This window comes from Kiloniellales bacterium, assembly GCA_030064845.1.
In the GTDB taxonomy this organism is placed as follows: domain Bacteria; phylum Pseudomonadota; class Alphaproteobacteria; order Kiloniellales; family JAKSDN01; genus JASJEC01.
The window spans coordinates 1-42,677 of sequence record JASJEC010000039.1 but is presented as its reverse complement, the minus strand read 5'-3'; the positions used below and the strand labels follow the sequence as shown (position 1 = coordinate 42,677).

The 42,677-nt window shown below is 68.2% G+C and carries 30 protein-coding genes; 17 read left to right on the top strand and 13 right to left on the bottom strand.

Annotation, left to right across the window (positions count from 1 at the left end; all coding sequences use genetic code 11):
* Window positions 1-2,517: thiol reductant ABC exporter subunit CydC (gene cydC / locus QNJ67_14335; GenBank protein ID MDJ0610151.1), on the top strand; the 2,517-nt coding region annotated here is incomplete at its 5' end.
* Window positions 2,518-2,534: 17 nt separating this feature from the next.
* Here the strand turns inward: cydC and QNJ67_14330 are convergent.
* Entirely contained in the window at window positions 2,535-2,957 is a 423-nt protein-coding gene (locus QNJ67_14330; GenBank protein ID MDJ0610150.1) for a VOC family protein, read from the bottom strand.
* Window positions 2,958-3,309: 352 nt separating this feature from the next.
* On the opposite strand from QNJ67_14330, the gene QNJ67_14325 reads away from it, so the two are divergent.
* Complete coding sequence (locus tag QNJ67_14325) at window positions 3,310-3,597, top strand: hypothetical protein (protein MDJ0610149.1); 288 nt, start codon at window positions 3,310-3,312, stop codon at window positions 3,595-3,597.
* A 379-nt stretch (window positions 3,598-3,976) separates the two neighbouring features.
* On the opposite strand, the gene QNJ67_14320 is transcribed toward QNJ67_14325, so the two are convergent.
* The 3 genes from QNJ67_14320 to QNJ67_14310 form a co-directional block, all read right to left on the bottom strand.
* Complete coding sequence (locus QNJ67_14320; protein ID MDJ0610148.1) at window positions 3,977-4,912, bottom strand: cytochrome c; 936 nt, start codon at window positions 4,910-4,912, stop codon at window positions 3,977-3,979.
* A 102-nt stretch (window positions 4,913-5,014) separates the two neighbouring features.
* Window positions 5,015-5,497: a cytochrome c gene (locus tag QNJ67_14315; GenBank protein MDJ0610147.1), complete on the bottom strand. Its 483-nt coding sequence runs from the start codon at window positions 5,495-5,497 to the stop codon at window positions 5,015-5,017.
* A 162-nt stretch (window positions 5,498-5,659) separates the two neighbouring features.
* Complete coding sequence (locus QNJ67_14310) at window positions 5,660-6,034, bottom strand: enolase C-terminal domain-like protein (GenBank protein MDJ0610146.1); 375 nt, start codon at window positions 6,032-6,034, stop codon at window positions 5,660-5,662.
* 51 nt (window positions 6,035-6,085) lie between these two features.
* Between QNJ67_14310 and QNJ67_14305 the strand changes: the two genes are divergently transcribed.
* From QNJ67_14305 to QNJ67_14295, 3 genes are all read left to right on the top strand, one after another.
* Window positions 6,086-7,132: a zinc-binding dehydrogenase gene (locus QNJ67_14305; GenBank protein MDJ0610145.1), complete on the top strand. Its 1,047-nt coding sequence runs from the start codon at window positions 6,086-6,088 to the stop codon at window positions 7,130-7,132.
* A 144-nt stretch (window positions 7,133-7,276) separates the two neighbouring features.
* On the top strand, window positions 7,277-8,167 hold the full coding sequence (locus tag QNJ67_14300) for a DUF547 domain-containing protein (GenBank protein ID MDJ0610144.1): 891 nt from the start codon (window positions 7,277-7,279) through the stop codon (window positions 8,165-8,167).
* A gap of 215 nt (window positions 8,168-8,382) precedes the next feature.
* A complete protein-coding gene (locus tag QNJ67_14295) occupies window positions 8,383-9,180 on the top strand; it encodes an enoyl-CoA hydratase-related protein (protein ID MDJ0610143.1) in 798 nt (265 codons plus the stop codon).
* Here the strand turns inward: QNJ67_14295 and QNJ67_14290 are convergent.
* Window positions 9,167-11,386: a tetratricopeptide repeat protein gene (locus QNJ67_14290; GenBank protein ID MDJ0610142.1), complete on the bottom strand. Its 2,220-nt coding sequence runs from the start codon at window positions 11,384-11,386 to the stop codon at window positions 9,167-9,169. The genes QNJ67_14295 and QNJ67_14290 overlap by 14 nt on opposite strands.
* Window positions 11,374-12,777: an aminotransferase gene (locus QNJ67_14285; GenBank protein MDJ0610141.1), complete on the bottom strand. Its 1,404-nt coding sequence runs from the start codon at window positions 12,775-12,777 to the stop codon at window positions 11,374-11,376. The genes QNJ67_14290 and QNJ67_14285 overlap by 13 nt, the downstream gene beginning before the upstream one ends.
* A gap of 320 nt (window positions 12,778-13,097) precedes the next feature.
* Here QNJ67_14285 and QNJ67_14280 point away from each other — a divergent pair, with 320 nt between their 5' ends.
* The gene (locus QNJ67_14280; protein ID MDJ0610140.1) at window positions 13,098-14,378 is read left to right on the top strand and encodes an aspartate aminotransferase family protein; all 1,281 of its coding nucleotides are present in this window, start codon (window positions 13,098-13,100) and stop codon (window positions 14,376-14,378) included.
* A 135-nt stretch (window positions 14,379-14,513) separates the two neighbouring features.
* On the opposite strand, the gene katG is transcribed toward QNJ67_14280, so the two are convergent.
* Entirely contained in the window at window positions 14,514-16,673 is a 2,160-nt protein-coding gene (gene katG / locus QNJ67_14275; protein MDJ0610139.1) for a catalase/peroxidase HPI, read from the bottom strand.
* Between the two features lie 543 nt (window positions 16,674-17,216).
* On the opposite strand from katG, the gene QNJ67_14270 reads away from it, so the two are divergent.
* Both QNJ67_14270 and QNJ67_14265 read left to right on the top strand, forming a co-directional pair.
* Window positions 17,217-18,101: a universal stress protein gene (locus QNJ67_14270; protein MDJ0610138.1), complete on the top strand. Its 885-nt coding sequence runs from the start codon at window positions 17,217-17,219 to the stop codon at window positions 18,099-18,101.
* Between the two features lie 223 nt (window positions 18,102-18,324).
* A complete protein-coding gene (locus tag QNJ67_14265; GenBank protein ID MDJ0610137.1) occupies window positions 18,325-18,651 on the top strand; it encodes a hypothetical protein in 327 nt (108 codons plus the stop codon).
* Window positions 18,652-18,674: 23 nt separating this feature from the next.
* Here the strand turns inward: QNJ67_14265 and QNJ67_14260 are convergent, their stop codons facing one another.
* On the bottom strand, window positions 18,675-20,486 hold the full coding sequence (locus tag QNJ67_14260) for a bifunctional isocitrate dehydrogenase kinase/phosphatase (GenBank protein MDJ0610136.1): 1,812 nt from the start codon (window positions 20,484-20,486) through the stop codon (window positions 18,675-18,677).
* A gap of 178 nt (window positions 20,487-20,664) precedes the next feature.
* Between QNJ67_14260 and QNJ67_14255 the strand changes: the two genes are divergently transcribed.
* The 4 genes from QNJ67_14255 to QNJ67_14240 are packed head-to-tail and all read left to right on the top strand — an operon-like array spanning window position 20,665 to window position 28,420.
* Complete coding sequence (locus tag QNJ67_14255) at window positions 20,665-21,255, top strand: TetR/AcrR family transcriptional regulator (GenBank protein ID MDJ0610135.1); 591 nt, start codon at window positions 20,665-20,667, stop codon at window positions 21,253-21,255.
* On the top strand, window positions 21,252-22,163 hold the full coding sequence (locus tag QNJ67_14250; protein ID MDJ0610134.1) for a hypothetical protein: 912 nt from the start codon (window positions 21,252-21,254) through the stop codon (window positions 22,161-22,163). The genes QNJ67_14255 and QNJ67_14250 overlap by 4 nt, the downstream gene beginning before the upstream one ends.
* A 53-nt stretch (window positions 22,164-22,216) precedes the next feature.
* Window positions 22,217-25,654 carry an acyl-[ACP]--phospholipid O-acyltransferase gene (locus tag QNJ67_14245; protein MDJ0610133.1) on the top strand — a complete coding sequence of 1,146 codons (3,438 nt, stop codon included), beginning with the start codon at window positions 22,217-22,219 and terminating at the stop codon, window positions 25,652-25,654.
* A gap of 30 nt (window positions 25,655-25,684) precedes the next feature.
* Window positions 25,685-28,420 carry a DUF2339 domain-containing protein gene (locus QNJ67_14240; protein ID MDJ0610132.1) on the top strand — a complete coding sequence of 912 codons (2,736 nt, stop codon included), beginning with the start codon at window positions 25,685-25,687 and terminating at the stop codon, window positions 28,418-28,420.
* Here QNJ67_14240 and QNJ67_14235 read toward each other — a convergent pair.
* Window positions 28,363-29,097: a response regulator transcription factor gene (locus tag QNJ67_14235; protein MDJ0610131.1), complete on the bottom strand. Its 735-nt coding sequence runs from the start codon at window positions 29,095-29,097 to the stop codon at window positions 28,363-28,365. The two genes, QNJ67_14240 and QNJ67_14235, sit on opposite strands and share 58 nt — an antisense overlap.
* Window positions 29,098-29,456: 359 nt before the next feature.
* On the opposite strand from QNJ67_14235, the gene QNJ67_14230 reads away from it, so the two are divergent.
* Window positions 29,457-30,929: an L-carnitine dehydrogenase gene (locus tag QNJ67_14230; protein MDJ0610130.1), complete on the top strand. Its 1,473-nt coding sequence runs from the start codon at window positions 29,457-29,459 to the stop codon at window positions 30,927-30,929.
* Window positions 30,930-31,091: 162 nt separating this feature from the next.
* Here the strand turns inward: QNJ67_14230 and QNJ67_14225 are convergent, their stop codons facing one another.
* The 3 genes from QNJ67_14225 to QNJ67_14215 all read right to left on the bottom strand — a co-directional run bounded on the left by QNJ67_14225 (window position 31,092) and on the right by QNJ67_14215 (window position 36,023).
* Window positions 31,092-33,392 (bottom strand): adenylate/guanylate cyclase domain-containing protein, encoded by a 2,301-nt coding sequence (locus QNJ67_14225; protein MDJ0610129.1) that lies wholly within the window; start codon window positions 33,390-33,392, stop codon window positions 31,092-31,094.
* A gap of 144 nt (window positions 33,393-33,536) precedes the next feature.
* On the bottom strand, window positions 33,537-34,751 hold the full coding sequence (locus QNJ67_14220) for a glycosyltransferase family 87 protein (protein ID MDJ0610128.1): 1,215 nt from the start codon (window positions 34,749-34,751) through the stop codon (window positions 33,537-33,539).
* 24 nt (window positions 34,752-34,775) lie between these two features.
* Window positions 34,776-36,023 carry a glycosyltransferase family 87 protein gene (locus QNJ67_14215; GenBank protein MDJ0610127.1) on the bottom strand — a complete coding sequence of 416 codons (1,248 nt, stop codon included), beginning with the start codon at window positions 36,021-36,023 and terminating at the stop codon, window positions 34,776-34,778.
* 427 nt (window positions 36,024-36,450) lie between these two features.
* Here QNJ67_14215 and QNJ67_14210 point away from each other — a divergent pair, with 427 nt between their 5' ends.
* The 4 genes from QNJ67_14210 (at window position 36,451) to QNJ67_14195 (ending at window position 42,244) form a co-directional block, all read left to right on the top strand.
* Complete coding sequence (locus QNJ67_14210) at window positions 36,451-37,434, top strand: glycosyltransferase family 2 protein (GenBank protein ID MDJ0610126.1); 984 nt, start codon at window positions 36,451-36,453, stop codon at window positions 37,432-37,434.
* A 257-nt stretch (window positions 37,435-37,691) separates the two neighbouring features.
* Complete coding sequence (locus QNJ67_14205) at window positions 37,692-39,320, top strand: ATP-binding protein (GenBank protein MDJ0610125.1); 1,629 nt, start codon at window positions 37,692-37,694, stop codon at window positions 39,318-39,320.
* Complete coding sequence (locus tag QNJ67_14200) at window positions 39,317-41,593, top strand: BTAD domain-containing putative transcriptional regulator (GenBank protein ID MDJ0610124.1); 2,277 nt, start codon at window positions 39,317-39,319, stop codon at window positions 41,591-41,593. Before QNJ67_14205 ends, QNJ67_14200 begins: the two co-directional genes overlap by 4 nt.
* Before the next feature lie 120 nt (window positions 41,594-41,713).
* Window positions 41,714-42,244, top strand: a complete 531-nt coding sequence (locus QNJ67_14195; protein MDJ0610123.1) for a prepilin peptidase — start codon at window positions 41,714-41,716, stop codon at window positions 42,242-42,244.
* A 37-nt stretch (window positions 42,245-42,281) separates the two neighbouring features.
* On the opposite strand, the gene QNJ67_14190 is transcribed toward QNJ67_14195, so the two are convergent.
* Window positions 42,282-42,518 carry a hypothetical protein gene (locus QNJ67_14190; GenBank protein ID MDJ0610122.1) on the bottom strand — a complete coding sequence of 79 codons (237 nt, stop codon included), beginning with the start codon at window positions 42,516-42,518 and terminating at the stop codon, window positions 42,282-42,284.
* Window positions 42,519-42,677 lie beyond the last annotated feature (159 nt).

The following is a 42,677-nucleotide window of genomic DNA, read 5'->3' as shown; positions in this document are numbered from 1 at the left end:
GTCGCCGCCGGCGAGCGGGTCGGGATCGTCGGGCCGAGCGGCTCGGGCAAGTCCTCGATCGTCCGGCTGCTGCTGCGCACCTATGACCCCCAGGGCGGCGCGGTCAGGCTGGGCGGCCGCGACCTACGCGATCTTTCGCTGGCCGCGCTGCGCAGCCAGATGGCCGTGGTCAATCAGGACACCACGCTGTTCCACGGCACGGTCGAGGACAACCTGCGCCTGGGCAAGCCGGAGGCGACCCAGGAAGAGCTCGAAGGCGCCGCCGAGGCGGCGAACGCCCACCTCTTCATCCGCGACCTGCCCCAGGGCTATCAGACGGTCGTCGGCGAGCGCGGGATCCGGCTGTCCGGCGGCCAGCGCCAGCGCATCGCGATCGCCCGGGCGATCCTGCGCGACGCGCCGATCCTGATTCTCGACGAGGCGCTCTCCGCGGTCGATGCCGAAAACGAGGCCGTGATTCAGCAGGCCCTCGACCGCCTGATGCAGGGCCGGACGACGCTGATCCTCGCGCACAGGCTCTCGAGCGTGATCGACGCCGACCGCATCCTGGTGCTGGATCACGGGCAGGTGGTCGAGGAAGGCCCGCACCGAGAGCTGATGGCCAAGCGCGGCGCCTACTTCCGCCTCATGGCCGAACAGGCGGCCGAGGGCGAGACCGGCGGGGCAATCGAACTGCCGGCGCGCGGCCAGGCGCTGCTCGCCGCCGAGGAGGAAGGACCGGGTGTCGCGGCGGCGGAAGAGCCGGCCGACGCCATCCTCCAGGCGCGGGGTCTCGGCTGGCTTGGCGCGGGCCGCCAGCTGCTCGGCTTCGTCGCGCCGTGGAAGGGGCGTCTCACCATGACCTTCTTCTTCGGCGTCGCGCGGGTCGTCGCCTTTATCGGCGTCGGCGTCTGCTCGGCCTTGGCGGTCGCGGCGGTCCGGCACGGCGAGCCCTTCGAGCCCTGGCTGATCGCCCTGGCGGTCCTTGCGCCGGCGGCGGGCCTGATGCACTGGCTGGAATCCTGGATCGCACACGACATGGCGTTCCGACTGCTGACCGACATGCGCATCGACCTCTTCCGCAAGCTGGACCGCCTCGCACCGGCCTACCTGGTGCGCCGGCGCAGCGGCGATCTGGTCTCCATGGCGACCCAGGACGTCGAGATGGTAGAATACTTCTTCGCCCACACCATCGCGCCGACCTTCGTAGCGGTGCTCGTGCCGGCCGCCGTCGTCATGACGCTCTTCGCCTTCGACTGGAGCCTGGCCGCCGCCCTGCTGCCGTTCCTGCTGGTCGTGGCGGCCAGTCCCTTCTTCCTGCGCGACCGGATCGACAGCCTCGCCTCGCGGGTGCGCGAGGCCCTGGGCGCGCTCAACGCCCACGCCGTGGACAGCGTGCAGGGACTGAGCGAGATCCTCGCCTTCCAGCAGGAGTCCGCGCGCAAGGCCGCGTTCCTCGATCTGGTGCGGCGCCATCATCGGGTGCGCCTGCCCTTCTTCCGCGACCTTACCGGCCAAACCGCCCTGCTCGAGGTGATGACCGGTCTGGGCGGCCTCGCGGTGGTGGTCGCGGGCGGCCGCCTGGTCGAGACCGGCACCCTGGACGGGGCTTTCCTGCCGCTGCTTACCCTGATGGCGATGGCGGCGTTCCTGCCGATCTCGGAGATCGCCGACGTCAGCCGCCAACTGGCCGATACCCTGGGGGCGACCCGTCGCTTGCACGCCGTGCACAGTGAGCCGGTGCCGGTCACCGACGGTCCGGTTGCGTCCGGCGGCGCGGATGGCGCCGGAACCGGGGTCGCCTTCGAGAACGTGACCTTCGGCTATCCCGGCGTCGACCGGCCGGCCTTGCGCGACGTGACTCTCACGGTGCCGGCCGGCGCGACCGTCGCCCTGGTCGGTCCCTCGGGCGCCGGCAAGACCACCGTGGCCCATATGCTGCTGCGTTTCTGGGATCCCCAGGAAGGACGCGTGCGCCTCGACGGCCACGCGCTGACCGACTATCGCTTGGACGTGCTCAGGAGCAAGGTCGCCCTGGTCGCCCAGGACACCTACCTGTTCAACGATACGCTGCGTGCCAATGTGCTGCTCGCCAAGCCCGAGGCCGGCGAAGAGGATCTGAGGTCCGCTCTGCGCCGGGCCGCGCTGGAGGACTTCGTCGACTCCCTGCCGCTCGGCCTGGAAACCCGGGTCGGCGAGCGCGGCATGACGCTCTCGGGCGGTCAGCGCCAGCGTGTCGCGATCGCCCGGGCCTTTCTGCGCGACGCCCCGGTGCTGGTGCTCGACGAGGCGACCTCTCACCTCGACGCCGTGAGCGAGCGGCTGGTCCATGCCGCCCTCGGCGATCTGATGGCGGGCCGCACGACGATCGTCATCGCGCACCGGCTCTCGACGGTGCGAAAGGCCGACAAGATCGTCGTGCTCGATAGGGGCCGGATCGTCGAGGAGGGCGGCCACGACGAGCTCCTGGGCCGCGGCGGTCTCTACGCCCATCTGGTCGGGCGGCAGGTCGCGGCGTCGACCGCTCTCGCCGTGTGACCCGGCGCAGTGCTGCGTCAGCCGATGCCGAGTTTCTCCGCCAGGGCGAAGTCCCAGAAGACCGCCTCGATCTTGTGGCCGTCGAGATCGCGCAGGAAGCAACCGAAGTAGGGCGGGCCATACTCCTCTCGCGGGCCGGGCTCGCCTTCGTTGGCGGCCCCGGCGGCGATTCCGGCCGCGTGGAACCCGATGACCGCGTCCCGGGACGGCGCGATCAGGCCGATGTGGCTGCCGTTGCCGACCCCGGCCGGGTTGCCGTCGACCGGTGTCTGGACCCAGAACTCGGGATACAGCTTGCCGTAGGCCACGGCCCCGGGATGCTCCATGATCCGCTTGCAGCCGAGAAGCGGCAGCACGCGGTCATAGAATGCGACAGCCCGATTGAAATCGTTCGTGCCGATCGAGACATGAGAAAGGATGCTCGGAATTTCATCGCTCATGACGGACTCCCTCGTCGTCTCTCCCTGCGGCGGCTTGCGATCGATGCCAGCAGGATAGCGGCGGAAAGATAATTTGAACCGATTCTACTGAGCGTCATCACAAAGTCGTGAGCAGAAAACAAAGGAACTTTCTCCCAAAGCGCTAAGGTTCGGCGTTTCGGCGCGGCGATGAAAATTCGAAAAAGAACAATCACCTGCTTATAGATTCACAAGTCTGCTCGGCGAAACTATCAACGGTGGAGTTTATGCGAAAAACCGTGTGTCTTTCGCGTTTGATTTTCGCTTGCCACGCTTGATTTATCGACTAATTAAGGCAATAAGTCATCAATAAGACAGTGTTGAGGAGACAAGGATGCCAAAGATGCAAGGCTTTCCCGATGAAAAGTCGTTGACCAAGGGTGAGATCCGTAAGCTCAATGCCCTCAGGAAGTCCATCGGTGACGAGCTCGGGCGCGAAGCCTTCAAAAAGTGGTACGCGAGACGCTCGAAGGAAGAGAACGGGAGCGATCCAAACATCGCCTTGATCGAGGAGGCGCTGAATCCCCTGATCAAGAAGGTCAGCATTGCCCGTGGCAGTGCCTACGCCATAAGGCGCGGACGTGGTCGTTTCATTATCGAAGCGGTCGATCTAAAGCCGTAGAGCAGATCGGGTCAGGTTGAATCAATCTGACCCCTTCTTCCGCGATAGGCTATATCCGGACTAATTGGATCTGCCTCAGGCGATCCTTTTAGCCCGTTCAATCTGTTACGCCGTCTCAAGACTTGGTTGGATTGGCGCGTTAAGGCGGGACCATCTTTAATCCCGCAGACGCGGCTGCACACAATTGTGTGCATGACTCTGCGCGTCCATCAATGTTTTTTCGTGATCGGCCGTTCGGAATAAGATCGAGATCAACTCGCTAAGTCTTTTCTTTCTCGCCTCACGAGAGTTGGCAGTGGTCATGCCGTCGTTGTAATCCGACGGGCAAAAGAGTTCGCTTGTTCTGCAGCCGAAGTAAGCGCCTCTCCAAGACGGGAGATCAAGAGTTTCCCGGCGGCGCCTTCTTCAGGCGGCTCGGTTTGGGCGGCAGCGACTTCAAGTAGTCGGCGATGGCCCGGCGGTCGGCGTCGCTCAGGCGCGCCATGTTCTCCTGCACCGCGATCATTGTGCCGCCGAAGGTATCGAAGTCCGGCAAGATACCGGTCTTGAGCGCGGCGGCGATGTCCTCGATCGACCAGTCCGCAATCCCGTCTTCATGAGGCGTGATGTTCGGAACGGAGCCCTCGCCGTCGATGTCCGGCGCTCCCGCGAAGGCCCATTCGGACTCCGGCCCGCCGAGAAAATCGCGCGGTGTGTGGCATTCGCCGCAGTGACCCGGTCCGGTCACGAGGTAGGCGCCGCGGTTGACGCTGGCGCTTGCGTCCGGGTTCGGCTCGAACGGGGCGCCGTCCATGTAGAGCGCTTTCCATACGCCAAGGGTGCGACGCCAGCGATAGGGCAGGGGCAGGTCGTGAGGCGGCGCCTCGGTTGCGACGGCCGGCAAGGTGTCCATGAAGGCTTTCAGGTCGAGCACGTCTTCGACCTTCATGCGCTGATAGGAGAGATAGGGATAGACCGGGTAGTAGTGGCTGCCGTCCGGCGCCACGCCGCGCATCATGGCGTTCACGAATTCCGCCCGAGTCCACCCGCCGATACCATGGCGCCGGTCGCTGGAAATGTTCGGCGCGTGGAACAGGCCGAAGGGTGTCTTGAAGGCGATACCGCCGGCGAGAGAGAGCTTGTCGTCGCCCTTGGCCCCGGGCGCCGCGTGACATCCGGCGCAGCCGGACGCGTAGAACACGGTGGCGCCCCGCTCGGGATCGCCGTCGTAATCCGGCAAGGCGCTCGCCTGGATCGCGTTCGGCTGGGTGACGAGCCAAAAGGCCGCCAGTGCCGCCGCACCGAGCAGGAGGAACCCGATCAGGAGTTTTCGCATCGCGCGCCCCGGTCGGCATGTGAGTTGCCCGCGGGTTGATTGCCCGCTCTCACATCGGAGAAGAATGGACCGCCCGGCCGTCCAAGCCTTGGCGGCCGTGCATCATTTCTCTTCGCGGTAAGGCTTGTGGCAGCCGCCGCAGGTTTTGCCCATCTCACTGACCGCTGCCGCGAGCGCCGGTTGACCATTACCGACCTGGCCGCCCAGGGCCGCCACGGCTTTCCGCCAGTTCGCGAAGGCCTTGTCGAAGCCGCTCTGATCCTGCCAGATCTTCGGCAGGGACCGGCTCTTTCCCGGATGCTCGGCATTAGAGGTGCCGGCAAGGAACAAGCCCTCGACGGGATACTCGGAGATTGTCTTCAGATTGGCCGCGTGAGCTTGGGCCGCGCTCGCGTCGTAGGCCACATTGCCTTTGGCCATGCCGAATAGAGGGCCGGCTTCCCACAGCACCAACTTCATATAGCCTTGGCGCGTCGCAACCGCCTTTTCGCCTGCGTCCTGCGCAGCGACCAGGCTGGGCAGCACGAGGAAAGTCAGGCAAAGCGCGGCGGCGCAAAAAACTTTTGGAGTGTATGACGAACCCATTCCCATTTCTCCTCCCAGTCTATTCAGGCGCCAATAGGGCGCGTCAAACTAGCAACACTCTGAGCGATGCGCCACACGGCAGCGATCACCCCTGCGCGAGCCCTGCAACGGACCCGGTGACGCTGTTCTTGGCCGAGGCAGATTGTAATACCGGCAGCAGCACTACGGAAAAAGAAGGGGCGGCGGATCATCGAGCCCGGCCTTAGCAACTGCTGCGAACACCAGTTGGCCGAACTTACGCATCGCACTTGGTGACAAGGAGAGGCCCAGTCCCGGCGCCCCGTTGAGGGTCAGCCAGCCGTCAGCGATCCTGGGCGGGTTCTCGAACAGCTCCGCCGGCAGCGGGTCGCGTTCGGGTTCCGGAAAGGATTCGACGATCCGGCCCGCCGGACTGGCGCCGACCAGGTGGGCATGGATGAAGCAGTCGTGGTGCGGGGCGACGTCGACATAGTTGAGCTCCCAAGGGGCAGGACGGCCGGTCTTCAAAGCCTCGATCGCCGGTCGGCAGGCCACGCAGATGGCCTCGGGCGTTTTCATTCGATCCGCATCTGATCTAGGCTGCTGTCTGAAGTTACGAGCTGGAGCTGAATGATGAAAGGGGCGGTCTTTCCGGGCAGCCGCAAGGTTGAGCTGATGGAGTTTCCGGATCCGACGCCCGGTCCCGAGGACGTGGTGCTCGAGATCAAGGCATCGGGCATGTGCGGCAGCGACCTCCATTTCTATCGGGCGACCGGCGGGCCACAGGCGCTCGGCCTAGGCGGCGACGGATCTCCGGTCATTGCCGGCCACGAGCCTTGCGGCGTTGTCGCGGCGCGCGGTGCAAACCTACCCGAAGGGCTCTTGCCGGAGGGCTCGCGTGTCATGTGCCACCACTACAAGGGCTGCGGCCTCTGCCAGGATTGCCAGACGGGATGGCAACAGCTCTGCCGGTCCGGCTCGGTGGTCTACGGCGTGACCGCCCACGGTGCCCACGCGCCCTACATGACGGTGCCGGCGAGCACCCTGGTGCAGCTGCCCGAGCCGCTCTCCTTCGCCGAGGGCGCGGCCATCTCCTGCGGCACGGGGACCGCCTTCGGCGCAATCCAACGCATGAAGCTGAACGCCTGCGACACCCTGGCGGTGTTCGGCCAGGGCCCGGTCGGCCTCAGCGCGGTCATGCTGGCCGCGGAAATGGGCGCCCGCGTGGTCGCCTTGGACGTCTCGCCGGAACGGCTGGCAATCGCGGAAAGCTTCGGCGCCGACGTCTTGATCAATCCGAGCGAGACCGATCCGATCGACGCGCTCATGGAGCTGACCGGGGGGCGCGGCGTCGACCTGGCGCTCGATTGCAGCGGCGCCGCCAGCGCGCGGGCCCAGGCCGTGCGGTCCACCCGGACCTGGGGCACGGTCTGCTTCGTCGGCGAGGGCGGCGAGCTGACGCTGGATGTGTCCAACGACCTGATCCGGCGCCAGCTGACGGTCATGGGCTCCTGGACCTTCTCGCGTTACGGTCAGGCCGACTGCGCCCGCTTCATCGCCGAGCGCGGCATCGACCTGGAGCGGATCTTCACCCACCGCTTCGAGCTTGCGCAGGTCGTCGAGGCCTACGCGTTGTTCGACCGGCAGACGACGGGCAAGGGCGTGTTCCTTTTCTAATGGGGCCCCGGGGCCGCTCACGCGCCCGTGCGCCAAACGTGACTTCCCCTCGCCCGGCCGCGCACCATCTCATCCATAGTCGCCGCGCATCGGCGCGAGAACGTGCCGCCGCCGTCTGGGGCTCTCGAAAGGGGAGAACAGTTCATGGGCCGATTGACGACATCGAAGCTTTACGCGCCGCTCCAACAGGCCGCCTGGCTGTCGAGCCTCGCCGCGCTCGCCGCTGTCATCTGGGCGATCACGGCGAGCAGCCCGCAGGCGGCGCCCAGCGCCGAGCTCTGGGACCGCTGGACCGCCCATGACGCGGGCGCGACCGCCGAGATCGATCACGGCGCCTGGGACCGTTTCCTAAAAGCTTACGTCAGCGAGCACGACGATGGCGTCAACCGCTTTGCCTACGGCCAGGTAAGTGATCAGGACCGCGAAGCGCTGGAGGCCTACCTCGGCCGCCTGGCCGGGACGCCGATCAGCCGCTTCAACCGGGATCAGCAGCAGGCCTATTGGATCAACATCTACAATGCGCTGACGGTCAAGGTGGTGCTCGACAGTTATCCGGTCGAGAGCATCCGGGACATCGACATCTCGCCGGGGTTCTTCGCCGACGGTCCCTGGGGCGCAGAGCTGATCACGGTCGAGGGCGAGGCGCTGACCCTGGACGACATCGAGCACCGCATCCTGCGCCCGATCTGGCGGGATCCGCGGATCCACTACGCGGTCAACTGCGCCTCGATCGGCTGCCCCAACCTGCAGGCTGAGGCGGTGACCGCGCAGAACGCCGAAGAATATCTCGACGCCGGGGCCCGGGCCTACGTCAACCACCCGCGCGGCGCAGAGGTGCGCGACGGCCGGCTAGTCGTCTCCAGCATCTACGATTGGTTCCAGGCCGATTTCGGCGGCAACGACGCCGGCGTCATCGCCCACCTGAAACGCTACGCGGACGAGGATCTGAAGGCAGAGCTTGCCGAAGTCACCTCGATCGACGACGACCGCTACAATTGGGATCTGAACGACGCCGCGCCACGCAAAGGGAGTTGAGGCGAGGCTTGCACCTGTCGCGCTCCATAGACGGTCGTGCCCATGCACTATAAAGAACTTCCACCCTTGACGGGCACGCCGGAAGCCTTGAAGAAAGCACTCGGGGGCCATCCGGTCGATATCATCGTGATGAAGCCGGGCGAGACGCGCGACTTCTAATCCCCTCCAGGCGGGCCGTCGAAGGCGCGCCGGGTGACAGCGGCGGGGGCGTATCCATGACGGCCACCGACTACGCCACGCTCTCGGTCGAACGCCGTACCGACAAGGTCCTTCTGGTCCGGCTCAACCGGCCCGAGGCGGCCAACGCGTTCAACACGGTCATGGCCGAGGAGCTGGTGAATCTCTGGCAAGGCCTCGCCGGCGCCGGCGACGACATCCGGGTCGTGGTCCTGACTGGCCGGGGCGACCGGGCCTTCTGCGCCGGCGCGGACCTCAAGGAACGCAAGGGCATGTCGGAGGGGGCCTGGCGCCGCCAGCACCAGATTTTCGAGGCCATGGCCTACGCCATCATGGAGAGCCCCCTGCCGACCATCGCGGCGGTCAACGGCGCGGCTTTCGGCGGCGGGCTGGAACTCGTGCTGGCCTGCGACTTCGCCTATGCGTCGACCAGCGCGCGCTTTGCCTTCACCGAGGTCACCCTGGGCATCATTCCGGGGATCGGCGGGACCCAGAACCTGACCCGCGCCGTGGGGCCGGGCCGGGCCCGGGAACTGCTCATGACCGGCGCCCCCTTCGGCGCCGAGGACGCCTTGAGCTGGGGGCTGATCAACCGTCTCTACGCACCCGAGGACCTGCTTGATGCGACGCTAAGGACGGCCGCGAAGATCGCCGGCAACGCCCCGCTCGCAGTGGCGGCGGTACGCCGCGCCGCGGCCGGGGCGCTCGACCTGCCGCTGAAAAAGGGCCTGGCGCTCGAGCTTGAGCGTTACTACACGCTGATCGATACCGACGACCGCCGCGAGGGCATCGCCGCCTTCAACGAGAAGCGTCTGCCCCGCTTCAAGGGCCGCTGAGAGTCAAATCGATCGGCGCGGGCGGCTCGCCCCGCTCGGCGCGGGCCCACATGGCGCGATAGGCCCGCTCCAGGTCCCGGGCCGTCCGCTCGGTGTCGAACAGCGGTGTCGTCAGCCGCTTCTCCGCCAGCATCCGGCGTTCCCTTGCGAGTGCCTCGGCGTCGCGCGCGAGATCCAGGGCCAGGCTTTCGTAGGCATCGAGGTCGGCCGCAACCAGCTGCGGCAGCCCGACGGCGCGCAGCAGGCTCTCGGAGACCCGCGACGCGAAGTGGCGGCCCTCGGCGGTCACGACCGGCAGACCGGCGAAGAGACAGTCGCTGGTCGTCGTGTGCCCGGTGTAGACCCGCGTGTCGAGGGCGAGGTCCGCGTGCGCCAGACGGGCGAGGTGGTTGGCCTTGGCGACGAAGGGGGCGAAGACCAGGCGCTCGGGATCGATCCCCCGCTCGGTGGCCGCCGCGCGCAGCCGCGCAATGACCGTCTCGAGCCGGCAGAGCAGCCAGAGAACGCTGCCCGGCACGGCCTTCAGGATGCGCATCCAGCAGTCGAAGATCGGCGCGTCGATCTTGTAGCTGTTGACCAGCGCGGCGAAGACAAAGGCGCCCTCGGGCAGGCCGTGGTCGGCGCGACGGCCGGCGTCGGCGGCGATCTCCTGCCAGCGGTCGTTGGCCTGGTAGCTGTGGGGCAGGAAGACCGGCGCCTCGCTGTAGCACCGCTCTTCGTCCTGCCGGGTCAGGACTCTGTCGGTCAGGATGTAGTCGATGAAAGCGGCGCCGGTGGTGCCGGGGAAGCCCAACCAGGTGACCTGCAGCGGGGCCGGACGCAGGGCGCAGATCTCGAGCCGGTTCCCCTTGGTGTGGCCGGTCAGGTCGACCAGGATGTCGACGCCCTCGTCCCGGATCGCGGCGGCGGCCGCCTCGTGGCTGATCGGCGCGAGGTCGATGAAGCGGTCGAAGCTCTGCTCGAAGTGCCGGCGATAGGGACTCCCGTCGTTTGGGCCGTAGGAGAACCCCAGGATCCGGAAGCCGTCGCGCGCGTGCTGCGAGAAGAGAGAGCGGACCAGTTGGCCGATCGCGTGGTCGCGGAGGTCGTAGGAGAGGTAGCCGATGGTGAGCCGCTCTCTGGGACCCGCCGGCGGGCTTGATCGGTTTCGGCCCATCTTCTCCTCGATGGACCGTCCCCAGGCACGCGCCACCGCGAAGTTGCGGGCCGTGTCGGGTGACCGGGTAACGCTGGTCATGACCGGTTCGGCCGGCGTATTGCTGGTGGCGAAGGGCAGGCGGTCGAGGCGCGCACCGGCTTCCTCCGCCTCGGCCCAGCGGCAGGTCCGCCGGAGCAGCATGTAGAGGCTGCCCAGCGTGCAGGGGTCTTGCGGCGACAGCGTGAGCGCGCGCTGGAAGAAATCGACCGCGGTCTCGAAGTCGTCGGCCGCGTCGGCCACGTTGGCGAGCGCGATCAGCGCTTCGCGGTTTTCCGGATCCCGCTCGAGCGCGGCGTCGAAACAGGCCCGGGCCTCGGCCGGGCGCTTCAGCGCGCTCAGGGCGTTTCCCAGGGTCACCCGGGCCTGCGGGTTCTCCGGGGCCAGTTCGACCGCCCGGCGCGCGGCCGAGACCGCCGGCTCCAGATCGCCCACCAGGAGATGTGCCGCCGCCAGGTTGCTCCAGACGAAGGGGTGCGACGGGGCCGCGCGGGCGGCCTGCCGCAACACGGCCAGGGCTTCGCCCGCGCGGCCGAGCGTGAGCAGCAGGGCGCCCAGGTTGATCTGCACCGGCACCAGCTGGGGCGCCCGCGCCAGCATCGCCTGGTATTCTTCCGCCGCTTCTTCGAGCCGTCCCGCCTGGCGCAGCGCGTTGGCCAGCTGAAAGGCGATCTCGAGCGACCCGGGTTGCTGGGCGCGGCTCTGCTCCAGGTGCGCGACCGCCTCGTCGTGGCGGCCCTCGGCGGCCAGCAGGGCGCCAAGCCCGGCCAGGGCGCCGCCGTGTCCGGGCGCGATCGCGAGCAATTCCTCGTAGACCCTCCGGCTGTCGTCGATGGCTCCGCACGCGCCCAGGATCCCCGCGTGGCGCAGCAGGATCTCGGGGTGCCCCCGCCCGAGCCTGTAGGCCTCGGCGCTCAGCCGCTGCGCCTGCGTCCGGTCGCCGCGATTCAGCGCCGCCGTGGCCCGGTCGAGAGCCTCGGCGGCCTGCGGTGGCGGGGTCAGCCCTGCCACAGGCCCTGTTCGCGGAGTTCCCGGGCCGCCGCCTCGATGCTCTCGGCCAGGATGTCGACCGTCGTGTCGATCTGGCCGCGGGTCATGGTGAGCGGCGGCGAGAGCACGTTGAGGTGGGCGATCGGCCGCACGATCAGGCCGCGCTCCTGGGCGAAGCGGGCGATGCGGTTGCCGATCAGTATCTTGGGGTCGAGGATCTCCTTGCTCTCCTTGTCGGCGACGTTCTCGACGCACATCATGAAATGGCTGCCGCGCACGTCGCCAACCAGCGGCAGGTCCTTGAGTCCGGCCAGTCGCTCCTCGAAGTAGGGGCCGACCTCGCGGACATGGCCGCAGATATCCTCGCGCTCCATGATCTCGATGTTCTTGAGCGCGGCGGCGCAGCACACGGGATGCCCCGAATAGGTGAAGCCGTGGGTGAAGAGCGCGCCTTCGGCCTGGGGCACCGAGATCACCTCGTAGATCTCGTCGGACAGGAGGGTCGCCGAGAGCGGCAGATAGCCCGAGGTGATGCCCTTGGCGCTGGTGATCATGTCCGGGACGATGTCGAAGACCGGCTCCGAGGCGAAGAAGTGGCCCAGGCGGCCGAAGCCGGTCACCACCTCGTCGGAGATATAGAGTACCTCGTACTTTCGGCAGACCTCGAGCATGCGGCGGTGATAGCCCGGCGGGGCCACGATCACGCCGCCGGCGCCCATGATCGGCTCGGCGAAGAAGCAGGCAACCTTCTCCGGGCCGATCTCCAGGATCTTGCCTTCGAACTCCTCGACCAGGTGGTCGCAGAAGGCCTCCGGGCTCATGCCTTCGGGGCGGCGGTAGCAGTTGGGCGGCGAGACGTGGTGGATCGTGTCCTCGACCACGTCGAAGCCGATCCGGTCGAACATCACGCCGGTGATCGAGGCGGCGAGGTAGGTGCTGCCGTGGTAGCCATCGACCCGCGAGATGACGTGCTTCTTCTCGGGCTTGCCCAGGCGGTTGAAGTAGAAGTGGGCGATGCGTACCGCCGTGTCGTTGGCCATGGAGCCGCCGGTGCCGTAGAACACGCGGTTAAGTGGGCCGGGGGCCAACTCGGCAAGCTTGGCCGCCAGCTCGGCGGCCGGTGGCGTGGTCAGGTGCGTGAACGTGGAGTAGTAGGGAATGCGCCGTACCTGATCGGCGATGGCCTGGGCCATCTCGTCGCGCCCGTAGCCGATGTTGACGCACCAGAGGCCGCCGATGCCATCGATGTAGCGCTGGCCCTCGGCGTCGTAGACGTAGATACCCTCGGATTCCGCAATCACGTCGGACCCGACCTCCTTGAAGACGGAGAAGTCGGTCCAGGGATGGATGTAGTGGTCGCGGTCCTTTCGCCAGAGGTCCTCGGTGTCGTAGGCGGCAAAGTTCCCTGTCATCTCGGTCCTCTCCCTCTCGTCCCGCCGCTGCGCCGAGCCGCGCTTCGTCGGCCCTTATAGGTCTCTGCGCATCTTGACCAGCTTTCCGCGCGCCTGGAAGCCCGTTCTGTCTCCGGCAAAGAGCGCGAGGTTGCGGGAATTCCGCGCCTCGGCCCCTCCCCCGGGAATAGCCGGTCGGTCTTGTCTCGCTCAGAACAGATGTTTCGCGGCTAAGATCGGCGTCATGGATTCCCAGGCACGTGGCGGCTACGCTCCGCAGCAGGGTCACGTGCGATAAGGGCGCATCGTGCGCTTATGTCGAGGACGAAGGACGACGGGCGATGAACGAACGCGAGCGCAGTCGGGTGTTCCGCTATGGCGGAGACTTCGCCGACCAATGCATCGTGCGGGCCGCGGGCTCCTGCATCTACGACCGCGACGGCCGAGAGATCCTCGACTTCACCTCGGGCCAGATGAGCGCCATTCTCGGCCACGGCCATCCCGAGATCGTCGCCGCGGTGCGGGAGATGGTGGCCGAACTCGATCATCTCCACAGCAGTTTTCTGTCCGGTCCGGTGATCGACTTCGCCGACGCGCTCGTCGCCATGCTTCCCGATGGTCTCGACCGGGTGCTTCCCCTCTCGACCGGAGGGGAGTCGAACGAGGCTGCGCTTCGAATCGCCAAGACCTATACCGGTGGCTTCGAGGTCGTGGCTTTCGATCGTTCGTGGCACGGCGTGACCGGGGGCGCGGCCGCGACGACCTATTCCGGCGGCCGCCGGGGCCACGGCCCGACTCTTCCCGGCGTCCTGACCCTGCCGACGCCCCATGCCTATCGCTCGCCGTTCAATCGTGACGGCGACTATGACTGGCAAGCGGAGTTCGAGTTCGGCTGGGAAATGATCGATCGCCAGAGCACCGGCCAACTGGCGGCGGTCATCGTCGAGCCGATCCTCAGCTCGGGCGGCATCATCGAGCTACCGGAGGGCTATCTCTGCGCGCTGCAGGAAAAGGCGCGCGAACGCAACATGCTGCTGATCCTCGATGAAGCGCAGACCGGCATGGGGCGGACGGGTGACAACTTCGCCTTCGAACGCGACGGCGTCGTTCCCGATATTCTCAATCTTTCGAAAACGCTCGGGGCCGGCATGCCCCTGGCCGCGACGATCACCACGAGCGAGATCGAGCGGCACTGCCACGACAAGGGCTTCCTCTTCTACACCACCCACGCCGCCGACCCTCTCCCGGCGGCGGTCGGCCGTAAGGTCGTGGAGATCGTCATGCGAGACCGCTTGGCCGAAAGGGCGCGGGATCTCGGCGGGTATCTGAAAGACCAGCTCCGCGATCTTCAACAACGTCACCCGATCATCGGCGACGTCCGGGGGCGGGGCCTGCTGCTCGGTGTCGAGCTGGTGAGCGACCGCCGTGCCAAGACTCCGGCGCTGGAAGCCGGCATGGCGATAAGCCAGCGCTGTCTCGAGCTCGGCGCCTGTTTGAACATCGGCCGGCGCTCGATGGCGAGCGTGTTTAGGATAGCGCCCCCCTTGACCGCGACCCGGGACGAGGTCGACAGGGCCATGGCTATCTTCGATCAGGCCTTGGGCGAATGCGCCACGACGTGAACAGGTAGAAGCGCAGGTTTCCCCGACCTGCGGCCTGCAAGGCGCCCCGGCGAGGGCCGAGACGCGCTCTCGTTCCAGAGAAGGCGCTCGGGCGCCGCTGGCCTTCAGCAGCGCCCGAAGCCTCCTGCAGTGGGATCAGGCCACGTCGAAGCGATCGGCGTTCATCACCTTGGTCCAGGCGGCAACGAAGTCGTGCACGAACCTCTCCTTGTTGTCGTCCTGGGCATAGACTTCGGCATAGGACCGAAGGATCGAATTGGACCCGAAGACGAGGTCCGCCCGGGTCGCCGTCCACCTGACCTCGTCCGTCTCGCGATCGCGGACTTCGTAGAGGTCGTCGGCGCTCGGCGTCCACGCATACTTCATGTCCGTCAGGTTCACGAAGAAGTCGTTCGTCAGGGCGCCCTCGCGATCGGTGAACACGCCGTGATCGCTGCCGCCGTGGTTGGTGCCCAGAACGCGCATGCCGCCGATGAGCACGGTCATCTCGGGAGCCGTCAGCCCCAGCAGCTGGGTGCGATCGAGCATGAGCTCCTCGGCGCTCACGACGTAGTCCTGCTTGAGCCAGTTGCGGTAGCCGTCAGCGACGGGTTCCAGCGGCGCGAAGGAGTCGGCATCGGTCGCCTCCTCGGTGGCATCCCCGCGCCCCGGGACGAAGGGAACGGTGATGTCGAAGCCCGCGGCCTTGGCCGCCTGCTCGATGCCGACATTGCCGGCCAAGACGATCATGTCCGCCACGCTGGCGCCGGTCTCGGCGGCGATGGGCTCGAGAACGGCCAGAACCTTCGCGAGACGCTCGGGCTCGTTGCCCTCCCAGTCGTTCTGCGGGGCGAGGCGAATGCGCGCCCCGTTGGCGCCGCCGCGCATGTCCGAGCCGCGGAACGTGCGGGCGCTGTCCCAGGCGGTCGCGACCATGTCGCCGACCGAAAGACCGCTCGCCGTGATCTTCGCCTTTGCGGCATTCACGTCGTAGTCGGTGCGGCCGGCGGGCACGGGGTCCTGCCAGATCAGGTCCTCCTCGGGAACGTCGGGGCCGAGATAGCGCACCTTCGGTCCCATATCCCGGTGCGTGAGCTTGAACCATGCCCGCGCGAAGGTGTCCTTGAAGTAATCGGGGTTCGCGCGGAACTTCTCCATGATCTCGCGATAGACCGGGTCCACCTTCATCGCCATGTCGGCGTCGGTCATGATCGGCATGCAGCGGATCGAGGGGTCCTCGACGTCGACCGGCATATCCTCTTCGGCGATCTCGACCGGCTGCCACTGCTGGGCGCCGGCGGGGCTCTTTCGGATCTCCCACTCGTGATCGAGCAGCATGTCGAAATAGCCCATGTCGAACTTGGTCGGATGGGTCGTCCAGGCGCCTTCGATGCCGCTGGTCACGGCATAGCGCCCCTTGCCCGACTTGTTCGGATTGTGCCAGCCGAGGCCCTGCGACTCGATCGGCGCAGCTTCCGGTTCCGGGCCCAGAACACTCGAATCGCCGTTGCCGTGGGTCTTCCCGACGGTGTGGCCGCCGGCGGTCAGTGCGGCGGTCTCCTCGTCGTTCATCGCCATGCGCGCGAAGGTCACACGCACCGCCTCGGCCGTCTTCATCGGATCCGGCTTGCCGTCGACGCCTTCCGGGTTCACGTAGATAAGGCCCATCTGCACCGCCGCGAGCGGGTTCTCTAGCGAGGTCTCGTCACTGGAGTCCGCGTAGCGCTCCTTCGCGAGCCACTCCTTCTCGGAACCCCAGTAGATGTCCTTCTCGGGATGCCAGATGTCTTCCCGGCCGAAGCCGAACCCGAAGGTCTTCAGGCCCATGGACTCATAGGCGATGTTGCCGGCCAGGATCATGAGATCGGCCCAGGAGATCTTGTTGCCGTACTTCTTCTTGATCGGCCACAGGAGCCGGCGGGCCTTGTCGAGGCTGGTATTGTCGGGCCAGGAGTTAAGCGGCGCGAAGCGTAGGTTGCCGGTGCCGGCGCCGCCGCGGCCGTCGGCGATGCGATACGATCCGGCAGCGTGCCAGGCCATGCGGATCATCAGGCCGCCGTAGTGGCCCCAGTCGGCGGGCCACCAGTCCTGGCTGTCGGTCATCAAGGCGTGGAGGTCTTTCTTGAGCGCTTCGACATCGAGCTTCTTGAGCTCTTCTCGATAGTTGAACGCCTTGCCCATCGGATCGGTCTTGGTGTCGTGCTGATGCAGGATGTCCAGGTCGAGAGCGTTCGGCCACCAGTCCATGACATCACTACCCATGGCCGTATTCGCGCCGTGCATCACCGGGCATTTGCCTTCAACTTTTGCGTCCATGATTTCCTCCTGTCGTGGGTGGGCTTACCCGCACGGCGTGGATCCCCCTCGGTGCGGAGCCGGTGAACTTAGAATCGTTCTAAACAATCAAATGTGGACGGCCTTGACCTGCTTCAACCTTGTTCCGGCGGATTCTTGCCGATTGGCTGTCCTCAGCCGAAAAAGGTGGGACGGTGAGAGAGCTTCGCCTGGAAGCTTCCCCTACGCACATCTGCCCCGGTCCTAGGGAATCTCGCCGCGGGCGGTCCACCAACCCGGCGACTCTGCGCCCGTTCCGGCCAGGCGGAGGTTGTGCGAAATCCCACAGCGGTTTCGAACCGTCGATGGCATGGTCATGCTAGGGCGGTGTGCCCATCCGCGATCGGCGGCGCGCCGGGAAGGCTGCCGCAGGGCGCCCCTACGTCTTCGTGATGAGATTTCCGGCGAGGACGGGGTAGACTGCACGGATCCCCGGAGTGAAGGCCGGCTCGACCGGTAGGAGTAAGGTTCCGGCGGAACGGGTTCGGCCTGGGGCCCCGATGACGACAACGTCCGGAGGGTCTGATGGCGATGACAACGGTCATGGTGCTTGTCGAGAGCACGCAGCACGGACGCTGCGCGGCACGGGCGGCCTTTCTGGCCGCGCCGCGAGACGGCGGCCACGTGGTGGGCGTTTACCCGGTTCCGCCGGCAGAGCGTCTGACCTCGGAGTCCATGTTCTACGCGCGGGACTCTCTCGAACGCCCGGGGCAAGACGTGCTCGCGCTGCTCGAGAGGGCGGAGCAGGAGGGCGGCGCGGGCATCGAGTCGGCGCGGCACGCCTTCGAACAGGTGGCGCAGAGCATGCAGGCGACGTTTCTCGAGCGGCCGCCGAACCCCGGACATCTGACCGCCTTCTTCAAGGCCATGTCCGAGGGCGGCCCCAATGCGGTGGCGGCGCAGAGCCGTGTCTTCGATTTGGTCGTGGTCCGGCAGCCGCGCGACGACCCCGACCATCGGGTCCGCAAAGTGCTGCGCGCCGTCTTGTTCCAGGCGGGACGTCCGGTCCTGGTCGCGCCGCCGGCCGAGCCGGTTTCCCTGGGCAAGCGGCCGCTGATCGCCTGGAACGGGAGCGCGCTCTCTGCCCGGGCGGCCGCGATCGCCCGCAGTTTCTTCGCGGACGCCAGCGAAGTCGGCATCCTTTCGGTGGGGACCCAGAATAGCGAGCGGCCTTCGGCGCAAGACCTGGCCGACTATGTCGGCTGGCACGGCCTGACGACGACCCTGATCGAAGCGGATCTGGACAGTTATCGCTTGGGCGACGTCTTCCTGAGGGAAGCGGCCCGCTTCGGCGCCGACCTTCTGGTCATGGGCGCCTACGCCCAAAGCCCGTTCCGTGAATCCCTGACCGGCGGGGTCACCAATCACGTGCTGAGCTACGCCGAGATCCCCGTGCTGATGACCCATTGAGCGCCCCGGGCCCGGTGTGACGGCGAGGCGCACTCGTTGATTCGAGTCATGGCGTCCCCGCGGCGGTCCCCTTCATCCTCGCACCGGCGCAGGCGCCCGGACAGCCCGGGTCCGCTCTGGGGTCCCAATTCAAGAGCTGCCCGGGGTACTCGCTTGATCCGGCGAGAGCCGCGCAGGCGCATGGCTGCAGTCCCGGTGGCCTCGGTGCGCAGAGGACCTCGCATTGAACAAAAGGGCCATCATTGCGGCCACCCTGTTCCCGCTGCTCCTCGCGGCCTGCGCCGTGGCGCGTACGGGGGAGGACCGCTTGTCCTATACGCCTTCCGTCAGCGTCGGACAGGGCGACTACGACCACTGCGACGCGCGGGCCCGCGCGGCGGCCCGGTGCGCCCTCGCCGAGGCATCGGATGAAGCGGAAACCTTCGCTTTGATGACCGGCGGCCTCGGTGCCTGGCTGTCGGTCGAGTACGGGCTCTCGGTGGAGCAGGGCGCTTACGAAGAGGCGTTTGACGACTGCCTGCGGGACAAGGGCTACGACATCGAGGAGTAGCGCCTTCGTTCGAACCCTTGTCTCTAATCCCTCTTTAGGCGCCGCTCCTCGGGATAGATCGAGATGCTCGGCACGAGGCCACTAAGCAGGTCGTCCTGCATCTTCTGCCAGTAGGCGACGGTGGTGAGCTCGCCGTGCACGTCGCGGAACAGGCGGCGCAGCTCCCGGCTCGGGATGCGCAAGCCCGCCTCGATCTCTTCCGGCAGGAATACGAAGCCGTCCTCGAAGAACCAGTCCGGCACGTCCTCCTCGCCGTCGATTCGGTCGGTGTTGGTGCGGATCTTGACCTCGGTGAAGGGCAAGAGGGCGTCGTAGTCGAAGAGATAGACCTTGCGGTGGCGGCTGACGCCGTAATTCCGGCCGTCGAGGTCCTTGTTGAAGATGTTCGCCGCCGCGTTGTTCTTGATGCAGTGGCCCAGGTTGATGATCGCCGTCTCGGCCTCGGCCGGCGACGCGGTCTCGAGGAAGACCGGCAGGGGGATCATCCGGCGCTGCACGATGAGGTGCTTGAAGACGACCGCCTCGTCGCGCTGCGACACGTTGGCGCCGGCCTCGCCCAGCAGCTCCTCCAGGAGGGCCGGCTCGAACCAGTCCCGGTGGAGCGCCAAATTGTAATAGATGACGTTGTCCAGCATCGAACCGGTGCGGTTGATCTCGTGGACCCGGCTGTACTTCTTGAGCACTGCCTCAACGCCGTCGAAGGTCCCCCACTTGTACTGCGCCGTCGGTTTATCGCGGATCACCTTGAGCACGTAGGCCGACTTCGGGGCCGAGAAGCCGATCGCAACCGTGCCCCGGAAGCCGACCGCCGTCCGCAGGGTCTCGCCGGGCCGGGACAGCTCGGCGCGCAGCTCGTCCATGACCGCGACCTTGCCGACGTGGTTGAAGCCGATGGTTGAGTAGTGCAGGCCGAGCGGGCGGCGCGGCATGATCGAGTGCAGAAAGGCCGAGAGCTCGTGGTAGTGGGCGTCGGTCACGTGGAAGTTGGCCAGGGTCGAGCTGAAGATGTTGTGGGTGTCGGTTTCCGTGGTGAGCACGGCATCGACATAGATACCCGCCTCGTCGTTGAGCAGGGCGATCACGAAGGGGACGAGTCGCGAGTCCTGGAGGACGATGCGCCCGAGCAGGTAGGCGCCCCGGTTCCGATAGAAGCCCGCACGAATCATCTGGATGACCTGGACCGCGTGAGGGTTGCCGCCGTCCAGGCCGAGGGTAGCGTTGACCCGCGCCGAGACAGCCGTCGCGTCGCCCTCGAGGTCCCGGTAGCTCCGTGAGAATCCTGGAATCTTCAGGATCTCCGCGACGGTCTCCTCGGTCAACGAGGGGCCGCCCGGGAAGTTCAGGTAGACCTTGGCGGCAGGGCCGGCCGCCGCCTCGCCGGCGCCGCTGAAGGAGTAGGCGACCGGCTGCCATTCCCCTTCGTGGATCTGGCGCCGGACCGAGTGGATGTAGGCGAAGGCGAGATCGGCCTCGTAGCGGCCCTCGATCAGCGGCAGACAGACCGCCTCAATGGCCCGCCACGGCCCCTCGCTCCGGGCGAGCTCGGGCATGACGGCGGTCAGCGCTTCGGCCATCTTGCCGATGCTCTGGCCGTAGACCGACAGGCGGCGCCGGCTCAGGATCAGCGAGGTGCCGGGATCGCGCTCCTCGAAGGCCCTCTTGGCATACTCCGGTATGTGGCGGGACTCGGAGTAGTAGCGGTCGAAGGCCTGGAGGATGGCCTTGGCCGCCAGCGCCTCGCGCTCGGCCTCGGTCCCGGCCTGCCCGAGCCGTCCCAGGTAGTCTTCCTGCTCGATCGGCGGCCGGGCCTGCCGGAGGCTGTAGGTCTGACTCATGGCTCCCTGTTTTCTGCCCGAGCAGTGCTCCGCCTAGCTCAGCGCCGCCACCTCCCCTTGTCAACGGCGGCGCTTCTGCGCTGGGGTGGGGCGTGCCGCTCCCTGACGACAGCCCTCTTGATACGGGAACGCGTCGGCCCATATGTAAGTGAGCGCTCACTTACAAAAGAGTTAACAGATGCCGAGAGACGGTGGAGAGACGAGGGGAAGGATCGAGCGGGCGGCGCTCGGCCTCTTCGCGCGCAAGGGGATCGATCAGGCGACGATCGCGGATATCGCCCGCGAGGCCGGGATTTCAGAGGGTGCGATCTACCGCCACTACCCGAGCAAGGACGCGCTGATCTGGCTGACCTTCTCGACCCACTATCAGGCGCTGGCGCAGAGGATGGAGCTGCTCCAGGCCGGTGAATCGGGCCTGCGCGCCAAGCTGCGTGTCATGATCGAGGCCTTCTGCGCACTGTTCGAGGCCGACCGCGATCTCTTCGCCTTCCTGCTGCTGGTGCAGCACGGCCAGATCCCCCGGGTCCCGGCTGAAATGCCGACGCCGGTCAAGGTGATCGCCCAGGTCATGACCGAAGCCCGCGCCGCCGGCGAGATCGACGACCTCGACCCCTACCTGGCCGCGTCGCTGGTCATGGGGGCGGTCTTGCAGCCGGCCACCTTCAAGATCTACGGGCGTATCGAGGCGCCGATGACGGAATTAGCCGAGACCCTGAGCGAGGCCGCCTGGCGGGCTGTCGAACCGGCGTCGGCGGGAGGCGGGTCGTGAGCCCGGTCTCCTTCCGCTGGATGAAGGCGGCCCTCGCGGCAGGCCTGGTTGTGGCCGGCATTGGCGGTCTGGCCTGGCAATACGACCGCACCCAGCTGCGCGAGGACCGCGCCGTCCACGCCGGCTGGCGGGCGGAAAGCCACCTCTGGACCGGCTTCTGCCGCCTGGTCGACCGGGACGGCCGGGTTCGTATCCGCGGCCGCCAAGACGACTGCGTTCTGGCCCTGGCGGCGGCCAAGGAGCGGGGCGAACTCGCGGCCGACCGCAGCCACCTGGTCGTCATGCTCCACGGGCTCGGGCGCTCGCGCGGCATTTTCGACGCCATGGAAACGGCCCTGCGCGAGGCCGGCTTCGAAACCGCGGCGGTCGCCTATCCGAGCCTGACCGGCGATGTGGCTTCCCACGCCGCGCGCGTCGAAACGCTCTTGAACGGGCTGCGCGACATCGAGCGCGTCTCCTTCGTCACGCACTCCCTTGGCGCACTGGTCGTGCGCGAGACCCTTTCACGGGACGGTGCCTGGCGGGATCGGATCGCCCTCGGCCGCGCGGTCTTCCTGGGGGCGCCCAACGAGGGCTCGCAACTGGCCCAAGCGCTCAACGAACTGCCGCCGTTCCACACCTTCGGCGGCCCGAGCGCCACGCAGTTGGCCGAGGGCTGGCAGTTCGCGACCGTGCCCGCCGATCTCGAGTTCGCGGTGGTCGCGGGCGGGCGAGGCGACCGCTGGGGCTACAATCCCTTCCTCGATTCCGACAACGACGGCGTGGTGACGGTGGCGGAAACCCGGCTCGAGGGGGCCGCCGACTTCCTCCGGGTGCCGGCGCTCCACACCTTCATCGCCAGCCATCCCGATACCATCGCGGCGACCCTGCGATTCCTGGCGCACGGCCGCTTTTCACCGGCGTCTTAACCTGCCGGCAAGGCGGCTCTGTCAAACATGGTAAACGGCAAGGACCATCCGTCATGACCAGCAACGATCACGGGTTCCTCCTTGGACGGCGGTTTCTTCCGCTCTTCGTGACCCAGTTCCTCGGCGCCTTCAACGACAACCTCTTCAAGAACGCGCTCGCGGTCCTGATCATCTTCCAGATCGCCGGGAGTGGCGGCGCCGACGCCGAGGTCATGGCGACCGTGGCCGGGGCGCTCTTCATCCTGCCCTATTTCCTGTTCTCCGCGACCGCCGGGCAGGTTGCCGACAAGTTCGACAAGGCGCGGCTGATCCGCGGGGTCAAGGTCGCCGAGATCGCGATCATGGGTCTGGCGGTCGCCGGCCTGGTCCTCGGCCACGTGCCCTTCCTCATGGCCGTGCTGTTTCTCATGGGCACCCAGTCGACCTTCTTCGGGCCGCTCAAGTACGGCATCCTGCCGCAGCATCTCACCGACGGCGAGCTCCTGGCGGGGAACGCCTGGCTCGAGGCCGGGACCTTTCTCGCGATCCTGGCCGGCACCATCGCCGGCGCGCTGCTGATCGCGGCGGAGAGCGGCTCGATGCTGGTCGCCGGGGCCGTGGTCACCGTCGCCGTCGCCGGCTGGCTGGCCAGCCTGAAGATCCCGGCCGCGCCGGCCGAGGCGTCGGGCCTAAAGATCAACTGGAACCTCGCTTCGGAGACCGCGGCCATCCTGCGCCACGCCGCCGGGCGGCGCGACGTCTTCCTGTCGATCCTCGGAATCTCCTGGTTCTTCCTGGTCGGCGCGACCTTCATCACCCAGTTCCCGGCCTATGCCAAGACGGTTCTGGGCGGCAACGAAGTAGTCTTCACGCTCTGCCTGACCGCCTTCTCGGTCGGCATCGGGGCCGGCTCGATCCTCTGCGACCGCCTGCTGAAGGGCGAGATCTCGGCGCGCTACGTTCCGATCGGCGCACTGGGCATGGCGGCCTTTTCCATCGACCTGATCTTCTCCAACGCCGCCCTGGCAGCGCCGACCGCGACGGCCGGCTTGGCCGCCTTCCTGAGCGACCCGGCCAAGCTGCGCGTGCTGTTCGATCTCTTCATGATCGCGCTGTCCGGCGGATTCTACATCGTTCCGCTCTACGCCATCATCCAGCAGCGTTCGGACCCGGCACACCGGGCCCGGACGATCGCCGCCAACAACGTGCTCAACGCCGCCTTCATGGTTGCCGGCGCGCTGGCGGCGGCGGCGATGCTGTCCCAGGGCCTGACGGTCAGCCACGTCTTCCTGGCGGTCGCCGTGGCCAACGTCGGGGTCGCGATCTACATCTGCAAGCTGCTGCCCCAGGAGCTTCTGAAGTCGATCGCCGCCTGGTTCTTCCGCCTGCTCTACCGGGTCGAGGTGCGCGGCTGGGACAACTACCGCGAGGCCGGCGACAAGGCCGTCGTCGTGGTCAACCACGTCTCCTTTCTCGACGGGCCGCTGCTGGCCGCCTTCCTGCCCGGGCGGCCCATGTTCGCGGTCGACACCCACATCGCCCGGCACTGGTGGGCCAGGCCCTTCCTCTCGCTGATCGAGGCCTTCACGCTCGATGCGACCAATCCCTTCGCGACAAAGGCGCTGGTCCGCGAGGTCGGGAAGAACAAGAAGCTGGTGATCTTCCCCGAGGGCCGGATCACCGTGACCGGGGCCCTGATGAAGGTCTACGAGGGGCCCGGCATGATCGCCGACAAGGCCGGCGCCCGGATCCTGCCGGTCCGGATCGACGGCGCCCAGTACACCCACTTCTCGCGCACCAAGGGCAAGCTGCCGCTCAAGCTCTTCCCGAAGATCCGCATCACCATCCTGCCGCCGGCCGAGATCGCCGTGCCCGAGGAGGCGCGCGGCCGGCAGCGGCGCCGTCTGATCGGCGACGCGCTTTACGACGTCATGTCCGACATGACCTTCGAGACCCAGAACCAGGACCGGCAGACCCTGTTCCAGGCCCTGCTGCAGGCCCGCGCCACCAACGGCGGCGCCCGTCCCCTGCTCGACGACGTCACGCGCAAGCCGCTCAGCTACGACCGCCTGGTCCTGGGCGCCCTGGTGCTCGGCCGGCGCTTGGCCGCCATGACGGAGCGGGGCGAGCGCGTCGGATTGCTGCTGCCCAACGCCAACGGCGCGGCGGCGGCCTTCTTCGCGCTCCAGGCCTACGGCCGGGTGCCGGCCATGCTGAACTTCACGGCGGGACCCGCCAACCTGGTCTCGGCGTGCCGGACAGCGCAAGTCCGCAAGGTGCTGACCTCGCGCCGCTTCGTCGAGCGGGCCAAGCTCGAGGACGCCGTGGCGGCGATCGAGGCCGCGGCCGAGGTCGTCTACCTCGAGGACCTGCAGGCCCGGATCGGGATTCTCGACAAGCTCCGCGGCTTGATCGCCAAGCCCTTCGCGCGGCTGGTCCACGCTCGCGCCAAAGCGGGCAGCGGCGATCCGGCGCTGGTCCTCTTCACCTCCGGCTCGGAAGGAACCCCCAAGGGCGTGGTGCTCAGCCACGACAACATCCTGGCCAACTGCCGCCAGCTCGGCGCGCGGGTCGACTTCAACCCGAGCGACACGGTGTTCAACGCCCTGCCGGTGTTCCACGCCTTCGGCATGACCGGTGGGCTCCTGCTGCCGCTGTTTTCCGGCATCAAGGTCTTCCTCTACCCCTCGCCGCTGCACTACCGGATCGTGCCCGAGCTGGTCTACGCCGAGAACGCGACCATCCTCTTCGGCACCGACACCTTCCTGACCGGCTATGCCCGGGCGGCGAACGCCTACGACTTCTATTCCCTGCGCTACGTCTTCGCCGGGGCCGAGAAGGTGCGCGACGAGACCCGCCGGGCCTGGATGGACAAGTTCGGCCTGCGCATTCTCGAGGGCTACGGCTCGACCGAGTGCGCGCCGGTCATCGCCGCCAACTCGCCGATGCACTTCAAGGCCGGCACGGTCGGCCGCCTCATGCCAGGGATCCGCCACCGGCTCGAACCGGTGCCCGGCATCGACGAGGGCGGCAGGCTCTTCGTGTCGGGACCGAACGTCATGCTGGGCTACCTGCTGGCCGACCGGCCGGGCGTCCTGGTCCCGCCGGACGGCGGCTGGTACGACACCGGCGATATCGTGGCTCTCGACGACCAAGGCTTCGTGCGCATCCTCGGCCGTGCCAAGCGCTTCGCCAAGATCGCCGGAGAGATGGTCTCGCTCAGCGCGGTCGAAGGCCTGGTCCAGCGCCTCTGGCCGGACCACCAGCACGCCGTGGTCAGCCTTCCAGACGCCCGCAAGGGCGAGCAGCTCGTCCTCGTCACCGACCGGGAGGGCGCCGACCGCGGCGAGCTCCAGGCCCACGCGCGCCGCGAGGGCGCCAGCGAGCTCATGGTTCCGCGAACCCTCCTCGCCGTCGAGCGGGTTCCGGTCCTCGGGACGGGCAAGACCGACTACGCCACCGCAAAGACGCTGGCCGAGCGCGCCTCGGCCGCCGCCAGCGACGCGGCGTGACCGGCCTCCGCCCTAGAGTGGGAACGACCCATGTTTGAACTACTCTGGTTTCTCTTCGCTGCCGCGGTCGGGCTCTACTTCTTGGTTGCGCCCGCGCTGGGGACCGGCGCCTTCTTCGCGGTCCGGCGCGAGCGGTCCCGAAACGACGCGCTGCGCGCCACGGTCGAGGGCCTCCAGCGACGGCTCGAGCGGCTCGAGGGCCCGCCGGCGGCCGAGCCGCCCCAAGCGGCGCCGCCTCCCGAAGCCGCCGCGGAAAAGGCCGAGGCGGAGGCCTCGTTCTGGCCGCCGCCAGCCGCATCCCCGGAGGAGAAGGGCGAGCGGAAAGCCCCCAAGGCGCCGCCGCGACCGAAGTCCTCGAAGAGCCTCGCCGGCCTGGAGGAATCCCTGACCTCGCGCTGGCTGGTCTGGCTGGCCGCGGTCACCCTTTCCCTGGCCGGCGTCTTCCTGGTCAAGTACTCGATCGACCGGGGCTGGTTCGGTCCAACGGTGCGCATCGGCCTCGGCTACCTGCTGGGCGCGGCGCTGGCGCTGGCGGGCGAGTGGCTGCGCCGCCGCCCCTTGCAGCGCGCTGTGGCCGCGCTGCGCCCCGACCACGTGCCCTCCGCGCTCAGCGGCGCCGGCCTGTTCACGGCCTTCGCCAGCACCTATGCGGCCTACGGCCTCTACGGCCTGTTCGGACCGCTGGCCGCCTTCGCGCTGCTGGCCCTGATCGCCTTCGGGGCCGTGGCGCTCTCGCTGCTGCAGGGTCCCTTCATCGCCGCGCTCGGCCTCCTGGGCGGTTTCGCCACGCCGGCCCTGGTCGCTACGGGCGATCCCTCGGCCTGGGCGCTCTTCCCCTACCTCATGGCCCTGGTACTTGCCGGCCTCGCCCTGGTGCGCTGGCAGAACTGGTGGTGGCTCGCCTGGGGCACCCTGGCCGGCGCGTTGGCCTGGCCGCTGCTCTGGATGGCGACCGCCTGGCATCCCGGCGATTCACCCGCCGTGGCCGCCTACCTCGTGCTGCTGGCGGCGGCCTTTCTGCTGATCCGACCGGGACGGGACCGCTCGGTCGAGCTGGTCACCTGGCGCCGCGGCCTCGGCGGGCTCGCCACCGCGGATCGCGTCGCCTGGTCGGCGGCGCTCGGCATTGCCCTGCTGTGCTTCGTCCTGGTGCGGGTCGACGGCTATGAGGCGCCGTCCCTGGCCGCCTGGGGCCTGCTGACCGGCCTCCTGCTGCTGCAGGCGCACCGGGAAGCAGTGTTCGACGCGCTCTGCCTGCCGGCCGCGGCCCTCGGGCTGGCCCTGGTCGCGACCCGACACGTGCCGAAGATCATCAGCAACCGCGAGCCCTTCTTCGTGATCGACGGCCAGGTGCACGGCTATGTCGCCGCGCCGCTGCTGCCGCCCGAAATCCAGCCCTTCGTCCTGACGGCGCTCGCCTTCGGCGCGGCGATCGGGATCGCCGGCTTCCTCGCGCTCTGGTCCGCCCGGCGTCCCGCCCTCTGGGCCGGCGTGTCCTCGGCCGTGCCGGTCCTGCTGCTGGTCACCGCCTATTGGCGGCTGACCGGGTTCGAAACGGACCTCGGCTGGGCGGCTGCGGCCCTGCTGCTGTCGGTCGCGCTGGTCGGGGCGGTTCACAGGGTCGCGCGGGCGCGGGACAAGCGCGGCTTCGACGCTGTACTCGGCATCTACGCGGCCGGGGTGACCTCGACCCTCGCTCTGGCGGCGACCATGACCCTGGAGCAGGCCTGGCTGACCGTGGCCCTGTCCGCCCAGGTCCTGGCGCTGGCCTGGATCCACCGGCGCATCCCGGTGCGTCCGCTCAGGCTGATCGCCCTCGCGGTGTCGGCGGTGGTTCTGGTCCGCCTGGCGCTCAATCCCTTCGTCCTCGAGTATTCGCTGGGGCCGATCCCGGGTCTCAACTGGATCCTCTACGGCTACGGCCTGCCCGCGGCGGCCTTCTGGCTCGCCGCGCGGAGCTTCCGGCAGAGCGGCGAAGACCTGCTGGTCAAGCTGCTCGACGCCGGCACCATCGCCCTGGTCACGCTGCTCGTCACCTTCGAGATCCGCAGCCTCGTGGCCGGCTCACTCGACAGCCCCGACTACGCGCTGCTCGAACGGGCGCTGCACGCACTCGCCTGGGGCGTGCTGGGCTACGGTCTTCTGGTCCAGTTCCGCAAGCACGGCGGCGGCGTGCTGAAATGGGGCTGGCGTATCCTCGGCGGCCTCTCGGCCGCCCACGTCCTGCTGCTCCAGGTGCTGATCGGCAATCCGCTGTGGAGCGGCGAGCCGGTCGGCGCCTGGCCGCTCTTGAACAGCCTGACGCTGGCCTACCTCGCGCCGGCGGTCCTCGCTCTCGCCTATGCCCGGGAGCTGGACCGCATCGGTGCCGGCCGCCTCGCGCTCGGCGCGGCGCTGGCCGCCCTGGTGCTGGCTTTGCTGTTTATCACGCTGGAGGTGCGCCACGCTTTCCAGGGCCCGGTCCTGTCCGAGGGCGCCGTCGGCGACGGCGAGCTCTACGCCTATTCCGCCGCCTGGATCGGCTTCGCCCTGGCACTGCTCGGCGTCGGCGTCTTCCTGCGCTACGCGCTGCTGCGCTACGTATCGCTGGCGGTCTTGCTGGGTACCGTCGGCAAGGTCTTCATGATCGACATGGCCGCCCTCGACGATCTCTGGCGAGTCCTCTCCTTTCTGGGACTCGGACTCAGCATCATCGCCATCGCCCTGTTCTATCGGCGTTTCGTGTTCCCGCCCGCCGCCCCCGCGGCGACCCGTTCCGGCGCCTGAGTCGGTTCGCTGGGCGCGGCTCCCGCGCCCTGGAGATAGGCCGCGGCCAGCAGCGCTGCCTGAGTCCGGTTCTTAAGTTCGAGCGCCCGGAGGATCGCGGAGATGTGGATGCGCACCGTGTTCTCGGACAGCCCCAGCTCCCTGGCGATGGCGCCGTTGGGCGCGCCGCGCGCCAGGCAGGCGAGCACCTCGCGCTGCCGGCCGGTCAGGCTGTCCATGGCGCGGCGGGGCGCCGCGTCGACCGTGCCGTAGCCCTTGGTGTCGAATGACCGCCTCGGCAGGCTCCTGAGGCCGGCCGGCGGAAGATAGACCTCTTGCGCGAAGATCCGCGCCAGGGCCTCCTTCACCTCGTCGCCGTGCATGGTCTTCGGTATGAAGCCGGTCACGCCGAGATCGATCGCCGTCAGCACGTCGTTGCGATCCTCGACCATGGAGTAGAGGGCGACCGGCACGCCGGTCACCTGATTGAGCAGGCGCTTGAGGTCGCCGAGGGCGCCGAGCCCCGGCATGATCAGATCGCAGACGACGAGCCGGAGGTCGTCATGCCGCGCCGCCTGGCGTAGCGTTTCTTCGAAGGATTCCGTCTCGACGAAGACCGCACGCTCGTGGGCCTCCTCGAGCAGCAGCTTGATCCCGGCCCGCGCCGCCCAGTGGTCGTCGGCTAGCAAGACCTTCATGATGTTTCCCCCGCGCCGGCCCCGATGACGCGACCGCGCCGCTGCACGCTGGCTGTGGCGCTCGCTCGGGCCGGAATGCGTTCTTCGCCGCCTGTCTGGCCGGTGCCGGGCCCGCCGCGCAGCCGCACGCGCGTCCATCATACAATTACAAAGAGAAACTTAATTGTAATGCTCGTATTGCGTCAAGCCGAGGGCGGCCGGCCGCGGGCATGGGGCTCCGAAACCGGGCAGCTTTCGTGCTTCGTCGGCGGCGGCGGCGAAAAAAGCGTCGCAAGTGATCGGCGTCGCGGCGTTGCATGGGCTAGCTTGCCCGGATCGGGGGTTTTCCCAAGTGAAACAGTGTAACGGAGGAATGGGCCATGGGCAGACCGGCGGCGAGCGAGGTTCGGAAAGTGGCCCTGGTGGGCACCGGCGTCATCGGCGCCGGCTGGGCGGCCAACTTCCTCGCGCGCGGCTACGACGTGGTCGCGACCGACCCGGGCGCGGGCGCCGAGGAGAAGCTGCGCGCCGGCGTCGCCAACGCCTGGCCGGCGCTGCAGCGGGTCGGCCTCGCCGCGGGCGCCGATCCTGAGCGCCTCGACTTCGCTCCGAGCATCGGGGCGGCGGTGGCCGGGGCCGATTTCGTGCAGGAGAGCGCGCCGGAGAACGAGGCCCTGAAGACCAGGCTGCTCGCCGAGATCGACGCGGCGGCGGACCCGGGGGTCGTGATTGCGTCGAGCTCGTCCGGACTGCTGCCCAGCCGGATCCAGGCGGCCTGCCGCGAGCCCGGGCGCGTTGTCATCGGCCACCCCTTCAACCCGGTCTACCTGCTGCCCCTGGTCGAGGTGCTGGGCGGCGAGAAGACCGACCCCGCGGCGATCGACTGGGCCATGGATTTCTACGCGCAGCTCGGCAAACGGCCGCTCAAGGTCCGCAAGGAGGTGCCCGGCTACATCTCGGACCGCCTGCAGGAGGCGATCTGGCGGGAGGCGCTCCACATGGTGGCCGACGGCACGGCGAACACGGCGGAGATCGACGCCGCGATCGTCCACGGCCCCGGACTGCGGCTCGCCTTCATGGGCCCCTGCCTGACCTTCCACCTCGCCGGCGGCGAGACCGGCATGGCCCACATGCTGGAGCAGTTCGGCCCGGCCCTGAAGCTGCCCTGGACCCGCTTGGAAGCGCCCGAGCTGACCGAGGAGCTGGCCGGCCGGATGATCGAGGGCACCCGGGCCCAGGCCGGCAACCGCTCGGTGCGCGACCTCGAACGGGCGCGCGACCAGGCGCTGATCGGCTTCATGCGGGTGATCGAGCAGATGGACGCCGGGCGCTACACGGAGCAGGCGCCGCGCCGCTTCGAGGCGGACGAGACGATCGAGGCGCCGCTCGCGCTGCTGGAGATCCCGGTCCGCCCGGAGTGGATCGACTACAACGGCCACATGAGCGAGTCCTGCTACCTGACCGCCTTCGGCGACGCCTCGGACGCGCTGTTCCGCTACGTCGGGATCGACGAGGCCTACCGCGCGGCGGGGCGGTCGTTCTATACGGTGGAGACCCACCTCAACAACTACCGCGAGGCGACCGACCGCGACCGGCTCCGGCTGACCACGCAGCTCCTCGGTCTCGACGAAAAACGCATGCACCTGTTCCACGCCATGCACGACGCCGGGAACGGCGAGCTGATCGCAACCACGGAACAGATGCTGCTGCACGTCGACGCGGCCGCCCAGCGCAGCGCCCCCATCGCGCATGAGGTCGCCGGCCGCCTGCAGGCGATCCTGGAGGCCCACGCGGCTCTGCCCCGGCCCGAGCAGGTCGGCCGGGTCATGGGGCTCGGCGCGAGGAAGGCCTGAGGCGCGGGGTCGGGGTCCGGTCAGGCCGCTGCGGGCCGCCGGCCTGCCGTCTGCACGTCCAAGAGTGGACCGGCCAAGATCGGAGAGACGTTCTGCTTTGCCCGGTAAGCCAGACGTCTTTGCCTCAGCTCACCAAGGACTGATTCTGACCCAAACCGGTCTTCATTTTTTGGCGATTGGGTAACCGGCTTTACTCCATGCCGGCTCACCACCGGCAAAGTAGAGCACGTCCGTGTAGCCCCAGGTTAGGGCCTTGGCGCAGGCATCGGCGGACTTGTAACAGTAGATGCCGTCGCAATAGAAGACGATCTTCTGGTCTTTCTCCGCGACTTCGGCGAGGCTTTCCTTTGTCAGTTGAGTCTTGAGGTCCAGCCCGATGGCGCCGGGGATATGTCCCTTCAGGTATCCGGTCTCGGAGCGCACATCGATGAAGAGCGCCCCCTCCTCTTGCAGCGATTTTGCCTCTGCGAGGTCGATCGTGCGGGCCCCTTCGACGGTGAATTCGCCGCCGCTTTTCGTGACCAGGCTCTTATAGTCTCCTTCGGATAGTTGGGGCGCCGCGCCATCGGGAACCCCTGCCTTTCGCAATCCTTCTTGCAGGCTTGCGCGGTAATTCTCATCAGCGAAAGGTGTAAAGTCGCCCACGCTTTGAACTGTTAACGGCCCGCCATCGCTGCCGGCACGAAGCTCTTCGAACTCCCGGATTGCGCTTTTGGCCTCTTCCAAGCGGCCGAGATGGCCGTAACTGGCGGCCAGGTAACGGTAGGTGTATTCATACTCTGGCTCGCGTTGAACCACCCTTTCTAAGACATCTGCCGCCTCCTCAAAGCGGTCCTGATGAAACAGCGCTTCTCCTAGGGTTTGAAGATAAGTAGCAGGGTAACTAGGGTTCAATCGCATTGCGAGAAGCGCATTCTCCTCTGCCTCTCTGGCATGACCGGAACGAATCAAGATCCAGGATTTAGTGATGTAGCTGTCCGCCTCGTTGGGGTCGAGGGTGATGGCTTCATTGATATCTCTGAGAGCAGCTTGGTATTGGCTATCCCACAGAAGAATTTCTGCAGATGTCTCGTAGGCTTCGGCGGTGGGCTTCTTCAAGGCAAGGGCCAGAAATTTCTTTGTGGTGTCGAAGGCGTCCGTCGTTGAAGCGGACAACCCAGCTCTTTCCACCCAGGAACGTGAGAAGACCCGCCAATAGGCGGTGGCCAAGGCCGCATGCGCCCGGTGAAATTCGGGGTCGAGCTCTACGGCCTTATTGAAGAAGGAAATCGCCTTGGCGGTATTCTCCGGGTCGCGCACGCGGAAGAGTTCCTTGCCTTGCAAATAGGCGTCATAGGCTTCAGGCGACTCCGTATCTTTCGAAGTATGCTTCACCGCATCGTCGTCGCCCAGATTTACGGCCAAGGCGGAGACGATGCTGCCGACGACTTCGTCTTGAAGCCCGAACACGTCGGTCATTTGGCCATCGTACTTCTCCGCCCAGAGGTGATAGCCGGTGAACGCATCGATCAGCTGGGCGTTAACGCGCACTTGATCGCCGGACCGGCGTACGCTGCCCTCCAAGACGTAGCGCACACCCAACTCTTCCGCCACCTGCCGGACCTTCACGGGCTTGCCCTTGTAGGTGAAGGTGGAATTCCGGGAGATCACGAAAAGACCGGAGAGCTTGGAAAGCCCGGTAATAAGGTCGTCCGTCATGCCGTCGGCGAAATAGGCCTGCTCGGGATCAGCGCTCATGTTGTCGAAGGGTAGGACGGCAATCGAGGGCTTGTCGGGCAGCGGCAGTGCCATCGCTGCCACCGAGGCGGGCTCGACTCTGGGCGCCCAGGGCTGCCACACCATGGTGCCGATCACTGCGATAACGAGGACTGCGGCCGCGGCGGCCGCCGCCGTGCGCCGCCGCCAGGATCCGCGTTTGGTCCCCGCCGTCAACTCGCTGGCCGCCTCGGGCTCCATGAGCACCCGAAAGACATGGACAGGCTCGGGGATGTTTTTGACCTCTTGTTCGCCTTGGTCATCGAAGTCAGAAGCCACCTTGCCCTTGACGTGATTGACCACGGTGCGCGAGACGCAAATCCCGCCCGGTTCGGCCAACGTCTCCAGGCGCGCCGCGACATTGACGCCGTCCCCGTAAATGTCGTCGTCCTCGATGATGATGTCGCCGAGGTTGATGCCGATCCGGTAGGCAATCCGGTTTTCCTTCGGCACGGCAGCCTCGCGATCCGGCATCGCCAACTGGATTGTCACGGCGCAGCGCAAGGCATCCACAACGCTGGGAAACTCCACCAGCACGCCATCGCCGGTGGACTTGACGACGCGCCCGCCGTACTCACGGATTTTGGGGTCTATGAGCTCCTTGCGCTGAGCCTTCTGGCGGGCGAACGTGCCCGCTTCGTCGGCCGCCATGAGACGGCTGTAGCCCATCATATCGGCAGCGAGAATGGCTGCGAGACGGCGCTCCATCAGCTCTCTCCTCGTATCGCCAGAATAAGGGAGGGCGATCAAGGAGTCCACAAAGCGGAGCGGAGCGCGAATGTCGCCTTATGGCTACTCCTTACCGTCCAAGCGACGACGAGCACGCGCCCGGTTCAGCGCCGGTACCGGACTTCAGGGCCGTGGACCCGCCGTAAGCGCCCCGGCGCGGAAGCGCGCCAACAGCAGGCCGAGGAAGGCGAGCAGGACGGCCGGCGCGATCGGCAGGCCGGCGTCGTTCGCCGCGGGCACCAGGATCGGCAGGAACCAGACGACGGCGTAGACCGTGCGCTCGCCCGGCCGGAAGCCATCGCGCGCACTCTCGAAGTAGGCGATCAGCAGGGCGAGGGTCACCAGGGGCAGGTCGTAGTGGTAGCCGTAGGGGCTCGCCAGCAGGGTCGCCGCGAGCACCACGGCGATCCGCAAGGAGGCGCCGCAGGGCCGGCGGAACACCAGCCAGACCGCCCAGCCCGCGAAGGCGGTCGCGCCGGCTTGCAGCACGGCGCCGAGCGCCGGGTCGAGTCCGAGGACCCGGCTCGCCATGTAGGGCGAGATGACGATCTTCATGAACAGCCCGTCGCCGCCGGCCAGGTGCCGCGCCGAGTTGGCGGCGGCCAGGGTCAGGAAGTCCTGCCAGGCCTCGATCCCGAACGCGACCAGGCTGACGGCGGCGAGCAGCGCGACCGTGGCCGCGGCGCTGGCGAAGGACCGCCAGTGCCCGGCGGCGATCAGCGCCACGGGCAGCAGCAGGCCGAGATGGGGCTTGAAGGCGAGCAGGCCGAACAAGATTCCGGCCAGGACCGGCCGCCGGTCGAGCAGGGCGAGGCCGCCGGCCAGCAGCGCGGCGGTCAGGAAACCGTTCTGCCCCAGCAGGACCGTGGCGTAGGTCGTGGGCGCGAGGATCAGCAGCGGGACGACCCAGGGGTCCCTGCCCAGGACCCGCCACCCCGCCCAGAGGTAGCCGGCGAAGGTCCCGCCGGTCCAGGCCAAGTAGGCCCAGAGGTAGGGCAGGAGGCCGAGCGGCAGGAGGTAGAGCAGGAAGTGCGGCGGATAGAGCCAGGGATAGACCGGGACCGGCAGGCCCAGGCGCTCCTTCTGCAGGGCGTGGAAGCTCGCCAGATCGAAGATCTCGCGGACCTGACCGTCGAGCGCGAGTCCGCCCGCCGCCCAGAACACGATGAAGTCGCGCCCGAGCACCTTGCCCGAGCTGTCGTAGAGCCCCTCGATACCCGAATAGAGGCCGTAGGCGACCATGACGATGAAGAGCGTGCTGCCCAGCACGACGACCCAGGCCATCGGGCGGTCGGCCGCCGTTCGGGCTTCCGGGGGCGAGAACACGCCTTGGGGCATGGGGAGCACGGTCTTGCGCTCCGCTCAGTTCGCGGCGTAGGCGTGACCCGGTCGTTGGGTCTCGGGTCCGGTCGCCGTCTGGTTCATGACGCGCCGCAGCAGGAAGCCCGTGAAGGCCAGGAGGATCGGCGGAGCGATGGGCACGCCGATCTCGTTGAAGACGGGAACCAGGATCGGCAGGAACCAGACGAAGCCGTGGAGGAAACGCTCGCCGGTCAGGAAGCCCGCGCGCAGGCCTTCCCGGAAGGCCAGGATCAGCGCGGCCGTCAGCAGGGGCAGGTCGTAGTGATAGCTGTAGGGGCTCGCGAGCAGGGTCGCGGCCAGCAGGAGGGCGATCCTCAGCTCCGCGCTGCAGGGACGGCGAAAGGCGTAGATGACCGCCGCCACCGCGAAGGCGCTGCACAGCGCCTGCAGCGCAATGCGGACGCCCCAGTCGAGACCCAGGGCCTTGCTCGCGAGCATGGGCGACACGGCGATCTTGACGAAGGCGCCCGTGTTCCCGTCGACCATGCTGGATTGGGTTGCCGTGCTGTCGATCCAGAAGGCGATCCAGGGGTCGACCCCGAAGGCGGCGATGCTGAGCAGGACGGTGGCGGCCACGGTGATCGCGGCGCTGGCGAAGGGCCGCCAGAGACCGGCCGCGATCAGCGCGACCGGCAGCAGCAGGCCGAGCTGGGGCTTGAACGAGAGCAGCCCGAGCAGCACGCCGGCCAGGATCGGACGCCGGTCGAGCAGCGCCAGCCCGCTGATCAAGAGAGCCGCGGTCAGGAACCCGTTCTGTCCGAGCAGCCCGGCCATATAGGTCGAGGGCGCGAGGATCAGCACCGGGATCAGCCAGCGGCCGCCGCCGATCAGGGACCGCACGGCATAGAGGTAGGCCGCCAGGGTGACGGAGAGCCAGAGGAAGAACGACCAGAGATAGGGCAGGAGGCCGAACGGCAGGATCCACAAGAGATAGGTCGGCGGATAGAGCCAGGCGTAGGTCGGAACGGGGACCCCCATGATCTGGTCGAGCAGCTGGTTGAAAGTGCTGAGATCGGAGAGGCCCTGCAGCTGTCCCTCGAGAGCCAGCACCGCCACCGACCAGAACACGACGTAGTCCCGGCCGATCAGGATGCCCGAGGCGTCGAACAGGCCGTCGAGCTCGGTGAAGGTCTGAAAGCTGAAGACTCCCGTGATGGCGAGGCTGGCCAGGCAGGCCGCCACGACCGACGCGCGATCGAGATCGATGGCGGGGCCCTTGGGGCTCGGTGTCTGCGCCGCTTGCGCCAAGAAGATGTCTCCGGCAAGACCAGGGGGAGCTGGCGCCCAATCTGACCGCCGGCCGCTAAAGGTTCCTTAAACGCTGCCGCAGGGCCCCGGCGAGGCCCGGGCCCGAGCGGGTTAAGCCTTTGTTCAAGGCTTTGCGCAACGCTGCCCCGGACCGCGAAAGTTTCCGGCCGATCGGGCCTAACTCTCTGATCTGCATGACTTCTGGCCGGTCAACTCCGGCAGCGAAGCGGTCACCTCGCCCGCCCAGGAAGGTCTTCATGAGCCTCGCGGTTTCCACGGATCTTCGGATCGATCCCGGCGCCCCGGCGCCGTCGCCGATTTGCCGTGCGGGCCCCGCCGTTGCACACTTGTCCCCGGCCGGTCCCGGGGCCGACCCGCCCGGGCCGGTCTCGCGGCGGCGCCCCGTCGAGGAATTGCGCAGATGGCGATGATTACCCAGGCACAGATCGACGAGGCCTTCTCGCCGGAACCGGGCGAATCCGGCGCCCTCGAGATCGCCGTCATCGTGCCCTGCTACAACGAGGAGGCGACCGTCGCGAAGGTCGTCCGGGACTTCCAGGAAAATCTCCCCGGGGCGCGGATCTACGTCTACGACAACGCGTCGAGCGACCGCACGGCGGCGCTGGCCCTCGAGGCCGGCGCGACCGTCCGCTTCGAAGGCCTGCGCGGCAAGGGCAACGTCGTGCGGCGCAGCTTCGCCGACATCGACGCGGACATCTACGTGCTGGTCGACGGCGACGACACCTACGACGCCAAGGCCGCGCCGAGCCTGGTGAGCCGCCTGCTCGAGGGACCCTACGACATGGTGACGGGGACCCGCGTCGCCGAGGAGAAGGCGGCCTACCGCCACGGGCACCGCTTCGGCAACGCCATGCTCAGCAAGATCGTCACCACGATCTTCGGCGACCGGATCGACGACCTGCTGTCCGGCTACCGGGTCTTGTCGCGCCGCTTCGTGAAGTCTTTTCCCGCGCTCTCCGCCGGCTTCGAGATCGAGACCGAGCTGACCGTGCACGCCCTCGATCTGCGCATGCCCATGTCCCAGATCGAGACCCGCTACTTCAGCCGGCCCGAGGGCTCGTCGAGCAAGCTGAAGACCTATACCGACGGCTTCCGCATCCTCTTCATGATCCTCATCCTGGTGAAGGAGGAGCGCCCGTTCCAGTTCTTCGGCGCGATCTTCGCCGGCCTGGCGCTGACCTCGCTGGGACTCTCCGTGCCGCTGCTGTTCGAATTCCTCGAGACCGGCCTGGTGCCGCGGTTCCCGACCGCGATTCTCTCCACCGGCATGATGCTGCTGGCCTTCCTGTCGCTCGCCTGCGGCATGATCCTCGACAGCGTCACGCGCGGACGCCGCGAGATGCGGCGCATGCAGTACCTCGGCCTGCCGCCGACGCAACGCAGGAGCTGACCGGGGCGTCTTCGGGGCGCGCGTCAAAAGTAAATAAAATTGGTAAATTTATCTTAACTACTCGTGTAAAGAAATAGTAAACAATTAATAAAGTCTTGATGCCGTCTTTCGCGTTCTATAGGGTTTTCAGTAACGGCGGCTTGGGGAACGGATTTTACCGCCGTTGCAATTGGGGTCCCGTGAACGAGGCGCGGAGGAGCCAACCTCCCGTGGACGGGTGAGCTGCGACCGGCAGAACCGGCGACGGTATGAGGGACATGGGTCAGAACGTGATGCGCCGCGTGCTCGTGCTCGAGCCGCAGAAGACGGTGGTGGACGACTACCGCTTCACCCTGTGCGGCGCGGCGGCGGTGAGCGCCGCCGCGGCCGAGAACCAGCCGAACTTCGACCTCCACTTCACCGGGGACCGGGAGGCGGCGGTGCGCCGCACCTGCCGCGCGGTCGCCGAGGACCGGCGCTTCTCGGTCGCCTTCGTCGATCCGGGCGAGGGCGACCACGAGTCCCGCCTGAAGTTCCTCGCCCGCCTTCGCGCCGCCGACCCGGCGCTGCCGATCGTCGTGGTCAGCGCCGGCTGGCACCCCGACCCGCTCGAGGCGAGCCGCCGGGTTCCGCCGGCCGGCCGTCTCTACTTCCTGCAGAAGCCCTTCCACGGCCGGGAGGTGGCGCAGCTCGCCCTGGCCTTGAGCGAAACCGACGACGCCCCCGCGGCGGCCGGCGCCGAGGGTCCCGGCGCGGCGGCCTCGGCGCCCTTCCTCGCCACCTCGCTCGCGGGCGTCCTGGTCTTCGACCCGCTCGACCGCCTGATCGCGGCCAACGACTCCATGCACAGGCTCTTCCCGGAGCTGGCGGACCGCCTCGAGATCGGCCGCCGCTTCGAGGACCTGCAGCGGGACATGGCCGAACGGCTGCTGCCGACGGACACGCTCTTCCGCACCGATGCCTGGCTGCGCGAGCGCATGAAGCGCCACGAAGCCGGCGGCGGCCTGTTCGAGCAGCGGCTGCGCGGCGGCCGCTGGGTCCTGATCGGCGAGAGCGTGCTGGAGAACGGCGAGACCCACTGCCACCACTACGACATCACGGCCCTGAAGCAGCGCCAGGCCAGCGAGGCGGCGGCGAACCGCTTCGCCCAGGTGAGCCAGTGCCTCGGCGGCTTGTTCGACCGTCTCGAGACCGAGCGGCAGGTCCGGCAGCCGGCGCCGCCCGACCCCGGCGGCGTGGTTCCGATCGGACTTGCCCGGGCCTGGCGGGCTGGCGGCGGCCTGCCTGCGGAGCCGGCGGAGCCGGAGCCTGCGGACAGCGCGCTGCTCGCCAAGGTGAAGGCGGCGGCCGGCCGCCAGCACCTGGAGCCGGAGCGCTGCGACCTCAACCAGCTGATCGGCGCGCAGGTCGAGCGCTTCTCGGACGCGCTGCCCCAAGGGGTCGCGATCGAAGCGGTCGAGGGCGCCGGGCTCTGGCCGGTCCTGGTGGACCCCGGGAAGCTGGCCGCCGCGCTCAGGGAACTGGTCTGGAATGCCTGCGAGGCGATGGAGCAGGGCGGCCGAATCACCCTGAGAACCGCCAACCGCCGACTCGACCGGCGCTTCGTCGCGTCGCGCTGCGGCCTCTCCGCCGGCGACTACGTCTGCCTCACGGTCGGCGATACCGGACCGGGCATGACCCCGGCCGTCGCCGAACGGGCCTTCAATCCCTTCTTCACAGCCAAGGGCGCCGCCTTCTCCGGGCTCGGCCTCAGCGTCGTGCGGGGCTTCGTCGAGCAGTCCGGCGGCTACATGGAGATCGTCGGCGGCGAGTCCGCCGGCGCTTCGGGCGCGGTGATCGAGATCTACCTGCGCCGGCTGCGCGCCGACGCCCCGGACCGCTCCGCGCCGATGAGGGCCGGCTCGTGAAGCCGCGCCTGCGCCTCTGCCTGTTCGGCGGGTTTCAGCTCGAAGACGCCCAGGGGCGCTCGGTCGGCCTGCCTCTGCGCAAGGCGCAGGCCCTGATCGCCTATCTCGCCGTGGTCAAGGGGCAGTCCGCGTCGCGCGACCAGCTGGTTGGCCTGCTCTGGGCCGGCTCCGATCCGCAGCGCGCGCGGCAGAGCCTGCGGCAGACCCTGGCGACCCTGACCAAGGCGCTGGGCGCCGACGCTGGGCAGGTGCTCAGCATCGACGGCCAGGACATCAGCCTGGTCCCGGGCGCCATCGCCGTCGACGTGGTCGAGGTGGAGTGGCTCCTGGCGGAGGGGTCGGCCGAGTCCCTGCGCGAGGCCAAGGCGCTGTTCCGCGGCGACTTCCTCGCCGGGCTGACGATCGACGCCCCGGAGTTCGAGGACTGGATGGACGATCTGCGCGGCCAGCTGCGCGACGCCATGGTGATCGGCATGGAGGAGCTGTTCGATCTCCAGGCCTCGGGCGACGAGATCGGCGCCGCGGTCGCGACCGGCAACCAGGTGATCCGCATCGACCCCCTGCGCGAGGACATGCACCGCAAGCTGATCGCGCTCTACGTCCGCAAGGGCATGCGATCCTCCGCCCTGGCCCAGTACCGGGCGTGCCGCGACATCCTGGCCGGCGAGCTGGGCGTGGAGCCGGACCGCGAGACCCAGGCCCTGATCGAGGACATGCTCGACCGGAAGCAGCGCGAGGACCGGCGCGAGAGCCTGCAGCTCGACTGCCTGGAAGGCGGGGGCGGAGACTCCGCCGGGGACGCGCCGGACGGGGATACGCCGGACGGGGGCGCGCTTGACGGGGACGCGCTTCACGGGGCCGCGCTTGACGGGGCCGGCGGCGTGCTGCTCGGCCCGGCCGGCGGCGCTGTCGAGCAGCTGCGCGCCCAGCTGCTCAAGACCCACTACCAGGTCCTGACCGCGCAGCTGCGCGAGTCGGGCAAGAGCGGGGACGCCCTCGCCGCGGTTCTGCGCGGCGCCAGGCTCGAGCGCAAGCGGGGCTCGGTCCTGGCGGCCCAATCGATCCTGGAGCAGGCCATCACCGCGTTCGACGACCTGCGCGACAGCCTGCGGGGCGACGCCGGCCAGACCGTGGCCGACCTCCACCTCGCGCTGGCGTCGCTGGCCGAGGACCGGGGCGACCTGGAGGCGGCGCGCCGCTCCCTCGCCGTGGTGGACGACCTGGAACGCGACGGCTGCACGATCCGGCACCCGGCCCGCGCGGCGCTGGCCTGGTCGCGGGTCCACCAGCGCAGCGGCCGCGAAGGCGATGCGCTCGACGCGGCGCGGCGCGCGCTGGAGCTGCTCGGCACGGCGCCGGACGGCGACGCCTGGCTGCCGGCGGAGCGCTGGATGGCGCAGCTCCATCTCTCGATCGCCCGGGCCGAGGTCACGGCCCGCGCCCTGTCGGCCCGGATCGAGAGCAGCCGGGCGCTCGGCCTGGTCGGCGACGAGGCCGAGGCGGGGGCGCTGCTCGCGGTGATCAAGGCCAGCCGCGGCGACCTGGTGCGCGGCCGGGAGCTGGCGTCGCGCGCCGTCGCGCTGGCCAAGCAGTCGGCGTCCTCCGCCGTCGAGCTGGCCGCCCACGAGGCGGAGGGCCTGGTCCTGCTCTGGTCGGGGCGCTCCGAGCCGGCGATCTCGAGCTTCGAGGCGGCGCTCAAGGCGGCCGTGGCCCGCGGCGACCTCCTGCGGGAATACCTGCTCTCGGGCCTGCGCGGCGCCGCCCTCTTGGCGGAGGGCCGCCACGACCTCGCCTGGTCCGCCCTGAAGCAGGCCATCGCCCGGGGACGGGACCTCGACACCCAGTTCCTCCTGCCCTTCTTCATGGCCTGGATGGCCGAGACGGTCTGCGCGTCGGGCCGCTACGGCGACAAGCGTCCGGTCTGCGAGGAGGCCCTGCGTTTCGCGCGCGAGAGCAACCAGCCCTGGGCGGCCTCCATTGCCGGCCGGGCACTGGCCCGATCCCTCGCCGACGCCGCGATGGGCGAGCTGGAGGAGGCGGAGCGGGCGATCGACTGGGCGATCTGCACCCAGCGCGACCTGGGGCTCGAGTTCGATCTCGCCCGCTCGATGATGATCCGCGCCCGCCTGTTCGAGCTGCGCGGCCAGGCGCGGCGCGCCGAGGCCGCCGCCGGCGAGGCCGAGCGCCTGATCCTCCGGATCGGCGCCGGCAAGGAACCGGCCGGCGCGGCCCGCGCGGCCCCGGCCCCCGTTGAGCAGCCGGTGCTGCAATAGATCCCGCGCGGCTTCGGCAAATCTTTAGACTAGCGCCCGATAGTGGCGGGCGACGCGCGGGCGGCGGGCCTTCCGGCTCGCCCGGCCCGGCGCACGGGACAAGCACCGCGAAGGACCTTCATGGACGAGAATGCGACGATCATCGCGGCGATCGCATTCGCCTGCTACGCCGGGATCCTGCTGTGGATCGCGGTCAGCGACCTGCGCAGCTACCGGATCCCCAACTTGGCCAACGCGGCGCTCTTGCTGCTCTTCGTCCCGACCGGGCTGCTGCTGCCCGTCGAGGTGGACTGGCTGGCCCACGGCGGGGCGGCGCTCGTGGTGCTGGTCGTGACCTTCGTGCCCTTCTCGCTCGGCTGGCTCGGGGCCGGCGACGTCAAGATGTTCACCAGCCTGGCGTTCTGGTCGGGGTTCTCGCTGCTGGTCGAGATGCTGTTCCTGGTCTCCCTGGCCGGCGGGACCCTGGCGGGACTCCTGATCGTGCTCCGCCACGTCGCCGCCCGGTTTCGCCCCGCCGCCGAAGGGCCGGGAGAGACGGACCGGCCGCGCGTGCTGGACAAGGGCGCGAAGATGCCCTACGGCGCGGCGATCTCGGCCGGCGCGCTCGTCTTCGGCCTCTTCCTGCCCCAGTTCAGGCTGCTTTTCGGCTGAGCGGCGCCGGGCCTCGCCTCGAGGTGTCCAGGCCTTGTCAGCGGCCGGCCAACTCCAGCCGCAGGGTGCGCCGGCGGACCCGGGTGGCCGCCTGGACCGTGTGCCGGCGGTACTGCATGCGCGCGAACCAGCGGCCGAACAGCAGGACGGCCGTCACGCTGACGATCAGGGTGGGATACCACCAGGGTATCAGCCCGGACGCGTCGACGAAGAACTCGTAGTAGGGGTCGCCCATCGCATTGGGCCCGTAAATCTGATCGACCAGCCACTTCATAACCCGTGTTCCCAGCCCGTTTGATCCAGCGATCGTTAACGGAGGCTTTACCATGGGGGGCGTCATCCAGACGTGATCGGCCGGCGGCCGGCGGGCAAGCGCTTGGGGGCCGGCGCGGCCCCGGGCAGGGGGGCGCGTTAACCCTGTCCGGGGACGGGG

Coding starts and splice junctions, on each gene's coding strand:
- QNJ67_14230 (MDJ0610130.1), top strand. CDS start 29,457: ATGGGCAGACCGGCGGCGAGCGAGGTTCGGAAAGTGGCCCTGGTGGGC.
- QNJ67_14270 (MDJ0610138.1), top strand. CDS start 17,217: ATGGCGATGACAACGGTCATGGTGCTTGTCGAGAGCACGCAGCACGGA.
- QNJ67_14190 (MDJ0610122.1), bottom strand. CDS start 42,518: ATGAAGTGGCTGGTCGATCAGATTTACGGGCCCAATGCGATGGGCGAC.
- QNJ67_14245 (MDJ0610133.1), top strand. CDS start 22,217: ATGACCAGCAACGATCACGGGTTCCTCCTTGGACGGCGGTTTCTTCCG.
- QNJ67_14220 (MDJ0610128.1), bottom strand. CDS start 34,751: ATGCCCCAAGGCGTGTTCTCGCCCCCGGAAGCCCGAACGGCGGCCGAC.
- katG (MDJ0610139.1), bottom strand. CDS start 16,673: ATGGACGCAAAAGTTGAAGGCAAATGCCCGGTGATGCACGGCGCGAAT.
- QNJ67_14310 (MDJ0610146.1), bottom strand. CDS start 6,034: ATGAAAACGCCCGAGGCCATCTGCGTGGCCTGCCGACCGGCGATCGAG.
- QNJ67_14295 (MDJ0610143.1), top strand. CDS start 8,383: ATGACGGCCACCGACTACGCCACGCTCTCGGTCGAACGCCGTACCGAC.
- QNJ67_14210 (MDJ0610126.1), top strand. CDS start 36,451: ATGATTACCCAGGCACAGATCGACGAGGCCTTCTCGCCGGAACCGGGC.
- QNJ67_14280 (MDJ0610140.1), top strand. CDS start 13,098: ATGAACGAACGCGAGCGCAGTCGGGTGTTCCGCTATGGCGGAGACTTC.
- QNJ67_14320 (MDJ0610148.1), bottom strand. CDS start 4,912: ATGCGAAAACTCCTGATCGGGTTCCTCCTGCTCGGTGCGGCGGCACTG.
- QNJ67_14235 (MDJ0610131.1), bottom strand. CDS start 29,097: ATGAAGGTCTTGCTAGCCGACGACCACTGGGCGGCGCGGGCCGGGATC.
- QNJ67_14315 (MDJ0610147.1), bottom strand. CDS start 5,497: ATGGGTTCGTCATACACTCCAAAAGTTTTTTGCGCCGCCGCGCTTTGC.
- QNJ67_14330 (MDJ0610150.1), bottom strand. CDS start 2,957: ATGAGCGATGAAATTCCGAGCATCCTTTCTCATGTCTCGATCGGCACG.
- QNJ67_14255 (MDJ0610135.1), top strand. CDS start 20,665: ATGCCGAGAGACGGTGGAGAGACGAGGGGAAGGATCGAGCGGGCGGCG.
- QNJ67_14285 (MDJ0610141.1), bottom strand. CDS start 12,777: ATGACAGGGAACTTTGCCGCCTACGACACCGAGGACCTCTGGCGAAAG.
- QNJ67_14195 (MDJ0610123.1), top strand. CDS start 41,714: ATGGACGAGAATGCGACGATCATCGCGGCGATCGCATTCGCCTGCTAC.
- QNJ67_14225 (MDJ0610129.1), bottom strand. CDS start 33,392: ATGGAGCGCCGTCTCGCAGCCATTCTCGCTGCCGATATGATGGGCTAC.
- QNJ67_14205 (MDJ0610125.1), top strand. CDS start 37,692: ATGGGTCAGAACGTGATGCGCCGCGTGCTCGTGCTCGAGCCGCAGAAG.
- QNJ67_14240 (MDJ0610132.1), top strand. CDS start 25,685: ATGTTTGAACTACTCTGGTTTCTCTTCGCTGCCGCGGTCGGGCTCTAC.
- QNJ67_14325 (MDJ0610149.1), top strand. CDS start 3,310: ATGCCAAAGATGCAAGGCTTTCCCGATGAAAAGTCGTTGACCAAGGGT.
- QNJ67_14300 (MDJ0610144.1), top strand. CDS start 7,277: ATGGGCCGATTGACGACATCGAAGCTTTACGCGCCGCTCCAACAGGCC.
- QNJ67_14305 (MDJ0610145.1), top strand. CDS start 6,086: ATGATGAAAGGGGCGGTCTTTCCGGGCAGCCGCAAGGTTGAGCTGATG.
- QNJ67_14260 (MDJ0610136.1), bottom strand. CDS start 20,486: ATGAGTCAGACCTACAGCCTCCGGCAGGCCCGGCCGCCGATCGAGCAG.